Origin of the sequence: Pandoraea sp. LA3 (assembly GCF_022696215.1) — a bacterium.
Lineage (GTDB): Bacteria > Pseudomonadota > Gammaproteobacteria > Burkholderiales > Burkholderiaceae > Pandoraea > Pandoraea capi.
Genome location: NZ_PTPY01000038.1, coordinates 1 through 57,671, shown reverse-complemented (window position 1 = coordinate 57,671; position 57,671 = coordinate 1). Strand labels below are relative to the sequence as shown.

At 64.6% G+C, this 57,671-nt stretch carries 43 protein-coding genes (1 of these 43 running past the window's edge); 13 read left to right on the top strand and 30 right to left on the bottom strand.

What is annotated here, in order from left to right; genetic code table 11:
* From C5N93_RS22840 to bcsB, 7 genes are all read right to left on the bottom strand, one after another.
* Positions 1–222: the 5' portion of an aldo/keto reductase gene (locus tag C5N93_RS22840; RefSeq protein ID WP_150720361.1), read on the bottom strand. 777 nt of this gene lie to the left of the window's left edge; 222 of the gene's 999 nt are visible here — the first part of the coding sequence; the start codon lies at positions 220–222; its stop codon lies beyond the left edge, outside the window.
* Positions 223–415: 193 nt separating this feature from the next.
* Positions 416–2,059 (bottom strand): cellulose biosynthesis protein BcsG, encoded by a 1,644-nt coding sequence (bcsG, locus tag C5N93_RS22835; RefSeq protein ID WP_242561030.1) that lies wholly within the window; start codon positions 2,057–2,059, stop codon positions 416–418.
* Positions 2,060–2,193: 134 nt separating this feature from the next.
* Positions 2,194–4,851, bottom strand: coding sequence for a UDP-forming cellulose synthase catalytic subunit (gene bcsA / locus C5N93_RS22830; RefSeq protein WP_242561029.1), 2,658 nt, complete (start codon positions 4,849–4,851; stop codon positions 2,194–2,196).
* Positions 4,848–5,642, bottom strand: a complete 795-nt coding sequence (locus C5N93_RS22825; protein WP_242561028.1) for a cellulose synthase operon protein YhjQ/BcsQ — start codon at positions 5,640–5,642, stop codon at positions 4,848–4,850. Before C5N93_RS22825 ends, bcsA begins: the two co-directional genes overlap by 4 nt.
* A 3-nt stretch (positions 5,643–5,645) precedes the next feature.
* Complete coding sequence (locus C5N93_RS22820) at positions 5,646–9,518, bottom strand: cellulose synthase subunit BcsC-related outer membrane protein (RefSeq protein WP_242561027.1); 3,873 nt, start codon at positions 9,516–9,518, stop codon at positions 5,646–5,648.
* Positions 9,503–10,762 carry a cellulose synthase complex periplasmic endoglucanase BcsZ gene (gene bcsZ, locus C5N93_RS22815; protein ID WP_242561026.1) on the bottom strand — a complete coding sequence of 420 codons (1,260 nt, stop codon included), beginning with the start codon at positions 10,760–10,762 and terminating at the stop codon, positions 9,503–9,505. The genes C5N93_RS22820 and bcsZ overlap by 16 nt, the downstream gene beginning before the upstream one ends.
* Positions 10,763–13,111, bottom strand: coding sequence for a cellulose biosynthesis cyclic di-GMP-binding regulatory protein BcsB (bcsB, locus tag C5N93_RS22810; RefSeq protein WP_242561025.1), 2,349 nt, complete (start codon positions 13,109–13,111; stop codon positions 10,763–10,765). It abuts the gene before it with no gap.
* A gap of 285 nt (positions 13,112–13,396) precedes the next feature.
* Here bcsB and C5N93_RS22805 point away from each other — a divergent pair, with 285 nt between their 5' ends.
* Genes C5N93_RS22805 through C5N93_RS22790 form a run of 4 tightly spaced genes read left to right on the top strand, consistent with a single transcriptional unit; the run spans position 13,397 to position 17,569 of the window.
* Positions 13,397–13,717, top strand: coding sequence for a hypothetical protein (locus C5N93_RS22805; protein WP_242561024.1), 321 nt, complete (start codon positions 13,397–13,399; stop codon positions 13,715–13,717).
* 6 nt (positions 13,718–13,723) lie between these two features.
* On the top strand, positions 13,724–14,374 hold the full coding sequence (locus C5N93_RS22800) for an HAD-IB family hydrolase (RefSeq protein ID WP_242561023.1): 651 nt from the start codon (positions 13,724–13,726) through the stop codon (positions 14,372–14,374).
* 16 nt (positions 14,375–14,390) lie between these two features.
* Complete coding sequence (locus C5N93_RS22795; protein ID WP_242561022.1) at positions 14,391–16,352, top strand: FUSC family protein; 1,962 nt, start codon at positions 14,391–14,393, stop codon at positions 16,350–16,352.
* A 53-nt stretch (positions 16,353–16,405) separates the two neighbouring features.
* On the top strand, positions 16,406–17,569 hold the full coding sequence (locus C5N93_RS22790; protein WP_242561021.1) for a class I SAM-dependent methyltransferase: 1,164 nt from the start codon (positions 16,406–16,408) through the stop codon (positions 17,567–17,569).
* 137 nt (positions 17,570–17,706) lie between these two features.
* Here the strand turns inward: C5N93_RS22790 and C5N93_RS22785 are convergent, their stop codons facing one another.
* The gene (locus C5N93_RS22785) at positions 17,707–19,017 is read right to left on the bottom strand and encodes a TIGR03862 family flavoprotein (protein WP_242561020.1); all 1,311 of its coding nucleotides are present in this window, start codon (positions 19,015–19,017) and stop codon (positions 17,707–17,709) included.
* Positions 19,018–19,218: 201 nt separating this feature from the next.
* Between C5N93_RS22785 and C5N93_RS22780 the strand changes: the two genes are divergently transcribed.
* Positions 19,219–19,968 carry a class I SAM-dependent methyltransferase gene (locus tag C5N93_RS22780; RefSeq protein ID WP_242561019.1) on the top strand — a complete coding sequence of 250 codons (750 nt, stop codon included), beginning with the start codon at positions 19,219–19,221 and terminating at the stop codon, positions 19,966–19,968.
* Between the two features lie 39 nt (positions 19,969–20,007).
* On the opposite strand, the gene C5N93_RS22775 is transcribed toward C5N93_RS22780, so the two are convergent.
* The 6 genes from C5N93_RS22775 to astD all read right to left on the bottom strand — a co-directional run bounded on the left by C5N93_RS22775 (position 20,008) and on the right by astD (position 24,874).
* Positions 20,008–20,199: a DUF2964 family protein gene (locus C5N93_RS22775; RefSeq protein WP_242561018.1), complete on the bottom strand. Its 192-nt coding sequence runs from the start codon at positions 20,197–20,199 to the stop codon at positions 20,008–20,010.
* Between the two features lie 210 nt (positions 20,200–20,409).
* Positions 20,410–20,613 (bottom strand): DUF2964 family protein, encoded by a 204-nt coding sequence (locus tag C5N93_RS22770; RefSeq protein WP_242561017.1) that lies wholly within the window; start codon positions 20,611–20,613, stop codon positions 20,410–20,412.
* A 198-nt stretch (positions 20,614–20,811) separates the two neighbouring features.
* Positions 20,812–21,105: a DUF1488 domain-containing protein gene (locus tag C5N93_RS22765; RefSeq protein ID WP_150720373.1), complete on the bottom strand. Its 294-nt coding sequence runs from the start codon at positions 21,103–21,105 to the stop codon at positions 20,812–20,814.
* Between the two features lie 198 nt (positions 21,106–21,303).
* The gene (locus C5N93_RS22760; protein ID WP_242561016.1) at positions 21,304–21,870 is read right to left on the bottom strand and encodes an NADPH-dependent FMN reductase; all 567 of its coding nucleotides are present in this window, start codon (positions 21,868–21,870) and stop codon (positions 21,304–21,306) included.
* Between the two features lie 86 nt (positions 21,871–21,956).
* The gene (gene astB / locus C5N93_RS22755; protein WP_242561015.1) at positions 21,957–23,318 is read right to left on the bottom strand and encodes an N-succinylarginine dihydrolase; all 1,362 of its coding nucleotides are present in this window, start codon (positions 23,316–23,318) and stop codon (positions 21,957–21,959) included.
* Positions 23,319–23,392: 74 nt separating this feature from the next.
* The gene (gene astD / locus C5N93_RS22750) at positions 23,393–24,874 is read right to left on the bottom strand and encodes a succinylglutamate-semialdehyde dehydrogenase (protein WP_242561014.1); all 1,482 of its coding nucleotides are present in this window, start codon (positions 24,872–24,874) and stop codon (positions 23,393–23,395) included.
* A 199-nt stretch (positions 24,875–25,073) separates the two neighbouring features.
* Here astD and astE point away from each other — a divergent pair, with 199 nt between their 5' ends.
* The 3 genes from astE to ydiK all read left to right on the top strand — a co-directional run bounded on the left by astE (position 25,074) and on the right by ydiK (position 29,582).
* Positions 25,074–26,099: a succinylglutamate desuccinylase gene (gene astE, locus C5N93_RS22745; RefSeq protein WP_242561013.1), complete on the top strand. Its 1,026-nt coding sequence runs from the start codon at positions 25,074–25,076 to the stop codon at positions 26,097–26,099.
* A 232-nt stretch (positions 26,100–26,331) separates the two neighbouring features.
* The gene (locus C5N93_RS22740; protein WP_242561012.1) at positions 26,332–28,272 is read left to right on the top strand and encodes a hypothetical protein; all 1,941 of its coding nucleotides are present in this window, start codon (positions 26,332–26,334) and stop codon (positions 28,270–28,272) included.
* Positions 28,273–28,400: 128 nt separating this feature from the next.
* Entirely contained in the window at positions 28,401–29,582 is a 1,182-nt protein-coding gene (ydiK, locus tag C5N93_RS22735; protein WP_242561011.1) for an AI-2E family transporter YdiK, read from the top strand.
* Between the two features lie 511 nt (positions 29,583–30,093).
* On the opposite strand, the gene fahA is transcribed toward ydiK, so the two are convergent.
* Both fahA and hmgA read right to left on the bottom strand, forming a co-directional pair.
* Positions 30,094–31,368 (bottom strand): fumarylacetoacetase, encoded by a 1,275-nt coding sequence (gene fahA / locus C5N93_RS22730; protein ID WP_242561010.1) that lies wholly within the window; start codon positions 31,366–31,368, stop codon positions 30,094–30,096.
* Between the two features lie 100 nt (positions 31,369–31,468).
* On the bottom strand, positions 31,469–32,788 hold the full coding sequence (hmgA, locus tag C5N93_RS22725) for a homogentisate 1,2-dioxygenase (protein WP_242561009.1): 1,320 nt from the start codon (positions 32,786–32,788) through the stop codon (positions 31,469–31,471).
* Between the two features lie 126 nt (positions 32,789–32,914).
* Between hmgA and C5N93_RS22720 the strand changes: the two genes are divergently transcribed.
* A complete protein-coding gene (locus tag C5N93_RS22720; RefSeq protein ID WP_242561383.1) occupies positions 32,915–33,820 on the top strand; it encodes a LysR family transcriptional regulator in 906 nt (301 codons plus the stop codon).
* 32 nt (positions 33,821–33,852) lie between these two features.
* On the opposite strand, the gene C5N93_RS22715 is transcribed toward C5N93_RS22720, so the two are convergent.
* The 9 genes from C5N93_RS22715 to C5N93_RS22675 all read right to left on the bottom strand — a co-directional run bounded on the left by C5N93_RS22715 (position 33,853) and on the right by C5N93_RS22675 (position 47,055).
* On the bottom strand, positions 33,853–37,242 hold the full coding sequence (locus C5N93_RS22715; RefSeq protein ID WP_242561008.1) for an ATP-binding protein: 3,390 nt from the start codon (positions 37,240–37,242) through the stop codon (positions 33,853–33,855).
* Between the two features lie 29 nt (positions 37,243–37,271).
* Complete coding sequence (locus tag C5N93_RS22710) at positions 37,272–37,946, bottom strand: response regulator transcription factor (protein ID WP_069343144.1); 675 nt, start codon at positions 37,944–37,946, stop codon at positions 37,272–37,274.
* A 215-nt stretch (positions 37,947–38,161) separates the two neighbouring features.
* Positions 38,162–38,737: a hypothetical protein gene (locus C5N93_RS22705; protein WP_150720382.1), complete on the bottom strand. Its 576-nt coding sequence runs from the start codon at positions 38,735–38,737 to the stop codon at positions 38,162–38,164.
* A gap of 454 nt (positions 38,738–39,191) precedes the next feature.
* The gene (locus tag C5N93_RS22700; protein ID WP_242561007.1) at positions 39,192–40,034 is read right to left on the bottom strand and encodes a sulfite exporter TauE/SafE family protein; all 843 of its coding nucleotides are present in this window, start codon (positions 40,032–40,034) and stop codon (positions 39,192–39,194) included.
* A gap of 259 nt (positions 40,035–40,293) precedes the next feature.
* Complete coding sequence (locus C5N93_RS22695) at positions 40,294–41,607, bottom strand: CoA transferase (RefSeq protein WP_242561006.1); 1,314 nt, start codon at positions 41,605–41,607, stop codon at positions 40,294–40,296.
* A 243-nt stretch (positions 41,608–41,850) separates the two neighbouring features.
* Complete coding sequence (corA, locus tag C5N93_RS22690; RefSeq protein ID WP_242561005.1) at positions 41,851–42,828, bottom strand: magnesium/cobalt transporter CorA; 978 nt, start codon at positions 42,826–42,828, stop codon at positions 41,851–41,853.
* Between the two features lie 82 nt (positions 42,829–42,910).
* Entirely contained in the window at positions 42,911–45,616 is a 2,706-nt protein-coding gene (locus tag C5N93_RS22685; RefSeq protein ID WP_242561004.1) for a bifunctional acetate--CoA ligase family protein/GNAT family N-acetyltransferase, read from the bottom strand.
* Between the two features lie 233 nt (positions 45,617–45,849).
* Entirely contained in the window at positions 45,850–46,335 is a 486-nt protein-coding gene (gene dps, locus C5N93_RS22680) for a DNA starvation/stationary phase protection protein Dps (RefSeq protein ID WP_150720387.1), read from the bottom strand.
* Positions 46,336–46,482: 147 nt separating this feature from the next.
* The gene (locus C5N93_RS22675; RefSeq protein WP_150720388.1) at positions 46,483–47,055 is read right to left on the bottom strand and encodes an HdeD family acid-resistance protein; all 573 of its coding nucleotides are present in this window, start codon (positions 47,053–47,055) and stop codon (positions 46,483–46,485) included.
* 580 nt (positions 47,056–47,635) lie between these two features.
* Between C5N93_RS22675 and C5N93_RS22670 the strand changes: the two genes are divergently transcribed.
* From C5N93_RS22670 to C5N93_RS22655, 4 genes are all read left to right on the top strand, one after another.
* The gene (locus C5N93_RS22670) at positions 47,636–48,163 is read left to right on the top strand and encodes a spore coat U domain-containing protein (RefSeq protein ID WP_242561003.1); all 528 of its coding nucleotides are present in this window, start codon (positions 47,636–47,638) and stop codon (positions 48,161–48,163) included.
* 105 nt (positions 48,164–48,268) lie between these two features.
* Positions 48,269–48,946: a fimbria/pilus periplasmic chaperone gene (locus tag C5N93_RS22665; RefSeq protein ID WP_242561002.1), complete on the top strand. Its 678-nt coding sequence runs from the start codon at positions 48,269–48,271 to the stop codon at positions 48,944–48,946.
* Positions 48,933–51,608: a fimbria/pilus outer membrane usher protein gene (locus tag C5N93_RS22660; protein ID WP_242561001.1), complete on the top strand. Its 2,676-nt coding sequence runs from the start codon at positions 48,933–48,935 to the stop codon at positions 51,606–51,608. Before C5N93_RS22665 ends, C5N93_RS22660 begins: the two co-directional genes overlap by 14 nt.
* Positions 51,605–52,564, top strand: a complete 960-nt coding sequence (locus tag C5N93_RS22655) for a spore coat U domain-containing protein (RefSeq protein WP_242561000.1) — start codon at positions 51,605–51,607, stop codon at positions 52,562–52,564. The genes C5N93_RS22660 and C5N93_RS22655 overlap by 4 nt, the downstream gene beginning before the upstream one ends.
* Positions 52,565–52,595: 31 nt before the next feature.
* On the opposite strand, the gene astA is transcribed toward C5N93_RS22655, so the two are convergent.
* The 5 genes from astA to C5N93_RS22630 all read right to left on the bottom strand — a co-directional run.
* Complete coding sequence (gene astA, locus C5N93_RS22650) at positions 52,596–53,651, bottom strand: arginine N-succinyltransferase (RefSeq protein WP_242561382.1); 1,056 nt, start codon at positions 53,649–53,651, stop codon at positions 52,596–52,598.
* A gap of 219 nt (positions 53,652–53,870) precedes the next feature.
* Complete coding sequence (locus C5N93_RS22645) at positions 53,871–55,112, bottom strand: aspartate aminotransferase family protein (protein WP_242560999.1); 1,242 nt, start codon at positions 55,110–55,112, stop codon at positions 53,871–53,873.
* A 210-nt stretch (positions 55,113–55,322) separates the two neighbouring features.
* On the bottom strand, positions 55,323–56,045 hold the full coding sequence (locus C5N93_RS22640) for an amino acid ABC transporter ATP-binding protein (RefSeq protein WP_242560998.1): 723 nt from the start codon (positions 56,043–56,045) through the stop codon (positions 55,323–55,325).
* Entirely contained in the window at positions 56,029–56,781 is a 753-nt protein-coding gene (locus C5N93_RS22635; protein ID WP_069343131.1) for an amino acid ABC transporter permease, read from the bottom strand. Before C5N93_RS22635 ends, C5N93_RS22640 begins: the two co-directional genes overlap by 17 nt.
* Before the next feature lie 176 nt (positions 56,782–56,957).
* A partial coding sequence (locus tag C5N93_RS22630; RefSeq protein ID WP_242560997.1) for a basic amino acid ABC transporter substrate-binding protein occupies positions 56,958–57,671 on the bottom strand: 714 nt, incomplete at its 5' end.

Sequence of the window (57,671 nt, the reverse complement as noted above, 5' to 3'; positions counted from 1 at the left end):
CTTCAGCCATCGGCCGACGACCTCTTCGGTGCGTCCGACGAGCGAGGTGTCGGCGCCTAGCGGATAGACGTCGGCGAGATCGATGAAGTTGACGCCCGCCTCGGCCGTGCGATCGAGGATGGCATGGCTGGCAGCTTCTTCGGTTTGCAGACCGAACGTCATGGTGCCGAGGCACAGGCGGGAAACAGTCAGGCCGGTGCGGCCGAATTTCGTGTATTGCACGGTAACTCCCGGAGTTTTCGAGGGTACAAACTGCGCTGCCCGCGTGCGCGGGCAAGGTGCACAGTATGCGCGCTTCCGGAAAAACGCGTACGAGGTCGCCGCACGCCTTCGAACGATGACGGGGCTCCGCCGCACCGCCGCCACCCCGTCGTCATCGCCTCGTCAGCCCGCCGTCAGGCGGCGGTCATCTGCGCTATTCAAGCGACTTCAGGTCGAGCCAGACACCGTCGGCGCCGCGAATCAGCATCTTGCCGCCGTACTTCATCACGGTCGTCTGTTCGTTGGCCGCCACGAATGCCGTTTGCGGGAGGTCGTTCGCGTACTGCGCCAGATCCGGCGTGCCCGCAAACGGGTTGTTCGCCACCAGATGCGAGATGAGCGTCATCATCGCCAGATAGCTCGTGGGCGTGGATATCGTCACCGGCGAGCCGTGCGAGGCCGTTGCCCCATCGCCGAAGCCGACGAGTTTGACGGCCACCGGCACGTGCGTGATTTCGGGCAGCGGAATCTCGCGCATGCCCGAGATCTGCAACTTGCTGCCGCGCAGCGCCGCCCCGTGTTCCGGCACGAACACCACGACCGCCTTGCGGCCCGACTTGGCGATGGTGTCGATGAACTGGCTGAAGTCGTCGAACAGTGCCTTCGCGCGCACCGGATAGCTCTGCACGCTGGTGAGCTTCGAGCCTTCGAGACGATTGCCGTCATGCAGCGAAATGGTGTTGTAGTAGAGCGCCACGCGCTTGTCCGACATGGCCGTGCGCTGCTTCCACCACGCTTGCAGCACATCGCCGTCGGAGCGGATCGGGGTTTCGTCGAACGCTCTCATGGCCACGCGCGCATGCGTGTTGTCGAACGGCGTGACGCCCGGCACGTTGAAGTTCTGCTGCACTTCCTGCATGAAATTGTCGAAGTGCCCGTCGTGGTTCATCGCCAGCGACGGCGTGAAACCGAGGTTCTTCAGGTCGCTCATCACGTAGCACTGCGGCCCGGCCTGATCGTACAGCGCCTTGTGCGTCGGCTGGCCGCAGCCGGCGCGCAGCACACGGATCGCTGCCGGGCCGCTGTAGCTGGCCGCCGAGTTGAAGTTCTTGAACACGAAGTCGAACTTCGAGAGCAACGGCTGATTGTCGAGGTTGTCGACGTCGAGATCGTCCTGCGCGAGCGAGCAGATATGCAGGAAGATGATGTCGAAGTCCGGACCCGCCCCCGCCTGTGCGGGTAACGAGACCGAGCGCGTGAGTTCGCGCGAATAGAAACTGTTGAGCGCGGCGTTCGGATTCGCATCGAGCGGCACTTCGCCGTCGCCCGTCAGGAATGTGCTGCCGCCGCCAGCGCCCGCCGAGGCATTGCCAGCCCCTTCGCCCGCCCCCGCCGCGAGCGCCGTGGTGTCGCCCTGCGCGGCGACCACCGGCGAGACGGAGACCAGCGTCCCGACACGCAGCACGCCCGGCACGATCAGCAGGGCAAGCAGCACGAAGGTGGTCACGCGTACCCAGCGGTTCACGATCCAGTACGCCAGCACCATGATGGCGAGCAACAGCCAGTCGCGCGCGGGCACGAAACGTCCGAGCAATTCGATGATGTACGAGAAGCGGAACTGCATCAGCGCCGGCAATTGCTCGATGAAGCGGGCGAACGGCGGCAGATTCGAGTCGTAATAAAGGAGCGCTGCCCCCAACGGAATGGCGATCACCTGCCGCGCGATGCGTGCCCAGCGCGGACGCAGCCGCACCACGAGAAACAACGCGAAGATAAAGTTCGGCAGCACGTGAAAGCCGATGATGCCTGCCCACAGCAGCAACAACTTCAGGATGAAATAGAGGTTCCAGATGCCCATCGTATGGTTCCCTTGGGTCGCCGCGCCATTGACGGCTCACGTTCTGCCGATGTCTCGTTGTCTCGCCTGATGCGTCGGATCGTCGCCGCACGCATCGGGCCTGTTGTGCCGTCTTACGTCTTCGGTCTTGAATCTTACGTCTGCCGTGCGCCGCGCAGACGGTTCTGCCAGCGCGTCACCAGTTTGCCCAGCAAGTAGTTGGCGAGCACCTGATAGCCACGCAGGCCCATCGCCAGCATTTCGAACAGCGCCTTGATCGGTTCGTCGCGCGTGCGCTCGGCGTCCCAATCGCGCCACGCATCGGCGCGCCCGAACGTGAACTGCACGAGATGTTTGTCCTGCTCGGCCGTGAGCGGCAGGAACGACAGGAACAGATCGTGCCCGCGCGCACCCACCACACTCACCGGAAAGCCGTATTCGGTCGCGCCGCGCGCGAGTGCTACGTGCGCCTCGGTGCCCACCGCCGGATCGATCGCCACCGGCAGCACCAGCGCCAGCCCGCCGCCGGAGAAGTCGCGCGTGTGGCAAGCCATTGTCCGGCCATCGGGCAGATACAGCGTCGCGGGCATGCGCATCGACACGCGGTGCGTGCGCCGCACTTGCTTGACTTCCGTCGCCACCGCCACCGCTGCGCCCAGCACCGCGAGGTTGAACGTCACCCACAACAGGTTGAAGACCAACGCGCCGGATTCGTGCGCCGGGCCATAGAAGTAACGCAGGATCCCCGCGAGAAAGCCCGCCACGTTGAAGCCGAGCAGCACCAGATACGGCTTCGAAATGCTCCAGTCGAAGAAGCTCTGTTCGATCAGACCGCCCTTGGCCGTGACGTTGAACTTGCCGTAGCGCGGGTTGATGAACGCGACAGTCGTCGGTAGCGCGACGTACCACGCCAGCACGGCTTCGTAGACGTCCGACCAGAACGAGTGGCGGTACTTGCCCTGAATCCGCGAGTTCGCAATGTTCGCGTGCGCGATGTGCGGCAGCACGTAGGCACAGATGCTCAGCGCTGCTGCCTGCACGATATGCAGCCCGAAGAACAGATAGCAGATGGGCGCGAGCAGGAAGATGATGCGCGGAATGCCGTAGAAGAAGTGCAGCATGCCGTTCGCGTAGCAAATCCGCTGCCCAAGTTTCAGGCCACGCCCGAACAGCGGATTGTCGACGCGGAAGATCTGTGCCATGCCGCGCGCCCAGCGAATGCGCTGGCCCACGTGACCGGAGAGCGACTCGGTTGCCAGACCGGCGGCCTGCACCACCTTCAGATACACCGTGTTCCAGCCGCGACGGTGCATCTTGAGCGCCGTGTGCGCGTCTTCCGTCACCGTCTCGACGGCAACCCCACCGACCTCGTCGAGCGCGGTGCGACGCAGCACCGCACATGAGCCACAGAAGAACGATGCGTTCCAGAAGTCGTTCCCGTCCTGCACGATCCCGTAGAACAGACGCCCTTCGTTGGGCACCGCGCCGCGCGTGGCCAGATTGCGCTCGAACGGGTCGTCGGAGAAGAAGTGGTGCGGCGTCTGCACGAGCGAGCACCGATCGTCCTTGAGGAACGAGCCCATCGTCGTTTGCAGGAACGAGCGCACGGGGATGTGATCGCAGTCGAAGATCGCAATGAACTCGCCCTGCGTCTTGCCGAGCGCGTGGTTGATGTTGCCCGCCTTCGCGTGGCGATTGTCGGGGCGTGTCATGTAATGCACGCCGGCGGCTGCCGCGAATTCACGCATCTCCTGACGACGTCCGTCGTCGAGCAGATAGATGTTGAGCTTTTCCGGCGGCCAGTCGATCCCGCAAGCGGCATAGACGGTCGGGCGCACCACGTCCAGACCTTCGTTGTAAGTCGGGATGTAGACGTCGACACTCGGCCACAGACGGGTATCGGGCGGCAGCGGCGTAATGCGCCGCTGCAACGGCCAGATCGTCTGGATGTATCCAAACAGCAGGATCATCCACGTGTACATCTCGGCGGCCACCAGCGTATAACCGACAGCGGCTTCGGCAGCCGTGTCGAACGCCAGCGATTGCGTGAGACGCCACCACACATAGCGGATCGTCGACGTGAGCGACAGGCCAATGAGCACCAGCACCGAATACTGGCTGTCCAGCCGCCGGAACACCAGCGCCAGCGTCAGCGTGCAGATCGAGAACAGCAGTTGCGAGAAGGGGTCGAACGGGGTCGTCACGATCCAGAACACCCCGATCAGACCGAGCAGCGCGACCACCGTCGACGTCACGCGCCACTGCATCACCTTTTCCAGCTTCTTGTCGAACTTGTGCGCGAGTTCGGCGGGCGTATCCGGGGGAATGCCGAAGAGCGACTGCACCAGCCACAGGCGCAAACGTTCGTTGCCCGAGCGGAACGCGAGCCAGGCGGTGTACGGCGGGAAGGCCGGACGCCTGTCGGGCCGACGCCAGATCATCGCTTTGACCAATGACCAGAAGCGCGTATCGGGCGGCACGTCGAGCCGTTGCGTGACACGCTCGTTGAACCACGCGAGCGCCCGGCCCGGATAATCGGGGCGGCCGGTACGTGCGGGCTGAAACACGAGACGCAGCCACCAGTCGCGCCATTCGTCGAGTTGACGGACATCCAGCCGCACTGCCAACCGGGCCACCAGATGATCCGTCATCTGCGAGATCCACAACCGGTGACGCGGCGAGCGCACCGTTGCCGCAAGCAGCCATTGCATGACGCCGGGCGTGCGACCGTCCGGACGATTCGGCAGGACGAGGCGTATCGCGAGAATGTCGCGTCCGAGCCGGTAGAGGGAACCGAGTGCGTCGCTGATCATGGGCGTGTGCCTCCCGGTCCGCTGCCGGTGCCCGGCTTGTCGACGGAGGCGTCTTCCGTCGCGGTCGCACGTGCCAGCCACGCTTCGAGGTGGACGAAGTCGAGTGCGGCCTGCGAGCCATCGCCAGCCCTGGCAAGCGATCCGCCGTTCGCCGCCGCACGGCCGACGGCGTCATCACGATGGATGCGCAGGGGCACGACCGCATCGCCGCCGCGCGCCTGAATCAGATGGAGCAGATCGTTGTTCAGCGGCGAATTCGATGCCGCCAGGTTCGGCACCATCTGCGCCCTTCCCCGACAGGCCGCGATCAGGTCGGATTGCGTGACGTAGCCGGTCGTCGTCACCGGCACCACGCCCAGCACCAGATCGGCAGCCGCCACGGCGGCCTGTGCGATGGTGTCCGGCAGGCGCTGCGTGTCGATGAACACGCGGGTGCCCGATGGCCATCCGAGCGCATCGAGCTGACGACGCAGGCCACCCGTGTCCCCGCTCAGCCATGCGCCGAAGGCTGTCAGGGTGGTGGCCTCGTTACGTCCGGCGGGCAACAGCGGCACGCCTTCGGGCGTCTCGCGCAGTACGGCCCGCCAGCCGTCCGGCGCCACGCCCGGCGACAATACACCGGTCTCGCATGTCTCACGCAAGCCCAGCAGCGCACCGATGCTGTTCTGCGCGTCGAGTTCGAGTACGGCCACCGGATGCCCGACATGCGCGAGCTGTGCGGCGAGATGCGCGGTCACTGTGCTGCGTCCGGCACCGCCGGCACTGGAGACGATAGCGATGAGCGTCAGCATGGGTCAGTAACTCCAGATCGGCCGGACCGGCGACGGCGGCATCGGCACGTCACCACGACGGGCATCGAAGTGATAACGCATATAGACGAGGAAGCGATTCGGCGCGTAGTAGTCGGAGCGCTCGAACTGCACCTGACCGCCGATCACCCAATGGCGATTGACCCAGTACTCCGCGCGTCCCGTGACCGAAAAACCCACGCCGAAACCGCCGCCCGAGCCATACGTCAGATCGCCGCTGGCGGCCTGCAACGCGCCATTGGTCGGGAAGTACGGCATGGCCTTCTCCTGACTTTGCGAGAACGACACCGACCCGCGCAGGTAGTAGGACCAGCGTTGCGTGCGTCCGTACCATTCCAGCGGCAGCGTAAGCGAGACGTAGGTCTGCGGGCTGTAGTACCCGCCGTGGCCGTAGGTGTAATACCGCTCGTTCTGCGCGAAGCTGTCGAAGAACAACGTGACCCCCGTGTTCAATCGCATGTCGCGCTTGTAGATCAGCGGCAGGTCGACACCCGCGCGCGCCGACACTTCCGAGTTGTTCAGCACGTTCTCGCCGGTCAGACGCGCCACGCTCGCTTCGCCGAAGATGCCCCACTTCGTGAAATCGCGTGACGCGTGGAACGTGATCGCATCGCGGCGCACGCCGCCCCATTTGCCGTCGCCGAAGATTTCAGGCAGCGGCAGATAAGCGCCCGCGTACGACACCATGCTGCCGGTCATCGGCCGACGTGACGCGTCGACCCAGTAGTTGTAACGGCCCAGATTGCCGAACAGACGCACGCCACCCGTTACATACGAAATCGGGAAACCGATCGGCGTGTGGCCGATATCGGCACGAATCCAGTCGTTTTCATATCCCAGCATGAGCGCCTGTCCATGCGCTTTCTGACGCTTGGTGCCGTAGTCGCGCAGCAGGCCGGGGTTGGCTGCTCGGAACGCGTCCATGTTGAGGAACGGCAGCGTGCCGAACTCCGACGTCCCGTTGAGCGGCAAGTCGCCCGAATCGGCGCTGACGTAATCCGTCTGCGCGAAGACGTGACCGTCGTAGCCCACGGCGTACTGCCCGTACAACGGCACAGCGCGCGCATTGAACATGGAGATGCCGCCGTCGCCCTTCTTCTGATCGATTTCGTAGCCCGCCGCCACGTAGCTGTTACGTCGCGACTCCAGCGAATCGATGGCCGACTCGGCAGACGTCATGCCGTCGTATCCCGGCAGCGCGCCCTGCACGATCTCTTCCTTGCGTGCCTGGTCGTACCAGCCTTTGGCCTCGTTGTAGTGCCGCTGCGACTGGGCGATGCGACCCCGCTGTACGGTGACGGCCGACGTGTCGGGAAACTGGGTGCGCAGCCGGTCGTTCAGGGCGATGGCCTCGTCGTAGCGCTCCATCGCGGTGAGACGTCGCACGGCGGCGAGTTGCGTCCAGACGTCGTCGGGCGCGGCCTCGGCCAGCGCGCGGTCGAGTTCGCGGTTGGCGGCTTCGTCGTCCTGCAATTCGTACAGCACGCGCACCAGCGACAGACGCGCATCCTGATTCGTCGGGTCCTGCCGGATCTGGTCTTCGGCGATCTTGCGGGCGTCGTCGTAGCGGCGCTCGTCGAAATAGATGTCGCCGAGTGTCGAGAGCGCACGCTTGTCCGGCGGCTGACGCGAGAGCAACGGTTCGAGCTTTTCCTGCGCCGTGCGGAAGTCGCCCAGCGCGCGCGCCCTGTCGGCCTGCCGCAGCGCCAGACGATCCTGAAGGTCCTGCCATTCGTCACGCTGGTCGGCGCCGAGTGTGGCCGGATCCATGCCTGCGAGGAACGTGCCGAGTTCGGTGTCGCGCTCGGCGGTATTGAGGAGCTCGGCGTAACGGAGTTGGGCGTCCGGCTGCGGCTTGTCGGCGTGCGCGGCGAGCCAGTCGCGCATGAGCGCGAGGCCCTGCTCCGGTTGTCCCGCGCTCACCCGGGCGCGCGCGACTTCGCCGATCAGCTCCGGATCGTCCCCCGCCAACGTGAGGGCTTCGGCGTAACGACGCTCGCTTTCGTCCTCGTTGCCCGCCGCATGCGCTTCGCGCGCCAGACGCGCCGTGTCGCGAATCGCGAGCGTCGTGCGCATGCGCTGGATCGACGGCGTGACGTTCGCCGCAGGAATCTGCGCGAGCGATTCGCGGGCGCCGGCTTCGTCGTCGATCACATTGAGGTAGATGGCCTGCGCGTAGAGCATCTGCGCGCGATCGTCGGGTTCGAGCGTCTGACGCAGGCCTTCGGTCATGACCTCACGACCGATCTGCGGCAACCGGAGCTTGCGGTACAGGCTGGCGAGCGCGTAGCGTGTCCAGGCGTTGCCCGGATCGAGTGCGACGGCACGCTCCAGCGCGGCCAGCGCCGGGCCGTTGTGACCTTCGGCGATAGCGCGATCGGCGTCGTCGGACAGCGCGGCAGCCTCTGCCTTGTCGAAACGCGTCTTGTCCTGCGGGAAACGCCGACGCAGGTCGCCCAGCAGGTTTGCCAGTTCGGTGCGTCGCTGCTGACGCGAGTACAGCGTAATCATGCCGCGCAGCGCCGTATCGTTGTCCGGCTCGATCTTCAGCGCCTGCTGGAAAAGTTTCTCGGCGTCGTTGTCGCGCTTGTCGTCCAGCGCAATGTCACCGAGCAACGCCAGTCCGTCGGGATTGTTCGGGTCGCTGGCGAGTGCGCTGCGTACCAACCGGTCGGCATCTGCGAGACGGCCGGCGTCGCGGGCATCGCGCGCGTCGGATATCGCGCCCCAGAACTGCGAGGTTCTGAGCAGGCTGCGCCATTTGCCCGCGTTATCCGGGTCCTTTCGCATCGCCTGTGAGAACAGCTCCTGCGCGCCTTTGTGGTCGCCCTGACGCATCTTCACGAGGCCCAGCGAGCCGAGCAACTCGCCGTCGTTGGGACGTTTGACGCGCGCCGCGTCGAGCGACTTCTCAGCCTCGTTCAGACGTCCCTGGTCCAGCGCCTTGATGCCCGCCTGACGCGACTTGTAGGCGGGATCGTTGAGCATGCGGGTGCGCGCTGCCTGCTGTGCACCCAACTTGTCGTACGCCGCGCGGATATCCGCGTCGTTCGGCGCCAGTGCCAGATAACGCTGATACAGCGGCAACCAGGCCAGGTTGCCGTCTGCCTTCGAGAGCCCTTTCTGCCAGAGCGGCAACAGCGCGTTGAGGTCCGCATTCGGACGTGCCGCCAGCTCCGCGACCATGCGCGTGCCCGCCAGACGGCTCGACGGCCGGTCGATCATCAGTTCGGCCAGCGACTGCGACGCACGCGAATCCTCGGGCGATGCCTTCGACAGATTCGCCAGCCCCTGTTGCGCCGCGGGCCAGCCGTTGGTCGCGTTGGCCTGTGCACGGTAGTACTCCACACCGAGGTCGCCGCCGGGCGGGCCGTCGGGGAACAGTGCCTTGTACTCGGCGAAGGCGGCGTCGGCCTGTCCGCTGCGCTGGAGCAACCGGGCGCGGGCAATGCGGGACTTGTCGACGGTATTGATGCGAATCACGTCGGCCAGCGCTTTGGTCGCCGGTGCGTTGGGATAGCGCGCACGCAGCGTCTGCAACGCCTTGTTCGCGTCCGCTGGTTTGTTTTCCTCGATGTCGATCTGGCCGAGCAACGAGAGCACGTCGGGTTGATCCGGCTGCACGAGCAAGGCCTTCTCAAGCGCCGCGCGGGCGAGATCGTTGCGATGCCGCGAGTGCCAGAGCGTTGCGCTCGCGAGCAGGTTACTGACGTCGCGATTGGCCACAGCGGCGCCCGGCTTGGCCGTGGTGTTCGCCGCATTGGTCGGGGACGGCGCGGGCGCAGCGCGCACGTGCCCTCCGCCGGCCGCCATCAGCAGGCAGGTCATGCACGCGGAGCGGATCAGCGTGTCGCGCAAACCGCCTCCCAAGGCACTTCCAGCGTGCCGTCGGCCGCGAAGCGAAAGCGCGCCTCGTGCCAGCCGAGTCCGAACAGCGAAAGCACCGAGCTGTAATAGCCCGGCGGCGATTGGGCGTCCAGTGAGCGGGCCCGGTCGGCCTGCCCACGGGCCAGTGCCGTGTCACCCACGGCTTGCAGCAGCGGGACGAGCGCCGCCGAGAACCCGGCCCCACCCGTCTCATGTCCCTGCTTTGCCTTGCCATCTCGCGTGTCGACCCGCTCGGGCGGTGCGCCGTGCGCGGCCACATACTTGAGCATGCCGCCGAAGGTGTGCATCAACGCGCGGAAGTCGTCGCCGCCCGGGGCGAGCATGCCCGCCCAGAGATAGACCCGAATGGCGTTGTAACTCCCTTCGCCCTGCGTCTCGGGATCGACTTCGAAGCCACGTCCGGCGCGATACATCGCCCATTCGGGGGCGAAGCCCAGCGGCGGCGCCGTGAGCGTAATCTGCTTGAGCGATGACGCAATGAGTTGCCCCCAGCCACTATCGGGAAACAAGCCTGCGAGACGCCGCACCACTTGCATCGGCACGTAGCTGGGGTTGAGTCGCCACAGGTCTTTCGCCGGATGAAAACCCACGGGGGCGGGCAACAGCGTGCGCCCCAGGCCGGGGATGAAGTCGGTCTCCTCAGACGCAATCCGACGCGCCAGGAGCGCCCCGAGCGCGGTGTAGCGACGCACCTTCCACAAGCGTCCCGCTTCGCCCAGCGCGTAGGCAATCCACATGTCGGCATCACTTGCAGGGTTGGTGTCGAGCACCGCCCACTGGCCGTCGTCCTTCTTGCCCCAGAGCCACGCGGGCAGATGCGCCGTCAGATCCCCTTGCGCGAGATTGTTGACGGTCCACTCCAGCACCTTGTCGAAGGTCGCCCGGTCATTGGCGACGACGGCAAACACGAGGGCATACGCCTGCCCTTCGGAGACCGTGCGCAGGTCGGGCATGCTCGGGTCGACGACACGGCCGTCGTCGCTGAGGAATCCGGCCTTGAAGCGGGTCCAGGCAGGCCAGTCGACCGCCGGGCATGCCCGGGAGACGGTCGACGATGCGGCCGTGGACGCCGCAGGCGCCGATGCCCCCGACGGCTTAGCGGGCGCACCCTGCGCGGTGGACGTCACACCGGCGAGCATCGGCCCCGCACCGCAGGCGACGAGCGCCCGCAGCACGGCCCGACGGCGCCGGCTGTCAGCATCGGCGCGTGTCATTTACTTCTCCAGCCGACGTGCCGCGCGACGCTGCAACCAGCCGAAACACTTGAGCGCGATCGCGAACGCCGCCAGCAACGCAACGAGACCCACCAGAATCGGATGACTCGAGAGGTGATAGCGAATGCGCGTCCACCAGCTCACGTCGCCCACGAAGTACGTCTGCCCCAGCCGGTACGAATCTGCGCGATCCCCATGGATCACCGCCAGATCGCCGTGGATGGACGTCTTGTTGTTGTCGATGGCGTCGACGACACTCAGCAACGCATCGTCGCTCGAGGCATTGATCGCCACCACCGAGCGCGCACTGCTGACCGGCGACTCGAAGCCGACCAGCGCCGCGAGCGGACCGCCGGACTGTGCGTCCATGCGCGCCGGACCGATGCGGCTGGCGGCGAGCGCGGAGCCGGTCGCACCGTCACCCCGATAGCCCTGCGGCTGAGACTGCATCACGCGACGTGTCTGATCGATGATCAGCGGCAGATTCTTGCCCCACCTGGTCAGCAGATCGGCCGCGTCCTTGCCGCCCACGATCAGCAAATCGCGATCCTTGAAGCGGTCGGTCTGCGTCGTATCGAGCACTTCGAAGCGATCGGCATACGCACCCGTCGAGCGGCCGAACTGGCCGAGCGTGGAGAACACCGTTTCCAACTCCGCCTTGTCAGGCGTCTTCGACACGACGACCGCCGTCTGCGCCAGATCGGCATACTTGGTGAACGGGAAACCGCTGCCGACGAAGAAACTCAGGTTCGGCATCTCGGCGTAGTGCGGCAGGCCGCTGAAATCGATGGTCGAGTCGGCGTCGATGGCCGAACGTGCCGCGTTGGTGATCGTCTGGCTGCACATGCCTTCCTTGTGCGGCTCCATCGCGAACTGGAACGACAGCGAGTTGCGCGACGCCACCTGAAACGCCGGAATGCGCACTTCCTTGCGATCGGCCATGGTGCCGTCGGAGAGCAGTTCGACCAGCATATGGCTCTTGTCGCTGCTCGCCCCCGCCGAGCGCAGGCGATACGCGCGCACGAACTGGTCGTTGATCGATACGCTCATCGACGAGTCGTCGGGCTTGACCGGCGGCGTATAGCGATACTTCAGGTCCATCGGCACGCCCGTGTTTTCCCACGTGAGCAGGTCGGCCGGCAGATTCAACTGGATGCGGATCGGCCACGGCATGTAGCCGCTGCCCTGCAAATCGGCCGGATTGTCGACCAGTTCGCCCAGCTTCACGGGACGATCGGTGCGCACCCAACGCGGCGCGTCGTAAGCCGGGCGCGGCGGCAAGGGCTGGAGTGCATCGATACGGGCCGAGTCGCCCGAGAGTGCGGCGCGGCCGGAGACGAGCGCGAGCGCAGCCGTCTCGAGATCCTTGGCATCACGTCCCTGAAGCACGAGCAGCTTGAGCGATGGATCGTTCGGATTCGAAACCATGCGCAGCGTAGGACCATCGACCTTGGGCAGATCGAGGCCCGGCACCATGGTGTCGTTGGTGACGAACGCGATCGCGTGCTTCGACGGCAACGCACTCACGCTGACCGGGAAGCGCGTGCGACGATAGTCGCCGATGGCGCCGGCCCACGTCGCTACGACGCCGGCGGCGTGCACCACGGCGAGCGAGGGCTGCGCGCCGAACACGAACGGAATGGACTGATCGCGGTTGTCATGCCGGTCGAAGAATGGCGCGGGCAGCGTCGACAGGTCGTTGCGCAGCGTCAGCGGCTGCGTGCTCGTGACGATCTCGCTCTGCGGACTGACGTCGGCCCACAGGCTGGAGTGCATCGGGTCCTCGCACTCCATCGTGTAGTGCCCGATGAGCACGAGGCGCACGCGATTGAAGCCGGAGAGCATGCGCGGATCGAGCGGAATCTCACGGATGAGATTCTTGCCGCCGTCCGCCTTGTTGAACGGCAATGTCGCGATCAACTCTTCGTTGAGATATACCTTGAGTTGCGAGAGATCGGGGATCAGCGCCGGGGAATAGGTGTAACGCAATCGGAGCAGTGCCGAGGCCACCGTCTGATCGAGTCGGATTCCGAAGTTGACGTCGCCCGACCCTTCGGTGCCACGCAGGCGCAGCCCGTTCGTCTGCCCCAACTGAGCAAACGTGACGGTGCGCTGACTCGCGCCGGGGGCAGCCGGCATCGACACGACGGACGCGCCGCTATCCGTCGAAGCGCTCGCGGCCGAGGCTGGCTCAGGCGCAGCGGCAGTGCCCGCAGGCGCCTTGCCCGCCCGGCCGCCCGTTGGCGCCGCTCCCGCGAGCATGACACCACCGGGGTCCATCGCTGCGGCGACCAGCAGGCAGATGGCGGTGACTTTTGTGTATCGCGACCAAGACGCTCGAAGCTGCATGTCAGATGCCTCATCTGTTCTTATGCTGCATATTCGCCACGTCGTCACGCGCAACGCTCCATCCGCCCGACGTCTCATCACGTCGACAGGCAATCCGAAGATTGCCAAGGTCCGGCGGGACAGCGTTACTCGTGTGTTCAGAATGGCACGTTGCGCCATGCTAGCTTGCCTCGGTGTCAATGAGCAAGCGGGCGCCCTCCTACAAGTGTCGTGCCACGGGCACATCGGTGGACCTGTTGGCATGGCGATTGCCGTGCCCGCAAAGCACCGTATAGAATGCCCGGCATGAGCCCTCACGAATCTTCGGAACTCGCGACGTCCGCCTCTGCCAATGGCAGCGGATCGGCCATGCCCGTTCGCGAACAGGCGGGCGCACAAGCCGCCGACGCGATGATCGAACGTCGCTATCCGTCGGACGTCGACCGACTGCGTGAGGTCGTCGGCACCGACGTGCTGCCGTTCTACCGGGACGAACAAGCGATCGTTGCCAGCCGGGAGGCCAGCGAGCGCTGGCCGCATCTGGTTGCGGTCGCGGATTCGCGGGACGGTTCCGATGGTCGCGGCGCGGGGCTCGATACGGCGCCACGTTCGGCGCAGGCGAACTGACTTCGCATGCCGGACACCTCCATCGTCGCCGCCTTCGACTTCGACGGGACGATCTCCACCACCGACAGTCTGCGTGTGTTCGTGCGAAGCACTGTCGGCACGCCGCGCTTCGTGCTCGGCGCATTGCTCGCCGCCCCCTGGCTGCTTGGCGCCGCCTTCCACCTCATAGACCGCGGCACCGCCAAGGCGGCGTTCCTGCGCGCCACGCTCGGCGCACGCCCCCGGGCGCAGCTCGACGCCGATGCGCAGCGCTTCGTTCAGGATCGACTACCGGAACTGCTGCGCCCTGAAATGCTGGCGCGCGTTCGGCAGCATCGGGCGTTGGGACACCGGATCGTGCTCGTCAGCGCCTCGCCCGGCGTGTATCTGCGCCCATGGGCAGCCTCCGTCGGTTTCGAGGCAGTCCTGTGCACCGAACTCGCTTTCGATGCGCAGGACCGGTTCGCCGGCGTCTTCGCCAAACCGAACTGCTGGGGACCGGAGAAAGTGCGACGTCTCGAAGCGTGGTGGGGACCAACACCCCCACGTGTGCTCTTCGCCTATGGCGATAGCCGTGGCGACAAAGAGATGGCCGAGCGCGCCGACCATGCGTGGATCCGGGGTCAGGGCAAGCTCATGCCACTCACCGACGCCGACGCGCCCGCGCGCGCGTCCTGAGTTCGCCCACGGTCCGATGACGACGCCGCCGCCGCCACTACCGCAGACACCCGGCGCCGGTCGCCGTGTCGCGTGGATGTCGCGTCTGGCGCGGCTCGAACCCGCCGCGTTCTCGCGCTGGGACGCCGTTCACGCTGCCCTCTCCGTCGCGGTGCCCACGGCCATTGGTGCGGCCATTGGGTTCGGCGCCGACGCCTCGCTCATCGCACTCGGCGCGCTGCCCGCCATCACCGGCGACCGTACCGGCCCGTATCGCGCCCGCGCGCGCTCCATCCTCATCACCATCGTGACCGGCGTGCTGGGGTTTCACGCGGGCATGCTGATCCACGATGTCGGCGTGACCCATCCGTGGCTCGCGCATGTGTTGCTCCAAATCGCCATCCTGCTGCTCAGCTTCATCGGCACGTTCGGCAACGTGGCGTCTGCCGCAACGCTGCAAGGCGCGGTCTATCTGATCGTCGGCTGGGGACTCGCGCTGCCGCCGCCCGAATGGCGCGCGCCGCTGCTGCTGGCCGCCGGCGGGATCTTCAGCATGCTGCTGATGGCCGTGCATTGGCTCCGGCACCCGGGCGCGGCCGAGCGCGACGCCGTCGCCGCCATCTACCAGCAACTCGCGAACGTGCTCGATGCGAGCGGCACACCGCGTGTCACGCTGGCGCGGCGGTCGCTGGAGAACGCCATTGCGGCCGCCTACGACACCTTGCTCACGGCGCGGGCCAGCACGTCTACCGGCTGGGAAATCCTGGAACGACGTGCCGCGCAAATCCTCGCCGCCGAGCCCATTACGTCGGCCGTCATCGGGCTGGCGCAAGGCGGGCAACGCGTGCCGGCACCGTTGGGCAAGGCGTTGTACGGCGTGGCCCGAAGTATCGCGAGAGACCGGCCGGTCGATCTCGACGCCGCCGTGACGGCTGCCAGGGAGCAACATGCACCGACGTTGGCCGCGGCCCTTCACCGCGCCGAACCGTTGCTCACGGGCACCGTTCACGCGGCGGAAGCGCCGCTGGTCGCGCTGGCGCGTCATCAGGCCCGTGCCACGGCCCATCCGCGCTGGATGCCGAAGTGGCCGTGGCCCGACGTCTGGCGCTATCTCGTGCGCATCGGCTTGTGCGTGCTCGTGGCGCAGATCTTCATTGCGCTGACGGCCTTGCCGCGCTCCTATTGGGTGCCGCTGATCGTCGTGGTCATCTTCAAGCCGAACTATGGCTCGGTGTTTGCGCGCGCGTTGCAGAGCGGCGTGGGCAGTATCGTGGGCGTGGCGCTTTCAGCCGCCGTCGTCGCCATCGACCGGAACGGCTGGTTCAATCTGGCGACGCTGGTCCCGCTGGCCGCCTGTCTGCCGTGGGCCTTGCGACGCAATTACGGCTTGTTCAGCGCGCTCCTGCTGCCGATCCTGATGCTCGTGATGGGCGCGTTGCAGCCGGGCAATCAGGACATTGCGCTGGCGCGCTTCATCGACGCCGTGGCGGCATGCGCCATTGTTTTGCTCGTTGGCTATCTGCCGTGGGCGAAGTGGGAGCGGCGTCAGTTGGACGAGCGCGTCGCCAACGCGCTCGACGCGCTCGGGCGCTATGCCGCGCTGGCCGACACGCATGACTCCGATGCTGCTTTTGCAGCGCGACGTGCCGCATACAAAGCATTGGACGACACGCGCATCGCCTTGCAACGGGCATTGTCGGAGCCGCCGCTCGTGAGTCGCCGAGCGGCACGATGGTGGCCCGCGCTTGTCTCGCTGGAGCGGGTGGCGAACGCGATCACGGACACTGTCCCGCATGGCGACGACCACAGTGCCCCCGTGCATCCGGCCGCAGCGATCCTCACGCACATGGCCGCGGCGCTGCGTCACAGCGGGCCGGTGCCGGTGTTGCCCGAGGGGCCGATCGAGGGCATCGACCCGATACTGCACGGTGTTCTGCGCGAAGCGATCCGCATGCTCTTTGCCGCGGCGGATGCCGAAGACAGGTCAACGCAGGCATAATGCGGGCTTACGGCGCACTCCGGTGCGCCGCCACGCACCTCAGAAGACACCGCATGAATGAATCCCCGACGCTAGCCTGGACCGAAGACGGTCGCCCCGTCACTGCCCACTGGCGCTCAGAAGCCGGCGTGATGCCACCGCGTCGCGTCGAAGTCGTCGACGACACCGTCACGGCGGACGAAGCCTACCACCTCGCCTGCGGCGGCACTGCCCTGCTCTATCGCGGCGACTATCAGAATGCCCGGCAATTGATGCAGGCCATGGCGCGTCGCGTCGACCGGCCGCCGCATCGGCCCCGTCGCAAGCCGACGGCCAAGGACACACCGGCACCTGCCCCGGCCGATGCTTTCCACAAGCACCGCATGGCGCAGGCGCAGCGCGCGCGCATTCTTGGCATGGTGCTGATTCCGCTCGACGCCGACTACGGCATTCCGCTGCGCCGCGCGCCGGACGTGCGCGAAGCGTGTGCCGAAGCCTGGGGCGCCCCGAACGATGTCGCATCGGTCGCATCGCTGCGGGAAATTCTGGGGTTGATCGGTGCGCATGAATGGCGCAAGAAAGGTGTGGCGATTCCTGCGCTGGGTGGTGCGACGATTCATCCGTGGTATGGCGTGTTCTCGCCCGTACGCGGCGAATACCTACAATTGATCGATCAGGCGCCGCTGCCGTCCACGTCTCTGGCGTTTGACGTCGGCACCGGCACGGGCGTGATTGCGGCATTGCTCGCACGACGCGGCGTACAGCAGGTCGTGGGCACCGACCGCGATCCGCGCGCGTTGGCTTGCGCCCGTGAGAACATCGCGCGCCTCGGTTGCGAGCGTTCGGTGAAGATCGTCGACGCGGACCTCTTTCCGGAAGGCAAGGCCCCGCTGGTCGTCTGCAATCCACCGTGGTTGCCCGCGAAGGCGAATGCACCGATCGAGCATGCCATCTACGATCCGGACAGCCAGATGCTCAAGGGCTTTTTGAACGGGCTGGCCGCGCATCTCAGCCCGGGCGGCGAAGGCTGGCTTGTGTTGTCGGATCTGGCCGAGCATCTCGGCTTGCGCTCCCGCGAGACGCTGCTGTCGTGGATCCACGGCGCAGGGCTCGTCGTGCTGGCGCGTCACGACGTCCGTCCGCACCACCCGAAGGCCTCCGACGCCAACGACCCGCTGCACGTCGCGCGACGTGCCGAGGTGACGTCGCTATGGCGTCTCGGCGTACGTCCGGCGTAATCGGGCAATCGGGCAAACGCCCGTCCCTCTGAAGGGATAGCGCCCCTTCCCCTGCATCGGAAATGAAGAAGGGCTTCCTTGATGGAAGCCCTTCTTGCGTGCATCTCCACGGTCGACTGTTGCGCCGTCGGCCAACCTCAGCGCTGCGTCTCCAGATAGGCCGCTGCGCCATCGCCCGCGACGCACGCGCTGGCGAAGCAGGCGGTGAGCAGGTAACCGCCCGTCGGCGCTTCCCAATCGAGCATCTCGCCCGCACAGAATACGCCGGGGAGCGCCTTGACCATCAGCGCGGCATCCAGCGCCTCCAGCGACACGCCCCCGGCACTGCTGATCACCTCGGCAATCGGGCGCGTGCGCAGCAACGTCAACGGCAAACGCTTGATGCCCGCGGCGAGCGCCGCCGGATCGTCGAATGTCTCGCGCGGCAAACACTCTCGCAACAGCGCCGCCTTCACCCCGGCGATCCCCAACCGGCTCTGCAAATGACTCGCCATCGAACGCGATCCACGCGGGCGCGCCACTTCCGATGCGACTCGCTCTGCCGCCCAGTCGGGGAGCAGGTCGAGATACACCTGCGTGCTGCCGTCTGCACGAATGGCATCACGAATCGGCGCGCACATCGCATACACCAGACTGCCCTCGATGCCATGCTCGGAAATCACGAATTCGCCTTGGCGGGTCGTGCCGTCGGGCAACGTCATGGTGACCGGCTTGACCGGATGCCCCGCGAAACGCTCGCGCATATGGGGCGTCCAATCGGCCTCGAATCCGGCATTCGCCGGCACCAGCGGAACGACGCTCACACCGTGCTCTCGAAGCGACGACACCCACGCCGCATCGGAACCGAGCTGCGGCCAGCTCGCGCCGCCCAACGTCAGCACCACCGCCCGGGCTTGCACCCATCGCTCACCATTCGGCGTCGAGAAGCGAAGATGGCCCGGATCTGCGGACGCATTCTCGTCCCATCCGAGCCAACGGTGTCGCACATGCAGGCGCACACCCGCCGCGCGCAGGCGCGACAACCACGCGCGCAACAGCGGCGCGGCCTTCATGTCCGTCGGGAATACGCGCCCAGACGTGCCGACGAACGTATCGATGCCCAAGCGATGGGCCCATGAACGTACATCGTCGGCACTGAACCGGCGCAGCCACTGACCGACGGCCTCCGCCCGCTTGCCATAACGGGCCACGAAAGGCGCCGCCGGCTCGCTGTGCGTGAGGTTCATACCGCCCTTGCCCGCCATCAGGAACTTGCGCCCGACAGACGGCATCGCGTCGTACACGTCGACACGCCCCCCTGCGGCCGACAACACCTCCGCGACCATCAGCCCCGCTGGCCCGGCGCCGATCACGGCCACGTCGATGACGTCAGCCGGGCGCGGCGTCGTACCGGGGTCAGCGGGAGAAAGCGAATCGGCGGAGGTTGTCGTGGGGATGGATGGGGGCATGCTGAAACGTCTTGTCACGAGAGATCGATGTCGCGTCGCACGAGCCCGTGCGGCGAAGGCCGTCATTGTCCCACATCGGTGACGGGCGAACACCCCGAAACCACGTGACGCCATCTTTGGCGTTACAATCGCTCCCCCGCTTTTTGTCCCCTGCCCCCGCGCACTTTCCAGTGCCCGTCGGGCGATACCGTGGAGCCTCGCATGTCGTCATCCGAGCCAGCATCGATCGGACGCACCGCGTACGCCAGTTTTGCCGAGCGCTACGCCGAGATTGCCGTCACCAAACCGCACAACGCCCTCTATGAGCGCCCCGCAACGCGGCAGTTGCTCGGCGAGGTCAGCGGGTTGCACGTGCTCGACGCCGGTTGCGGCCCGGGGATCAACAGTGCGTGGCTCGTCGAGCAAGGTGCAACGGTACACGGCATCGACGTGACGCCCGAAATGATTGCGCTCGCACGCAAACGTTGCGACGGCATGCCGGCCGCGTTCGACGTTCAGGACCTCGGCACCCCGTTCGTCACGTTGGCAGACGGCCGTTTCGACGCCATCGTGAGCGCCCTCGCCCTCGATTACGTGGAAGACCTCGGTCCGACGTTTCGCGAGTTTGCACGCGTTGCGAAGCCCGGCGCGACATTGGTCTGGTCGATGGGTCACCCGATGCGCGACTGGATCGACGAGCGCACGCGACGCAACCGCAGCTACTTCGAAACCACCCGCTTCGGGATGTACTGGAGCGGCTTCGGCGAACCGAAACCGTATGTGGAATCGTATCGCCGCCCGCTCGCCGGCATTCTGAACGCCGCCGCCGCCGCAGGCTGGCGCCTCGAACGGATGGTCGAACCCCTTCCGTTACCGGAAATGAAAGCGGTCAGCCCGCGACTCTACGATGAGCTATCTCAGGTGCCAGCCTTCATGTGCCTGAAGGCGCGACTGGAAAAGCCTGCCGGCTGAAGCGGTATGCAGTCGGGCAGCGCAGCGCCCGGTGGGACTTCACGACTTGTCGCGCTCGCCCCAGGGAATGAGCATCGTGGCCGTACACGTCGCCCCCAGCAGCACCGCCGCTACACCGTAGCCCGAGATTTCCGGCAGGTTGTACAGCAGACCGTGGATCGTGGCGAAAATGCCGCCCAGCATGACGAAGGCAGCAAGGGAGGCAATGAAGACGCGGGAATCGGAGCACATACGTCACCTCGCAACGAGGCCACGCCCGTTGCGAAGCCAATGACGACATCGCGAAATCTGCGGCTTCCCGCCCGTGCTTTCACTGCATCACGGCGGAACCGCGCGACTTCGGGTGCATTGGATGACTTCGGCGGCGTCCCTCGATTTCAGTGTAGGACGCCATGCGCGAAACGGTTAGCAAGGGTTAGCCAGTGCCGCCGAGGCTCAAGACTAGCGCTTGACGTCGCCCGCTTCGTCTTTCGGCCAGGGGGTAAGCATCACGACGATGAACAAGATGCCGAACAGCACCGTGATCACGCCGCCGTGCATGACGTGCGACTTGTCGTAAAGCAGACCGTGGATGGTGGCGAATGCCCCGCCAAGCGTCATGAATGCCGCTATCGAAGCGATGACGACGCGAAATTCCGAGCCCATAGCGACTCCTTATAGTTATCGGCAATGGCGCCGCTGGCGTGACTTCTTTAGCGGCAACACCAGTGTACGCCGATCCCTATACGTCGCCAATTGAGTCGCATGCCTAATCAATCCGGCATTGATCCTTGTCAATGCCGGGGGCTGGAGACCTTTAGACTTTTACCCGATGGGAAGATGGAGTGCGCCGTCAGGTGTGGTTCAACGACGCGCCTCGTGATGTTGCGCCCAGCGGAAATGACCGCTGCGCAGCAACACCGGCCCAGGCAACCCCATGGCGAGATATTCGCGGGTCAGGGCGTGAATACGACTGCGACCGTGCTCGAAGGCGTGCAACAGATCGTCGGCGCGGGCCGAGTGGGCGTGAAAGTGCGATTCCAGCGCCTCGGCCGACACCGCACAATCGATCGGCCGGCCATTGACGACAACGGCGAACTCGATCGTCAGGTCTTCGTAGTTGAACATGGGACGGTGATCCGGAAACTCGATTTGCATGGCGGCACCCCCGGTTGACGAAAGGACGCAATCGACGTGTCGGCCGACACGTTCCATCCAGCATAGTGCATCGCAGGACGAACCGAAAATTGCGTCGCTTATCGGTTCGTCCAGATCGATTGGGGAAGGTTCCGGAACGCCTTACTTCAAATAAATCGCTTTAAATAAAATTCGCAAGCCATTGATTTTGATTAAAAATCAATTCGCAATCTTATTTTCATTCAGAAACGCCACGAAACCCGCAACGAAATCGGACACTTGCTGACGCACGGCGTCGTCCTGCAAGTTGCCGTCCACGTCGATGGCCTTGTTCGCGTGCGAGACCATCAAACGGCCCTGCCACCACGGGGTCGTTTGCAGGGTGCGCAGCACTGGCAGCCAAGCGTTCTGGCTGAGGATCGTGCCGAAACCCCCGGGCGACGCGCCCATGAGCGCGACCGGCTTGTCGCGGAACACGCGCGCACTATCGACCGGAGGACGTGATAGCCAATCGAGCGCATTCTTGAACACCCCCGGCATGCCGTTGTTGTACTCGGGCGTGGCGAGCAGCAGGCCATCGGCCTGTGCGATGGCGTCCTTCAAGGTCGTGACGGCGGCGGGAATGCCTTCGCTCGCCTCCAGGTCACCGTCGTATAGCGGAATGCCGTGCAACGTCCTGACGTCGAGCGTGACACCCGCAGGCGCCAACGCTTTCGCTGCGACGAGCAACGCCGTGTTGTAAGAGCCCTTGCGCAGGCTGCCGGACAAACCAATGATCGTCGTCATCGAATCGACTCCTTGCGGTACTGATCGGAAATAGAGACCGCACAACGTCTTGTGGCGAAGCGGCGGTTCGCCGCGTCGCCATCCGCCTACACGTTGCGTTGGAAGGGATATACGCTGCCCAGACCGAGCAGACGCGTGAGTTCGTCGAGCGCCGTACGACACTCGTCGAGCAATGCCGGGTCGGCGAGATCGCTCACCGCCAGCCGATCGCGATAGTGACGTCTGACCCAATCCGTCAACGTGACGTAACGCGCATCGTCCATCCAGAGACCGCTGTGCGCCGCCTTGCGCTCTTCATCCGTGAGCACCACACGCAGACGCAGGCATGCCGGACCGCCGCCATTGCGCATGCTTTCGCGCAAATCGAAGACGTGAAGCTCACGGATCGGGCCACCGCTGGCCACGAGCGTCTCCAGATAGCGCCACACGGCCGGGCGCTCGCGGCACTCCTGCGGCACGACCAGTCGCATGCCGCCGCCCGCCTCGGGACTGCGCGCGAGCAACTGGCTGTTGAAAAGGTAACTGCCGACGGTGTCTTCCATCGAGATGTCGGCATCAGACACTTCGACCACTTCGAGCGCCGTTCCCCGCGCCGCGAGTCGTTCGCGCAGGGTCGCCAGCACGCTCGCCTGATCGACGAATGCCTGCGCATGGCAGAACAGCACATTGCCGTTGCCGACCGCGATCACGTCGTTATGGAACACCCCGGCGTCGATGGCGTCCGGGTGCTGCTGCGCGAACACGACATCCGCGTCGTCCAGCCCATGCAGACGCGCGATCGCCTGACTGGCCTGCAACGTCTGCCGGGCGGGGAATCGACGCGGCGTGGGCGCGCTGGCAAGATCGTCTCGTCCGTAGACGAAGAACTCGACGCCGCGCTCTCCATACGCCCCGCAGAACCGCGTGTGGTTGGCGGCGCCCTCGTCCCCGAGCGACGGCCAGCCTGGCAACGCGTCGTGATGCGCGAAGCGGGATTCGTCCGGAAATGCCGCACGCAAGATGCGCGACGTCGTTTCATGCTCGATGGCGCGGTGAAGTTTGCTGCACAGATTCGCCGCCGTGAAATGGACGCGCCCGTCCGACGTGTCGGCAGACGGGCTGACCGTGGCGGCGTTCGCCGTCCACATGCTTGCGGCCGAGCACGCTGCGCCGAGCAACGCGGGCGCTGTCTGTGCCGCGTTTCGAATGACGGTACTGTCGTCCCCCGAAAAGCCGAGCGTGCGCAGCAACGCAACCGACGGACGCTCTTGCGGCGGCAACACCCCCTGCGCGTAGCCAAGATCGGCCAGCGCCTTCATTTTCGCCAGCCCTTGCAACGCCGCCTCGCGCGGGTTCGAAACGCGGTTGGCGTTGTTCGCCGACGCCACATTGCCAAACGACAAACCCGCGTAGTTGTGCGTGGGGCCGACCAATCCGTCGAAGTTGGCTTCGAGGGCAAAGCGTGTCATGTCAAATCCTGGAAAAAGCGGGAGTCCGTGTCCCGCATACGCAATATGCGGTGATCTGCGGCATTGTGCCTGAATCAGGTCACACCGAAGTCCAACCCGGGGCTCAGATGTTCAGGCATGACGGCCCGTTCGGCCTCCATCGAGGCGATCGGATAAGCACAGTAGTCGGCCGCATACCAGGCGCTTGCACGGTGGTTGCCCGATGCCCCCACGCCGCCAAAGGGCGCGGCCCCGGCTGCCCCGGTCGTCGGGCGATTCCAGTTGACAACGCCCGCGCGAATCTCGGCGAGGAACTGTTCGTAACGCGCAGGATAGTCAGACAGCAGCCCGGCGGCCAGCCCGTAGCGGGTTCGATTGGCGAGCGTGATGGCGTCGTCGAACGTGTCGTACCGGAGCACTTGCAGCAACGGACCGAAATACTCTTCGTCAGGCAACGCGTCGCGAGCGGCGGGCACCGTCACGTCGATCAGGCCCGGCGTGAGCAGTGCTGAGCGGCCATCCGGGTGTGAGAGCGGCAACAGCGCACGGCTGCCGAGCGACATCAATTCCGCCTGCGCAGCGGTCATGCGACGTGCCGCCTGTAACGATACGACCGCCCCCATGAAGGGCTGCGGCTCGGCGTCGTACCGACCGACACTGATGCGCTGCGTGACGGCGATGAGTCTGTCGAGAAAGGCGTCGCCTTGCGTGCCACGCGGCACGAGCAGGCGTCTCGCGCACGTGCATCGCTGGCCTGCGGAGAGAAAAGCGGACTGAACCGCCACGTGTACAGCGGCGTCGATGTCGGCGGGCACGTCGACGATCAGCGGATTGTTGCCGCCCATCTCCAGCGCAAGGATCTTGTCGGGGCGCCCGGCGAATTGCTGATGAAGCGCGCGACCGGTCGCGGAACTGCCGGTAAAGCACACGCCGTCGATGCCGTCATGCGCGGCGAGCGCAGCGCCGGTGTCCCGGCCGCCCTGCACGAGATTGAGCACGCCCGGCGGCAACCCGGCTTCGATCCAGCACGTCAGTGTGCGGGCGGCGACGCCAGGGGCAAGTTCGCTAGGTTTGAAGACGACCGTATTGCCCGCCAGCAAGGCTGGCACGATATGCCCATTGGGCAAGTGACCCGGGAAGTTGTACGGACCGAAGACGGCCATCACGCCATGTGCCCGGTGCCGGACCACGCTCTCGCCGTCAGCCACCGGACTGCGGCGCTCGCCCGTGCGCTCATGAAAAGCGCGCGCCGAATTGACGACCTTGGCAGACATCGTCGCCACTTCCGTGCGGGCTTCCCATAATGGCTTGCCGGTCTCACGCCCGATGGCGTCGGCCAGCGTTTCGGTATTCGCGCTCACGATCGCCGCAAAACGCTGCAACACGGCCAGACGCTCGTCGACACTGCGTCGCGCCCAGTCTCGCTGCGCGCGGCGCGCCGCCTGAACGGCCGCATCGACGTCGGCCGTGTCCGCGGCACGACCTTGCCAGACGACTTCGCCCGACATGGGATCGAGCGAGCGGAACGGCGCGCCGTTGGCTGCGCGCCAGACGCCTTCGATGTACAGATCTGTCATGGAGGGCTACCCCGAAGGCCACGCCCGATAGCGCGGCGTGCGATGCGGATCATGATGACACGGATTCGTCAGCCGGAACAATGCGTCGGCACCGAAAGCACCGGCAAACCATCGCCTGCCGGGCCTCCGGGACGGTCTATGTCGGTAGTGCGACAGACACGCATAGAATACGACGTTGAGTTTCCGGAGATTCCCCATCATGACTGACGCCCATCGCTCGGCATTGCGCCACTGGCTCAGCGACGTTCGCGAGTCGCGCGACCATCCTCACGACGAAGGCGTCGACCCTTGCGGTGTCCGTTGGCAACGGCATGCGGAAGGCGTGCTCGAACTGACACCGGCCGCGGCGGCCCAGCCTGGCTACCGCTACGACGCCATCCTGTCCTGTGGCATTCACGGCGATGAAACCGCCCCCATCGAGATCGTCGACGGCATTTTGCGCGACATCGCCGACGGCCGCCTCACATTGCGCGAGCGTGTCCTGGTCGTGCTCGGCAACCCGGACGCCGTGCGCGCGGGCAAGCGTTATCTCGAATACGATCTGAACCGTCTCTTTCAGGGCGCGCACGCCAAGCGCGCCGAATCGCCTGCCGTGCAGCGCGCCCGCGAACTCGAAGTGATCGTGGCGCAGTTCTTTGCCGGTGTGGATGGCGTGCGTCGTACGCGTCGCCACGTGGATATGCACACCGCCATTCGGGCGTCGCTCTTTCAGCGCTTTGCCGTCGTGCCCGGCACGCCACAGCACAGCCCGAGCGACGACTGGTTCGATGCCCTCGGTGCCGCCGATATCGAAGCGACGATGCGCACCGAGCAACCGTCGGTCACGTTTTCGTACTTCACCTGCGCGCGGTTCGGGGCGCAGAGCTGCACGCTTGAGCTGGGCAAGGTCGCGCCGTTCGGCGAGAACCGGCTCGAAAACTTCTCCGGCATCGACGCGGCACTGCGCCGCTGGCTCTCCGGCGGCGAGTTCGAAGCCCGTGACGATGGCAAGTCGCCGCAGCCCCAACGCTTCCGGGTCGCGGCGGAGATCGTGCGTCGCACCGATGCGTTCGTTCTCGATGTGCCCGCCGATACGCCGAACTTCACGCCCTATCCCGCCGGCACCGTCCTCGCACGCGACGGCGAGAACACCTACACGGTTTCGCATCCCGAGGAACGCATCGTGTTTCCCAATCCAAACGTCGCGAACGGCCTGCGCGCCGGGGTGATGGTCGTGCCGGAGTGATGTTGACGTCATGGAGGTCGAGCGGCGTATGCCGACGTGACGGTGCCTGACATCGACGTTGCATTTGCGTGATTGTCACTGCCGTGGCACCGGCAGTGCACCGCGCCGGCTACGCAGCATCGCGAATGAACGTTTTTAAACGCCTGTCCGGGCGTCGTCGTGGCGTGGGGATGCAGGTAGGATCGCCCACTTCATTTCTCCTGCGAGACGGCGATGACGGCGTGCGGCACGAGTGAAGGCAGTCGCGCGTGTCGGGCCGTCCATCGACGACATGCCACAGGATCTCTCCTTCCCCACTCCCGCGTTTCCCCGTACTGCCGGTCTCATCGTCGAGCGTCCGATTTCAGGGACGTCGGCCGATTCGCACGTCAATCTCGCCGAAGATTTCGCACGGGCGCAGCAGTCGTCGGTGATGCTGGGTCATGGTCGACGCGTCGCGCGCCACACGACGGTGGCTCAGGCGATTCCTCGCGAGCATCGCGACGATCTGGCGCTGGCCGTGCGACGCGCCGCCCATCTGTCGCCGCAGCGACGCACCACCCGATTGTCACCCTGCCCGTCGCGCGCGATCGACACCCCCAACGCGGCCGAGCAAATCTATTCGATGCTTCGCGACGAGATCGCCATCCCGGCGCTGCGCCGCTTCGAGCAAACGCATCGCGCCGACATGCCGTCGGCGACGCCGATGGCCGGCGCCTCCCGAATCTCGGCACGGGCCCATGCGACGGCGGCGACACCGCCGTGGTTCGACGATCTGCTCCCGCATTTGAGAATCGAAGCGCAACTTCTCGCGCAACGCGGACTGAGCGTGGACAAAGTCCGTCACCGGCTCGATGCACTCTTTCGCCACGAGCATCCCGGCGTTTCGTGGCGCGCCACACGCATCGGTCTGGAGCGCGATGCCTTCCCCTTCGCGCTCGGCTCCACCGTGCTCTCGGTGCTCGCCGACACGACTGACCCGCAACGACGCCTGTCGATGATGTGGCCACCGGTCGAAGCGATGGGGGTCGTGCTGATCAACCTCATCGGGATGGCACGCTTTAATGCCGCCCATCCGCAATGGGCGAGCCGTCTTGCACGTGTCACGCCGACGCAGGCGCTCGAAGCCGTCAACACGATGTTGCGCAACCCTGTGCGCGATGTCGCGGCGCATGTCGCGGGCTTCGTTTTCTGCTACGGCATCGTGCGCAATCTCGCACGCGCGGGGATCGAGGCGGGCCTGTCGGCTGCCCTGCCGGGCATCATGGCGTATCGCTTCGGCAATACGATTCATTCTTGCCTCGAAATCCTGCTTTGTCCGATCCCGGGCGCACTCCTGGGACCGATCATCGATCGCATTGCCATTGCACCGGAAAACGCCCGGCTCGAACCGTTGCTGCAAGATCGCTTCGCGGACCTTATCTGCAAGATGAGCGACGATATGCCCGCAGCCTCCGCAACACCCTTCCTGACGTCCTTTTGGCGCAACTTCACGGGATTGCTGCAATCGGGTACGCCGAAGGCCATCTGGCTGACGCTGTCGCTCGGCTTCTACTTCCTCTCGACCTTCCATGGCACGCAAACGCCTATCGACGATGACATGCCGCGCGACGACACCGGCTTCGGGACGTCTCTCGCGCTATCCGGAAATGCAACGCAGCCGCCACCGACCGACGTAGCGAACGATTTCGACGTCGACTGGCACACGCAGGCCGTCCTTGGCGTGCTCTACGGCCTGATCGCCACGCTCGTCTCCATGCAAGGCATCTCGGCGCGTCATGACGCCATTGCCACGGCCTACACGCGGCGCCGGGGACGCCCCAAGATCAGCACGGTCACCGTCACGTCACAGGAGGATTCCGGGCATTCGTCCACGGGCTCGCATTCCGACCTGCCGGACAGTCCGGCCAGCCCCGCAAGCCCGGCAAGCGCTGCCGACAGTGCGTTTCCGGTGACGAGCCGCCCGTCGTCGGAATCCGGCGATCTGTCGGGCGACACCTCGGGAGACGACGCCGTATTCTTGCCGATGGACGATACACTTAGCGTGTCTTCCAGTCGTGAGACGGTCGAACCGCAGGCGTTCGACGCACCGCCGGGACGACGCCACGGTACATCGGTCGCGCCAGCCGGCATCGGTCTGCCCCGTGAGAATGAGGACATCGACCACCCGGCCGACCTGTACACGCCTTTGTGACGAAGTGTTGCACGCACTTGCCGTGACTGCCACGGCATGGCATCTTGCACTTCAAGCGCGTTCTTAGCGCATGACCATCCTGGGGGACGTACGGAAATACGCGTCGCCCCCTGCCTGCCGGAGCGCCTATGCTGAACACCACACCGAGCGAACTTGCCCGTAATCTGCTGATCGTTCTGGTCCTCGGACTGCTGATCGTCGGCACCTTGTGGGTACTGCTGCCCTTCCTGCCAGCCTTCATCTGGGCTGTCACGATCGTCGCCTCCACATGGCCGCTACTCATTGGGCTGCAACGGCGTCTGTGGGGCAAGCGATGGCTCGCCACCACGGTCATGATCGTCGGCATGCTGATTATCGTCGTTGCCCCCTTGTCGGCCGCTATCGGCACGCTCATCGGCCATGCCGCCGACATCAGCGATCAGGTGCACTCGTTCGGCCAGCGCGGCCTGCCGATGCCGCCCGACTGGCTCGCCCGCATGCCGGTGATCGGCCAGCGCGCCAGCGAGGAATGGCAGGCGCTCGCCGCCGCAGGGCCAGGGGGTCTCGTCTCCAAGGTGCAGCCGTATGCCGTAAAAGCAGCGTCATGGGGGTTTGCCAAGTTGGGGTCGATCGGCTTGCTGGTGGTTCACCTCGGCCTCACGCTGATCATCTCCGGCATTCTCTTCATGCAAGGTGAACGCGCGGCGCGGGCGTTGATCCGGATCGCCCGCCGCCTCGGCGGCGACCGCGGGGAAGAATCCGTGCGGCTGGCGGGGATGTCGATTCGCGCGGTGGCACTCGGCATCGTCGTCACAGCGGTTACGCAATCGCTGCTCGGCGGTCTGGGCCTGTGGCTGACCGGCGTGCCACTGCCGGGCTTCCTGACGGCGCTGATGCTGGTGCTGTGTATCGCGCAGATCGGCCCGTTCCCGGTGCTGCTGTCGAGCGTCGCCTGGCTTTACTGGCAAGACAGCCCCACGCTTGCCACGCTGCTGCTGATCCTCTCCGTGTTCATCGGCATGCTCGACAACGTGATGCGTCCGATGCTCATTCGCCGGGGGGCCGATCTGCCGATGACGCTGATACTGGCCGGTGTACTCGGCGGCATGCTGACGCTCGGTATCGTCGGCCTGTTCGTCGGTCCGGTGATTCTCGCCGTGACGTACACCCTGCTGATGGCATGGATCAACGAAGGCCTGAACCGGCCGGTGACGGCGGCCAGCGGTGCACCGCTCGCATCTTCGGAGCATGGATCGCGCCTGGAAAACACCTCGGAAGGCGCTCGCAAGGCCATCACGCCGCCTGCGCCGGACAGCAAAGGGCGAGGCTGAACGGCAACTCGTCTAAAGGTCCGCGAGTCGCGTTTGTCACGCGACTCGGACCTATTTTTCGGATTGCTTCACCTGTCGCACGCCGCCGCGACATGGCTAAATATCTCCCGTACCCAGCAGATCACGAGAGATCATCAATGCCAAGCGCTTCCCTGACCAGCCCACCCTGTCTGCCCAGCCCGACCACGCCGCCACGACGCTCGCGACGCGTGCCACGTCGAGCACGTCTTGGCGATCCGCCGCTATTGCGGCGTGTGGCACACGAACTGGCTTACACGCCAACGCGTTGCCGTGTCACGATCAGCCTGCCGGTCGCACGCGCGAATTCATGGTGGCAACGGTTTCCAACGTTTGCCCTCAGCCCTGCAGACGTGCACGACGCGTCGATCGCCCTGAAAAAAACGAACGCGCCGACCGGCGAACCGGTTCGGCGCGTTGCTGACATCACACAGGTGGCGCAGGAAGCTGCGAGCCCTGTCTAGCTGTCCATTTCGATCGTCTCGGCGGGCGCTTAACGCGCTTTCGCAGGCAGGATCTTGCCGGACACCTCGCCGAAGCCGATGCGGTAGCCGTCACCCTGGCACCAACCGCTCATCACCACGGTGTCGCCGTCTTCGATGAACGTGCGCTTTGCGCCGCCCGAAAGCGTGATCGGGTTCTTGCCGTTCCACGTCAGTTCCAGCAGGCTGCCGAACGAGTCCGGCGTGGGGCCGCTGATCGTGCCCGAGCCCATCAGATCGCCAACGCGCACGTTACAACCCGACACCGTGTGGTGGGCGAACTGTTGCGCCATGCTCCAGTACATATGACGGAAATTGGTGCGACAAATCGACGTCGGCTCGGCATCGCCCTCCGCTTGCATCAGCACTTCGAGTTCGATGTCGAAAGCATGCTTGCCCTGCTGCTGGAGGTACGACAGCGGCACCGGCGTTTGCTCCGGCCCGGCAACGCGGAACGGCTCGAGCGCTTCCATCGTCACGACCCACGGCGAGATGGACGTGCCGAACGTCTTGGCGTTGAACGGACCCAGCGGCACATATTCCCATTGCTGCAAGTCGCGCGCCGACCAGTCGTTGAGCACGACCATACCGAAGATGGCAGCCTCTGCGTCTTCGACGCTCAGCGATTCGCCCAGCGCCGTGTTGCGCCCGACGATGAATCCGGTTTCCAGTTCGAAGTCGAGCTTGCGGCAACCGTCGAAGATCGGGCGCGGCTGGTCCGGCAGCTTGATCTGGCCGTTCGGACGGTGCAGCGGCGTGCCGCTCACCACCACCGAACTGGCACGCCCGTTATAGCCGATCGGAATTTCGAGCCAGTTCGGCAGCAGTGCGTTCGCCGGATCGCGGAACATGCTGCCCACATTGGTGGCGTGCTCCTTCGACGAATAGAAGTCCGTGTAGCCCGGGACTTCGACCGGCAGGTGCAGCGTCGCCTGCGCGAGCGGCACGAGGGCTTGCGCCTTGAGCGCAGCGTTCTCACGCAGCGAGGCATCGCCCTCGACGCACAGCAGCGAAGTCAGCCGCGCACGCGTGGCCTGCCATGCTGCGCTGCCCAACGCCACGAATGCGTTGATGGATGCCTGCGCGAACACAGGGGCATCGCCCGCCTTGAGCACACCGGCGGCTTCGAGCGCGGCCAGATCGAGCACTTGGTCGCCAATGGCGACACCGACGCGCGGCGTCGGTTGCGACTGCGTACTGAACACGCCATACGGCAGGTTTTGCAGCGGGAAATCCGTCACACCGGTGTTGGCGGACGCGACCCAGCTTTGCAGGAGAGCGGACATGTGGAGTTCCTTATTCGAAGTCATGCTTCAGCCGGCCGTGCGTCGCATAGGCGCCGGGCCGGCTGTCTTGATGATGGTGTGTGTGTTGGCGCGATGCCGCTTACTTCTGGTTCGGGTTGAAGTGCTTCTTCAGGCCTTGCCAGCAGGTGTAATAGTTGTCTTGCAACTGCTTGGTTTCCAGCGCGAACCGCGTCGGATGAATCACCGCCGGCGTTTCGAACATGAAAGCCATCGTTGCGTCGACCTTATGCGGCTTGCTCGTGTCGGCCGCAGATGCCTTCTCGAACGTACCCGCATCGGGGCCGTGGCCCGACATGCAGTTGTGCAGACTTGCACCACCCGGCACGAAGCCCTCGGCCTTGGCGTCGTAGACGCCGTGAATCAGGCCCATGAATTCGCTGGCGATGTTGCGGTGGAACCAGGGCGGGCGGAACGAGTTTTCCATCGCCAGCCAACGCGGCGGGAAAATCACGAAGTCGATATCGTCCACGCCCGGCGTGTTGCTCTGCGACTGGAGCACCAGGAAGATCGACGGGTCCGGATGGTCGTAGCTGATCGAGCCGATCGTGTTGAAGTGGCGCAAATCGTACTTGTACGGCGCGTAGTTGCCATGCCACGCCACAACGTCCAGCGGCGAATGACCGATGTCGGCACGCCACAACGCGCCACCGAACTTCGCTACGAGTTCGAAGTCGCCCTCGACGTCTTCATACGCAGCAACGGGGGTCAGGAAATCGCGCGGATTGGCAAGGCCGTTCGATCCGATCGGCCCGAGATCCGGCAGACGGAACAAGGCACCGTAGTTCTCGCACACATAACCGCGCGCACGGCCGTCCGGCAACGTCACGCGAAAGCGCACGCCTCGCGGCAACACGGCGATTTCATACGGTTCAACGTCGAGCACACCGAATTCGGTCGCGATGCGCAGACGCCCTTCCTGCGGTACCACAAGCAGTTCGCCATCGGCGTTGTAGAAGAAGCGCCCATCCATCGACTTGTTGGCGGCATACACATGAATCCCGCAACCGTGGCCGGCGTCGGGGCTGCCATTGCCACCCATCGTCACCATGCCGTCGACGAAATCAGTCGGTGCTTCCGGCATCGGCAGCGGATCCCAGCGCATCTGGTTCGGCGGCGTCGGCACATCGCCAAAGCGGCTCAGCCAGCGCGTGTTCTCAAGCGCTGTGAACGGCTTGTGCATCGCGGCCGGACGAATGCGATAAACCCACGAGCGGCGGTTATGGCCGCGCGGCGCCGTGAATGCCGTGCCGGAAAGTTGTTCCGCGTAGAGGCCATAGGGCGCACGTTGCGGCGAGTTTTGCCCGATGGGCAGCGCGCCGGGCAATGCCTCGGTGGCGAACTCATTGGTAAAACCGGACAGGTAGCCCAGTTCCCCTTGAATTTGGTCTGCTTGGCGCATGAGCGGCCTCGTCTCCTGATTTCGAATGCGATTATTGTCCGACAAGCGACCAAATTTTGCGATATAAATACACAAATCCACTATATTCACAACGCGAATAATACCTTCACGCCCGCGCACCACCCCATGATTTCCTTACGTGATGTCGATCTGAACCTGCTGGTGGTCTTCCACGCCGTGCTCACCCACCGCAGTATTTCTCAGGCAGCCCGGGAGTTGGGCCTGTCGCAGCCTGCCGTCAGTAACGGTCTTGCGCGCCTGCGGCAAACGTTCGAGGACGAGCTCTTCACCCGAACGGGCACCGGCATGCAACCCACCCCGTTCGCCGAGGCGTTGGCCGAACCGGTGTCGGCTGCGCTCGCCGGTATCTCGCGGGCGATCAATCATCGGGAGGCGTTCGATCCGGCGAGCAGCCAGCGAGAGTTCACTTTGGCCATGACGGACGTTGGTGAGGTGTACTTCATGCCGGCACTGATCGATCTGTGCACCCGCCTGGCACCGGGCGTACGCATCAGCACGGTCCGGGCGTCGCTGCCCGACTTGAAGGATTCCATGGCGGCCGGACGCATCGATCTCGCCGTGGGCGCGTTCGACGACCTGACCGGACCGTTCTTTCAGCGGCGGCTGTTTCGACAGCAGTACGTGAGTATGTTTCGCATCGGACACGCGCTCGACACGCCCGATGCCGGGCTGGCGGAATTCAAGGCGGCGCGCCACTTGTTCGTGACGACGGGTGACAACCCCTATGCGCGCGTCAATCAATTGCTCTCACAGACAGGTTTCGGGAGCGACGCCAACTTCTGGGTGCCCCATTTCATCGCGGTCCCCTATGTCGTGAGCGCCAACGATCTCGTGGTCACGGTGCCGCAGAAATTTGCCGAGCGCGCCGCGGCACCGTTCGGACTTCACTTCGTCAAACCACCCCTGCGGCTTCCCGCGTTGCAAACCAATGTGTTCTGGCACCGGCGTTACCATCAGGACGCCGGCAATCAATGGCTACGCCAGTTGATCTCAGAACACTTCGTGGAATAAGGGGCGTGAGATGAGGGATCGGAGCTCAGGTATCACGCATCGCTGACGATGGCATGCCCTTGCGCCCGCAACCAGTCGTTCCAGGCAGCATCGAGCGCGTCGAACGCGGCTTCCATCTGCCCCACCGACGCCTGCGGGGCGAGGTGTTCGACCTGCGCGGCCAACGACGCCAGCGAACTCAGCCCGAACGCCATAAAGCCGCCTCGCAACCGATGCGCGGAATGGCGCAGCGTCTCACGCGAGACGTCGGCCAATGCGGCGCGGCAGTTCGCAATGTCCTGATCCGCTATCGTGACGAATGTGTCGAGCATGTCCGACAACGGCAAGCGCCAATCTTTTCGCGACGCCGTTTCCGGTGCCGGCTTCGGTGCGCTCTCGATCAGACGCGTCGACGCGGGCAACGGCGCAATGTCGACGCAAAGCGACGGGTAGCGGGAGCGAACCAGCTCGATCACCCGCAACAATGAACGCGCATCGACCGGCTTGTAGACGACCGCATCGTAAGGCGATTTCGCCTCACGATCGTTACGAAGCGTGACGTCTGCCGTTGCCACCACGACAGGCACGTGCGGTGCACGCGCCTTGATGTCCGTCGCCAACGCATGCCCGGAAATATGCGGCATGTTGGCGTCTGTGATCACCAGCATGTGCGAATCGGCGTCAAAGGCGTCGAGCGCTTCACGTGGATCGTGATAGCAGTCCACCATCGCCCCCAGCCCCTCCAACTGACGCGACAGCAACATGCCGCTGATCGGATGGTCATCCGCCACCAGCACGTACCATCCGGCCAGCGGCTTCACACGCGCCTGCGCATTCGCGGTGCCCGGCACCGGCAATTCCCCGTGGGTCGCCAGCCCCGGTCGAGGCGCCGAACCCAGCGCCTCCCAGAGTTCGGCCTGCTGGAAGAGCGCGATGTCACGCGGCCATACCGGCGCGCTGCCAGCAAGACGATCCACTGGGGTGGAACGCAACAAGTAGACTTCGGCGCCGGCCATTCCTCGCACGGGCCATTCGTCGGCGAACATCAACAGCCCCGAATCCTGCTCGCGGCCCAAGCCGGTGGACCAGGACACCGCGTCGTCATACCTGACCGGCTGGAAGCCGGCGCGGCGGATCAATGCGTCGAGATACCAGTGACGACGCGGCATCGCGCTGACGTAGGCGAACGTCTCCGGAGACTCCGCGACGACAGGCGCTTCGCTGTCCGGCGCCCAGGGCAGATGAAGCGTGAAGCGCATCGTCGTCCCCTTGCCCTCCTCGCTGTCGACTGCCAGCACGCCACCGAGCATGCCGACAAACTGGTGAGAAATCGCCAGTCCCAGCCCAGTGCCGTGCTGCATGCCCGGCTCGGTCGTACTCTTGCCGAACGGACGGAACAAGTCGGCAAGATCCGTAGCCGCGATACCGACACCGCTATCACTCACGGTAAAGGCCACATCGCAGCCCTGCATATCCGCACGCGTGACCATCGCGGCAAACGCAACGTGTCCGTTCTCCGTGAACTTGATGGCATTGCCGACGAGATTGGTCACGACCTGACCGAGTCGCAACGCGTCGGTATGCACCGCGCGCGCGAGCTGCGGATCGATCATCCAGTCGAGTGTCAGCCCCTGCAAACGCGCACGCCCCGTAAACGACAAACCGACCGCCTCAAGCTCCTTGAGCAGTGAGCAGTCGCGTGAATTCAATTCAAAACGTCCCACCTGAATGCGCGAATAGTCGAGCAGATCGTTGATGAGGTCGAGCAGGTTGCGCGTCGAGCTTTCCATCACGTCGACGTAATACCGGTGGTCATCACCCAGGTTCTGCGCACTGAGCAGTTCGATCGACGCGAGCGTGCCGTACAACGGCGTACGCATCTCGTGACTGACCGTCGTCAGGAACACGTCCTTGGCGCGATTGGCACTCTCCGCCGCCAGACGAGCCTTGCGTTGCTCCAGCTCGAAGCGCCGCTGCTCGGTGACGTCGGAAAGCGTACCTATCAACACCGGCTGCTCGCGAAATACGGTATCGACAAAACTCACGGCATAGTGGCGCTCGCCGGCGTCGTCGAGCGCACTCAGCAGCCGGCGCACCGGACGCGCAACGACTCCACTGTGAAGCTGACGGTACATGCGGGTGAGTTCGCCATCACCGAGATGGCGCAGCAGATCGACCGTGCCCGCATAGGCCGGATTGCTCATCACCACAGCGGGTTCGAACGGATCGATGATCGCCATGCCGACGGGCGCGGTTTCGATGAGGGTCTGCGTAAAGGCGTCGCGCTCGAGCAGCGCCGTGGTGCGCTGACGTGCCGGCTCGATGATGCGCTGACGCATGTAGCGCATACCCGCGTACACCCCTGCGGCATACAACAGCAGCAATAACGTGGCGCCCAGCAACAACGTAGCGTTCTCGCGCAGCAACTGCGCCGGACGCACCGCGTAGCGAACGTACCACGGGGTCGATGCCAGCCGGCGTTCGAAGACGAGCCGCTGACCATCGGTACGCAACGTCATCTGCGCACCGCCGAAGAGCGGCAACGTCACTAGCGTGCGCAAATGTCCCAACGACGAAAGCGGAAGACCGGCACTCGCGATCACGAGGCCGTCCTCCGAAATCAACTGGAGCGCTTCCCCGGTACGTTCGAGATGCCGCATGCGCGGCGGCACGATCATTTCGGGCGACATGCTGGTGCCGACGTAGAGCACCAGATGTCCGTTGAGATCGCGTATCGGCACGAAGCTCGACACGGTCTTCAGATGGGTGACGGGATGTTTGTAGTTGTACGTCCAGAACGGGCCGTCGCTGTTTCCGCGCACCCGCGCGTGATAGCGCTCGACCTTGTTGATCTCGGCGAGCATCGCCTGCGTATCGCGCGCCAGGTCGGCGGGACTGAAGGCCTCACGGCCGATGGCGGGCCGATACGTCGCAAAGGCGCCGTCGGCAGAAATGATGAAGGTTTCGTCCTGGGCGTCGAGCGGACTCCAGAAGTTGGCGTCGAGCACCATGAGCCGTAAGGTCAGACGCGCCAGCGACTCGGCGCGCTCCGGCGGGATATCCGCCAGCTTGACGATTTCGAATTCGCTATCCCACCCGACACCGTTGATGCGCCGGGCACTGCCGACCGGCATGGACACGAGCGGCTTGAGGATCCGGTCCGTCAGCGCCTGTGTCGCGCCGCCCGGACGAACCGAGCTGGCTTGTGTGGCCTGCGCCATTGCGCGGGCCTGCTCGTTGAAGATTTCCAGATCGCGGATTTCCCGGCCGACCGCAGCGAAGAACGACTCCGTTTTTTGCCCGCTTTGCCAGAGTGTGCCAAACAGCGCGTACGAGACGGCAGCAACCCAAACGGACAAACCGAACAAAAGGGCAAGCAGGCCACCAATGCGAAGCAGGCGGCCGGCGATCGCGATGTCACGCGTCATCGTTCTGGCAGGCATAGACTCCAACGTCTGTGAGCGCGGCGGACTCAGGCGGCACTCGGCGCTTCGGCGTCGCTATCGCGCCCGAACTGAACCGGGCTCGAGACATGCAGCTTGAACAGCTCCATGTCGGTCCGGCAACCCAGTTTGCACATCGCCATACGTTTCTGATTGTTGATCGTCTTGGCCGAACGCTTGAGCGCACCGGCAATCTGCGACACGTTCTGACCGTCCAGATACATGCGCAGCACTTCCATCTCCTTGGGCGAGAGCGGGCGGCGCGCGGTGGGCTTGCGGCGCATCTGCTCTTCGAGGATCTGCTCGGCGCGCCCACCGCGATAACTCATGCCCCGGCGGCAACGCTCCACGCAGACCGTGATTTCACGCAGATCATCGGATTTCGTCATCACGCCCAACACGCCACAGCTATCCAACGCATGGATGATGGCCGGCTGCTCGATCGACGTGAACACGATGATCTTCACATCGGGATACTTGCGACGTACGCGATTGATCATGACGAGACCATCGCCGAAGGCACCGCCCGGCATGCAGTAATCGGTGATCAGGACGTCGACGGAGTTCGTCTCGAGCGCCTTGAACAGTTCCGTTGAGTTGGAGACCGGAGGAAGCACGTGAAAACCCGGATCCGGGGAGAGCATTTCACGTAGCGTGGAGGCGACGATCGGGTGATCGTCGGCAATCAGAATCTTTACCATCATTTGCGAGATCCTTTTAGAAGAATTCAGTCACGGACGCGCGCGATCCTCCGCTTTGTCTGCGCGTCATGACGTCCCAAAAAGAGGAATGTGCGTCTTGCCGACACACCCGTTGGTCACGAAGTCGTAACCGCATTGCTGCCAGGCGACGAAGCGGGACTCGACAGTCCGGCGCAAAGGGCCTTCTCGCCCCTGCCTGTCGCCTGCGCTAGCCGTCGCTAGCCAGCGACATCGGCAGTCTTGGCGCCGTCGACGGTGGTCCAGGCCGAGCACGTCTTGTGCCCTGTCAACCGGGATGTGTCCGTGCCGATCACCGGCTTGACACAGTAACGAATGCGAACGCCGCGCAAGCCGGCCGAGGGCATCATTTCGCGGGCGCGCCCGACCACGCGAATGCGCGTCGGTCCAGATGCCGCTTCCCACAGATGCACGCTATCGGTCTCGGGCCAGTCCGCCATCCAGCGATACGAGCCGCTCACGACGACGCCGACTTGCGGCGTACCACTCATCTTGACTGCCGCGGCCACCGGTCGCATCCGCGTTTCGACTTCCCGCGGCACTGCATCCTGCGACTCCACGCGCGACAGCGATGTCCCTTCCATTTCCGATTCGGAAGCCGGGCCGCTCACACTTGCCGTCGATGCCTTGTATTCACTACATCCGACAAGCAGTGCAGCCACCAATGCGCCGCCCAAACGCATCAGGGTCGTCACGGCGCGCCGCCCACTTGCACGCCCAGCCTTCGGGCGGCTGGACGAATCGGCCAGGAAAGCGTCAACGTAGGTTGTGGTCATTGGTCCATTACCAATCGCATTGCCGCGTGACATCAAAACGTTACGCGTCACTTTCACGACCAGCGGAAATATAGGATAAATCTACAAAACCCTACCGTTTTGGAACTCTTTATAGGAAATATCCTAGTCCAAAATAGGAGGATCACCGTTCGCAGCTCACGTGGCGCACGCATTACATTGCATCTGTATGCGGGAAAAACTCAAGTGACGTAGTGCAAACGCTCACGCAGCGTTCTAATGGACAGTCAGGTGAGGAAAAGATTCATTCGAAAGGTGACTGTGACGCGAACCACAGTCCCTGAGTCACGCAAGACCGGCGTATCGAATATCAATAATTTCACTCGAAAGACGTTGCGAATTTCGAGGGATTTGGATGCGCGATTTAATAGCGAATCAACCACCAATTCAATCGATGGTATTTCTTGGGTTTGCGGGATTTACCGCTTTAAGAGAATCACGCGCCGAAGGCTTTAACGAACATTCCCAGCGCGACGGCGGCCATGAGCACAGAAAAGATTTGCTGAAGCCGGGTTGCGGCGAGACGCGGTGCGAGTGCACGCCCGAACAGCATTCCGGCGACCGCCCCAACGACGAACGTCCAGCCTTGCGCCCCCGGGTGCATGCCGTGCCACCAGGCGTTGGCGACGGTACCCGCGGAGATGAGCGCAATGACGAACAGCGACGTCGCCACGACACCGTGCACCGTGATGTCTGTGAAGCGGCGCAGCGCGGGAACGATCACAAATCCGCCGCCCACGCCCAGTAATCCCGACGCAAAGCCCGACACCGCACCGATAACACCGAGCGTGCCAGCCACTCGCCGCGTCCAATGCAGACGCCCCGTAGACGGATCCATACGGCACGGCGGCAGAGGCGCACAGGACACTGCCGCTCCGTTGTCGGCCGCCTTCGCCGCACCGCCTCGCGACGCCCGATACATGCGCGCCGCAACGATGAGCATCGCGACGGCAAACAGCCCGACGAGCCATCGCTCCGGCAGCCGATGCGCCATCCAGCTACCCAGCGGCGCCATGCAAACGCCAATTCCCGCCATCAATATCGCAGCCCGGTATCGCACAATCCCGGCACGCAATCCCTGCGCGCTACCGACCGCAGCGCTCGCGCCCACAGCGAGCAACGCCACGGGTCCCGCCTGTGGCACGCCCCACCCCAGCCCGAAGACCAATGCGGGAACGGCGAAAATACCGCCGCCAGCCCCGGTAAGACCCAGCACGAGACCGACAGCCGCACCCAGGACGGCGGCAGCAGACGAGGCACTCGAAAAGTCGGGAAACATGGGCGAGATCCGGCGAAAGGTGATTTGGCACACGATCCAAATCACTATTGGTCATATGCTTATGACGATGAATTATATAGAAATGGGCAATTCAGGAAAAGTCCCGGCGGTGGGTTGCCCTAACGATGGGCGCCACGATAAGGACCAATGACGGCAGATGAGGGGAACATGGCGTCGTCGCAAAACGCCAAGGCAAAATGAAAAGCGGCACTCCAGGAGTGCCGCGTGATCTGAAAACGAGGGAACAGACGAAATCAGACTAGGTGCGAGATGCCTCCGAGGGCGGCGTATTCTCCGCCTCGACAGCATCAAGTTCCGCGAGGATGTCGCCCGTGTGCGCGCCGGGTGCGGGCGGATCGATCCGGGTCACCGGGCTTTGTCCGTTCAACCGAACGGGCGAGACGATCGTGTGCGTCGTCTCGCCACTGGGCAGCACCATAGGCCGCACCCATCCCATGTGCGCGACCTGCGGATCGGCAAGCACGCGCGAATACGTGCTGATCGCTGTACAAGGCACGCCGACGGCAACGAGCCTTGCCAGCCAGACGCCTCGATCTTCCTGCACGAATACCGCTTCGAGCACGTCGCGCAACGCAGCCTGATGGCGAGCCCGCTCGCGCGCGTTACCGAACCGCGAGTCGTCGAGCAGATCGACCCGGTGCACCAGTGCGCAGATCGCCTGCCAATGGGCCGGTCCGTCGAGATCCATGCCGAAATACCCGTCGCGCGCCCGGAACGTGGGCCACGGTGCCACCGGGCCACCAAAACGTTTCCCGTCAGGACCGCTATCAGCGACATCGTCAGCCAGCGGAGAACTCCTGCCGAGTCCTGCCGCATCGGCCAGCGCCTGCCGTTGCCGGATCATCGAGGGCACGCTTTCGCCGACCGGTTGCACCATCGCCGCCGCAGGAACGAGCCCGGCCCGCTGGGCCGCTTCAGCCCCGGCGTCTCCGGCGCGCAGGGCCGCAATCGCGAGCGTCGCGCCGAGCATTGGCACGTCGATATGCACGCCAATCCCCTGCTGCTTCGCTGCGACCAACGCTGCCGAGACAGAGAATGCGGCGTAAAGGCCGGCGGCAAGATCGGCAACCGGCAGGTCGCGCGGCGGCTCGGCGCCGTGCGACGCCGCGCCGAGCATTCCTCTGAGCGCTTCAAGCGCGGGCACGCCGCCCTGTTGGGCCGCCGAGCGCGGGCCATCCTGACCAAAAGCGGAAATGGAGACGTAGACGAGATGCGGCTGAACACCGCTTAGCGCGTCATAAGCGAGTCCCGCACGCGACAGTGTGCCTGGCGGCAGACATTCGATGACGACGTCCGCCCCGCGCACCAGAGTGTGAGCAAGGCTACGGCCTTCGAGTGTGAGCAGATCCAGTGCCACGGATCGCTTGTTGCGCCGCAAACCCAACTGCGCGGTTTCGCCGAGCGGGTTCTGGCTATCGCTGGAAAGTTCGTCGACAGGTTCGTCGACCATGATGACGTCTGCGCCCATGTCGGCCAACAGCATGCCGCAATAGGCACCCGCCGCGCCGCGACAGAACTCAATGACGCGGATCCCCGTGAGTGGTGCGTTCAATATCTGACCCCTTTTTGCCTGACGGTTTGTTGTAGTTTTCAACCCTTGGCAACCGTCTGACGCGGCGTTGACGCATTCTAGAACAGTTACTCCACGCCGGTCACTGCGAAAAAATGGAGGGTCGACGGCGCGTTGCCACCGGGCAACAGGGGCGGCCGCAAAGCCCGTCAGGACATGCACCTGACATGAAAGGCAAGGCCTTGCGCACGCCTTCCCCGGCCTTCCACCCCCTCGCCCCAGCGGTCAAAGCCAGCCGGCTTTACGGAATTTGAGAAACAGCAGCAGGTCGATGATGGTCATCACGGCGATACAGATCGGGTAGCCGTAATGGAGCTTCAATTCGGGGATGTCGTCGAAGTTCATCCCGTAAATCCCGGCGATCATCGTGGGCACCGCAAACAACGCCGCGAACGACCCGAGACGTTTCGTCGTTTCGTTTTCCGACAGCGAAATCATGCCGAGATTGACGGACAGCGCGGTCGTCACCATTTCACGCAGCAAATCGATGTTCTTCGTAATGCGCTGAAGGTGGTCGAAGACGTCGCGAAAATACTCCTGCATCCCGCCACAAAGCTTCGGCGCCATCGCCCCGAACAGCTTGCTGACCGCTTCCATGAGCGGCACGCACGCGTGTTGCAGCGTAATGAGCCGACGTTTGAGCTGATAAAGATCCTCGATGATCGCGCGCCCTTTGGTGGGCGCATTCGGCGTGAAAATCTGCTCCTCGATGGCTTCGAGTTGCGCTTCGAGATCGTCGAACACTGGAAAGTAGCTGTCGACGATGGCGTCCATCAACGCGTAGAGCACGAAGATGGAACCCTGACGCAGCAGATGCGGCTCCTTCTCCGCACGAGCGCGCACCGCACCAAGTCCCTGCGTCGCGTTCGAGCGCACCGAGAGCACGTAGTTGTGCCCCGCGAAAATCGCCACCTCGCCGATCGAGAAGTCGCCGGCGTCGTCCTTGTTGAGCACGTGAAGCACGGCAAAGAGCGAGTCGCCGTACTGTTCGATTTTCGGACGCTGGTGACCGTGTTGCGCGTCTTCGACGGCAAGGTCGTGCAGACCGAACTCATGTTGCATCTGCGCCAGCTCTCCCGGGCCCGGGTCCTTGAGCGCCACCCAGACGAAGCAATGCGGACGTTCGAGATAGTCCGAGATTTCGTCGGGGTGCAGATCGGCAATCTTGCGGCCATCCTCATAGGCCACGCAATTCACTAGCATTCGTCTTCCTGGTCGAGGCGGCCGCCCTGCCCCGCGAGCAAACGCCGGGCGCAGTGAGCGCGCCGGCCGCCATCGTCCGCCGTCACACCTTGCGTGTCTCCCGCGCCTGCGCCGTCTGTTGCAGCGGCAGCCGGATATGAAGAATGCCCGCCTCCATTTCCTTGTCTTCGACAAAACCGAGATGACGGGCGAGTGTCAGCATACGCGTATTTGCCGAGAGCACATAGCCGATGAGTTCCCCAGTGCCCCGCTTGCGGCTGTAATCGACGATGTGCTCCATGAGCGCGCGTCCCAGGCCGCGCCCCTGCGCCGCCGGACTCACCGTCACCGCAAACTCGGCGACCGTGTTGTCGGGATCCGCGAGCGCCTGCACCACGCCGAGCAAACGGGTTTGCCCGGCCTCGTCCTTTTCCGTGGCGACGAACGTCATTGCGCGGTCGTAGTCGATCTGCGTGACGCGCGCCATCTGTGAGTGCGACAACTCCTTGATCAGCCCGAAGTAGCGGAACTGGACGTCTTGCGGTGTAAGCGTATGGAAGAACGCGTTGTACGCCGGCTCGTCCTCCGGCCGGATCGGACGCACCCGCACCGGCTTGCCGCCCGCATCCACGGTACTCTCCAGCTCCTGCGGATACGGCGCGATGGACAGCCGGCCATGTCCCGGCACGGCAGGCGCACGCGCCACGATGCGAGCGTCGAGCGCGAGCACACCGCGTGCGTCGGCAAACAGCGGATTGATGTCGAGTTCCGCGATTTCCGGCACGTCGCACACCAGTTGCGAGAGCTTCACCAGCGTCAGATAGATCGCCTCATGATCGGCGGCGGGACGATTGCGATACCCCGCCAGCAGCTTCGACACGCGTGCACGCGCCACCATGTCGCGCGCGAGATTCAGATTCAGTGGCGGCAGCCCGATCGTACGATCGGCAATGACCTCGACAGCCGTGCCGCCTTGCCCGAACAGCAGCACCGGCCCGAAAACGTTGTCGGTCGCCACGCCCACGATCAATTCGAACGCCTCCGCGCCGTTGGCCATGCGCTGCACCGAATAACCGGTCACGCGAGCGTCGGGTTTCGCGGCCAGCGCGCGCTTGCGAATCTGGCGCGCGGCCTCGCTCGCCTGTTCCGCCGTTTCGATGTTGAGCACGACACCGCCGACATCCGACTTGTGCGTGATGTCCGGCGAAATCAGTTTGACGGCCACCGGAAAGCCGATGCCCTTCGCCAACTCGCCCGCGAGTTCGGGCGTCTCGGCAACGAGCGTCTCCACGACCGGAATGCCGTAGGCAGCGAGCACGCCCTTCGCTTCCGGCTCCGTGAGAAGCGCCCGTCCCTCGCGCATGGCACTGTCGACGATGGCCCGCACACGCGCCACGTCGGGCGCGAATCCCGGCGGAATGGAGGGTGGCGTCTCCATCAGCAGCGACTGGTTGCGTCGATAGTTCACCGCTTCGAGAAACGCCCGGGCGGCGTTCTCCGGCGTGTCGTACGTCGGCAGGCCGGCCTCGCGGCAGATGCGACGCGCGCGCTCGGCCGTCTCGCCACCGAGCCAGCAGGTGAAGACGTTTTTCGGTGGCTTGGGTAACGCCGCAAGCGCGTTCGCAACGTCGAGACTCGGCATGACGGCCGTCGGCGCCTGAATGAACAGCACCGCAGCCGTCTCGGGGTCGCCGCACAGCGCGGCAAGCGTTGCCGTATAGCGATCGAGGTCGGCGTCCCCCCCGATATCGACCGGGTTGACCCGCCCCAGCGTCTTCGGCAGCGCGGCGTCGAGCGCCTCGCGCGTCGTGTCGCTCAGATGGGCGAGCTTGCCTCCCTCCAGTACGAGGGCGTCGGTGGCCATCACGCCGGCACCGCCGCCGTTGGTCATGATCGAGAGTTTGTCGCCGACGAACGGGCGCAGACGGGCGAGCGTCTCGACTGCGGCAAACAACTCGTCGGTCGTATCCACGCGCAGCATACCGGCGCGCCGGATGGCAGCGTCGTACACGTCGTCCGATCCGGCCAGCGCCCCCGTATGCGAGGCGGCTGCCTGCGCGCCCTCGGGCACGCGTCCCGACTTGATCACGACGACCGGCTTGTTACGTGCGGCGGCGCGCGCAGCAGACATGAACTTGCGCGCGTCGCGAATCGATTCCATGTACATCAGAATGGCGTCCGTGCCCGGGTCGCTCGCGAGATAGTCGAGCATGTCGCCGAAGTCCACGTCCGCGCTGTCGCCCATCGAGACGAAATGCGAAAAGCCGATCTCACGGGCATCGGCCCAGTCGAGCACAGCCGTCGTCAGCGCCCCCGACTGGGAGACGAAGGCGAGTTTGCCCGCCCGCGCGCCCATGTGCGCAAAGCTTGCGTTCAGGCCGATGCCGGGGCTCAGCAGCCCGATGCAGTTCGGCCCGAGAATGCGCAGCACATGCGGCTTCGCGTTCTTGAGCATGCGCGCCTGCAACGTCACGCCGTGGCGATCTTTCTCCCGTGCGAGTCCCGAGGTCAGCACGACCACCGCGCGAGTACCGCGCTCGCCGAGTTCCTTGATGAGATCGGGCACCGTCGATGGCGGCGTGCAGATGACGGCGAGATCCGGCGCCTGCGGCAAATCGCCGACATCCCGGTAGCACTTCAGACCGGCCAGCGTCGAATACTTCGGATTCACCGGATAGATGTCGCCCTTGAAGCCCCCGTCGACGACGTTCTGCAGCACGGTCGTACCCACGCGGCGCTCGCGATTGGACGCGCCGATCACGGCGACCGATTTCGGCTGGAACATCTGGCTCAGGTTACGGGTAGTCATAGCGGCTCCGGGGGGATGCAGAAGATGCAGGGGATGCGGGGCAGGACATGCAAACGCGCGCGCCGGGGTATGCCGGTGCGCGCGTTCGTCTTCGGCCTTCGGCGAATCGACCGAATCTGTCGGTCTGACAACGAGATGCGCGGGTCACGACACCGATGTCCGTCGAGGACCCGGCACCGTGCCCGTGCGTGTCGCGGGCACCCGAACGGATGCCCGGCAACCGCGTCACTCAGTCACTCACCGCGCAGGTGCGCTTCGACCTTCCACAGGTGATCGTCGACACCGCGCGAGATTTCGGTGAAGACGTCCGACGTGGTCGCGTCGCCGATTTCGGCGGACGCATCGATCAGGCCGCGAATGATCTCGCCATACGCGGCGAGCGCTTCGGCCAGTGCCGCGGCATGATCGAGACCGCGCTTGAACTCGTTCTTGTAAGTCGGCAGTTCAGTCTTCTGAGCCACCGTCTGCACGCGGCCATCAGCCACACCGCCCAGCGCGACAAGACGCTCGGCGCACAGATCGGCCCACTCGATGGCCGCGTTATAGACGTTATCGAACAACAGGTGCAGCTCAATGAAGCCCGGGCCATGCACGTTCCAGTGCGCCTGCTTCGCCTGACGCTGCACATCGATGCCGTTGACCAGCCCGCGACTCAGCTGATTGACCGATTCGATACGGATTTTTTCACCGAGGGTGTTACGCGTATGATTCAGAGCCATTTGACACTCCTGACGTCTGGCGGCCCGCAGGTCGCCGGGGGGAAGCCGTCGGCATCGGATACCGGCCGTGCTGCCTTGCTGGCCGGGCCCGTGCGGACGAAGGGAAACAGATGAGATGTGCGCTGAGTTCACCCTGTTTGCGAGGGGTCAGGACCCGAGGTGTCCCGAGGGCGCAGGCGACACACGGTGCCCTGCGCCTCGCAGTCTGAAACCGGCCATTGCCAGCAGCACGCCCCAGATGATGGCCCACGACCCGATCGCCCAGATCAGGGCAAGCGCGCCCGCGCCCGGCTGCCACATGATGAAGATGGCAAACAGAATGCTGAACACGCCGGACAGAATGACCCACAGTTCGCCCTTGATCTCGCGACGCAGCGCGATGCCGGCGGCCACCTGCAACACGCCGGTGACGAAACTCCAGGCCACGATATAGATGAGCAACGCCACGGCGGTCAACGCCGGGTTGAGATAAGTCAGGACTCCGATGACTATGCCCGCGATGCCTTGCAGCAGCGGCAGCCACCAGTCGGCATGCTCCTGACGCGCGCTCCATGCGCCGCCGAGCGAGAAGATGCCGTCCACGAACGAAAACGCGCCGAAACAGAGCACCAGCACCGCAATCGTCACGCCCGGTAACGCAAAGGCCGCGATTCCGAAGATCACGGCCAACACGCCGCGCAGCACAAGCAACCACCAGTATTTCGACAGAAGTCTGAGCATGGCATCCCTCTCGTGAAATATCCGCAGGCAGCGAACACGGGCGACTGACGGCCTAGCACACGTTTGATGTGATTGGGCGCCCGATGCGCGTCAAGAGGTCATTCTAGAGACGGCTTCGACGTGAGAGCAAGTGAAATATGTGCGAATGCTTGTGCCATCGGCAGCCACTTTGACGCGCGTCATCTGATGTCGATTTGCTGCGCCGCATGCCAGACGGCACTTCCAGTGCCGGCGCCCGCGAATCTCGCGCCAGCCCTGCGGCATGGGGCCGCACCTCACGACGTCACCCCACGATCGTTACCGGAAATCCCCCCGATCATGCGCACTGCGTCATAAGAGAACGTGCGCGTTGCGCGTATGTATCCGACACTCGCCGAGCGGCATTTCCGCCTTCTCTTGGGATCATTCCGAAAACACTTTGATCGGGCGTATTTCGGGCAAATGCCTTCATAAACTACGTAAAAAGCGTCCGAAACGTAGTGCGTGAACGGGCGTGATGTGCACGTGATGTGAACGTCAATAACGCAGTCCCCACAGCAATACATCGCTCTATCAAATAGGACTCCAAAGGAGAATTATCATGAACCGACCGTTGTTTTGTCTGGCCGTCTCCGGCATCGTCGCTGTGCTCGGACACAGCACCCCATCACACGCTGCCGTCTACTCCAATGGTTCGGCCACCGCGCAAATGCGGGTGCAACTGACGATCCTGCCCGGCTGCACGATCGCCGCCACCCCCATGACGTTCAACGCCGTGCAGGGCTCGGCGACTGGGCCGGTGGCGAGTACGTCGTCGCTCACGGTCATCTGCACGGCCTCCACCGGCTACAACATCGGCCTGAATGCCGGGACGGTGCCGAACTCCACGGAGACGAACCGCCTGCTGGCCGGCACACTCACCGGCAACACCACGACCATCCCGTTCGGCCTGTTCCAGGACGCCAACTACGCCACGCCGTGGGGCAACACGCAAGGCTCGAACACGCTGAGCGACTCGGGCACCGGCGTGCTCAAGACCTATACCGTCTACGGTCAGGCCACGCTGTCGGCCACCATGCCCGCGCCGGACGTCTACGCTTCGACGGTGACGGCAACCGTCTACTTCTGACACATCAGGTCAATCATGACGATCAAGCGTCCTCCGAGACCCGTCGTCCGGCGACCTACGGCCTACGCATGCGGCGGTGCCTTTGTCGCGCTGCTGACCCTCTGCGTGACCGACGGTAACGGCGCGACGCTGCAAGTCTCCCCCGTCATCGTCAACATTCTGCCCACGCAGCCCGCCACCACGCTTACGCTCGGCAACTCCGGCGATCTGCCGATTCACGGCCAGCTTCGGCTATACGCCTGGACACAGCGCAACGGCGACAACGTACTCACACCGACCGAGACGCTCATCGCCAGCCCGCCCATCGTGCGTATCGAGCCGGGCGAGCGGCAGATCGTCCGGCTCGTGCACGTTGCCCGCAAACCCGAAGGTAATGAACAGAGCTACCGGCTGCTGGTCGACGAACTGCCGTCGGCCGACGCCACGCCGTCAGAGGGCGTGTCCATCCGCCTGCGGTATTCGCTGCCGGTGTTCGTGCAGGCAGCCAACACGCGCGCGCCATCGCTGCATTTCGACGTACGCATGGCGCAAGGCGAGCTGGAAGTGCGCAACGACGGCGAGCGCCATGCCCAGCTTGGCGCGACACGGGTGCTCGATGCCTCCGGGCGCAGCGTCGAACTGACACGCGGCCTGCTCGGCTATGTGCTGGCGGGTCAGACACGCCGCTTTGCCGTGCGCTGGCCCGCAGGGGCGCCGCCGGTGGCCCCGTACACGGTGGAGTCGCGCATTGACGCGGTACCGATGCGCTTTGCCGCAGACGTCTCGCCGGATGGCGAGCGCTAGCCGTGCCGCCGCCCGCCGCGCTCTCAGGCGCGCCGCGCCAGTGCAGACCGGTGTCGCGCCCCGCGCCACGGGAGTGTCCGCTGCGGTCTCGATGAGCGCCGCGCTCGCCACGTTTGCGGCGCTCTCGACGGCATCGGCTGGTCCGGCGTTTGGCGCCCCGCCGGAGACCGACGACATCGATCGCACGCGCGCGCGTTCGGCATCGGCGCCGCACGCGCCCGGCGTGGCGTTGTTCGATGACGCGACACTGGCGGCCGCAGGCAAACGTACGCCTGCCGTCAGTGCCGACTCGACTCCGGTGCCAGGCATGACCGCGACCGCCGGCATCTCCCGGCTCGACGGCCCTTACGTCCTGGAAGTCATCGTCAACGGGGAATCGACCGGGCGCATCGCACCTTTCGCGAGACGGCAGGGCCGCTGGTACGCTAGGGCGGGCGACCTGCGTGCGCTCGGGCTCACGTCGCATCAGCTACCGCCGAACGACTCGACCGACGTCGCGCTCGATTCGCTCGACGGCATTCGCACCGCTTACGACGCGTCGCGCCAGACGATGGCGCTCGACGTCGGCGACGCGTGGCTCGCGCCATACCACCTGAGCAGCCCGCAGCCGCTGGTCATCGGCGCGAGCGCCGACCCTGGCGTCATCGTCAACTACGATGGCTACGTGCAACGTGACCGCTTCACCCGCGCGTCGCTGTGGAGTGAAGTTCGCGGCTTCTGGTCAGGCGGCACGCTCCAACAAACCGGCCTTGCCGAACACGCTCGCGGGCGTCACGGCTACCGTCGCTACGACACCTGGTGGCAGCACGACGACCCGTCGCGCCTCACCACCTGGATTGCGGGCGACCTCATCACCGGTTCGCTCTCATGGTCGCGCTCGTTGCGTATCGCCGGCGTGCAATGGCGCCGCAACTTCACGTTGCGCCCGGACCTCGTCACCTTCCCGATCCCTGCATTGCGTGGCAGCGCCGTCGTGCCCTCCTCCGTCGATCTGTATCTCGACGGCGTTCGACGCATGGGCGGACGCGTGCCGCCGGGCCCCTTCGTCATTCAGGAGACGCCGGGGCTGACGGGCGATCTGCAAGCGAGCGTGGTGACGCGCGATGCGCTGGGCCGCGAACGGATCACGACCGTCCCCCTCTATATCGACCCGCGTCTGCTCGCGCGCGGTCTGTCGAGTTTCTCCGTGGAAGCCGGTCTGCCGAGAGACGACTACGGCGTACGTTCGTTCGCGTACCGGCATCACCCTGTCGCCTCGGTGGCCGCACGCTACGGCGCGGCCGACACGGTCACTATCGAAGCGCAGGCACAGGCCGGCCGACGTCTCGCGCTGGGTGGCGCGGGTGCGCTCGTCGCACTCGGGCATGCGGGCGTCGTGAGTGCGTCGGCATCGATTTCCGGCGGACGCGGTACCGGCGGCCAGTGGAGTGCCGGCTATCAATACCTGTCGCGACGGGTGAGCATCGACGCACAGGTCATCCGCACCACCGGGCGCTATCGCGACATCGCAACGCTCGACGGCGTGCCGGTGCCGCGCGCCAGCGACCGCGTGACTGTGTCGATTCCGTTTGCGCGCAGCAGCACCGCATCGCTGGCATGGTTCGCGCAGCGTGCGTCGCGCCAACCGGCCACGCGTGTGCTGTCGGCCAGCCTCACGCTACCGGCGGGCACGCGCGGCATGCTCTCCATGGGCGGGTTTCGCGACTTCGCCCGGCGACGCTCCCACGGCGTCTTCGCCATGCTCAGCGTCTTGCTGGGCGGCACGGCAGACAGCGCGAGTGCTGCGCTGGGCAATGCATCGTTCAGTCAGCAGGACGGGCAAACGCAGGCGTGGGTCGGCGCGAGTCGCACGCCGGACTACAACGGCGGATGGGGATGGCAAGTGCTGGGCGGACGCGCGTTCTCGCAACGCACGATGCAGGGCGAGGTGCAGTATCTCGGCCGCCACGGCGAAATCTCGGCCCTCGCGCAACGCGTGGGACGTCAGTCGGGGGCTGCGCTGGGCATGACCGGCGCGCTGGTCGTCATGGACAGCAGCATCCACGCGACACGCCGCACCTACGACGCCTTCGCGCTGGTCAGCACCGACGCCCAAGGGCATGTGCCGGTGCTGCGCGAATCGGTGCCCATCGGACACACCGATTCGCGTGGCTACTTTCTGGTGCCCGACCTGAACGGTTACGAAGCCTCGCGCATCGGCATCGATCCCATGCATCTGCCCGCCGACCTGGAGGTCACCACCACCGAGCGGCGTGTGGCCCCGCAAGCACGCAGCGGCGTGCTGGTGCACTTCCCTGTGCGACGCTACCGGGCGGCACTCGTCACCCTCGTCGATGCGTCGGGACAGCCGTTGCGGCCGGGCACCTCGGTCCGTCATGTGCAAAGCGGGATCGTGACGGTCGTGGGGTATGACGGCGAAGTGTTCGTCGACGCACTCGGCGCGCGCAACACGCTTGAATCGCGTGACGGACGCCAGCGCTGCCGCGTCTCGTTCGACTGGACGACGCCACCGGAAGGACGTATTGCCCGCGTCGGCCCGCTGGCGTGTGTGGTGTTCGGCACGCTAGCGGGTGAATCGGCGTCGCCCCCGGCCTCGCCGGCAGCGAAGGATCCGGACAACCCTTCGCCATCGACGCCATCGTCACAAGAGAGCCACTCATGATCCTCAAGCGCGCATCGCTCGCCGCCGGATGCCTCGCGTTAGCCCTTAGCGCGCAGGCACAGACATGCGCGGTGGGTACGCCGACACTCGCCTTCGCCGCCTTCAGCCCGATTTCGGGATTCGCGCTCTCGGCCACCGGCACGTTTCCCGTGTCATGCACCTGGCCCGTGCTCGGCGGCAACCCGAACGTCAAACTCTGTTTGTCGCTCAACACCGGTCAGCCGCTCACGCTGACGAGCGCCGCGAGTGTCGGCAGCGTCATCAATTTCGGACTTTTCACCGATCCGTCGTTCTCGAATGCTTGGGGTAGTAGCACGAGCAACGTTATTTCGCTCACGATGGCGCGTCCGTTGCTCGGCGGCACGGTGACGCAGAACGTCAACTTCTACGGCAGGATTTCGGCAGGGCAGACCACGGTGCCGACCTCGGGCAGCAGCAATACAGTCTATTCGCGCACGTTCGCGTCGGCCGACACCGTACTGCAATACGCGTCCTACGCCGCCCTCTCGCCCGCGCCCGCGTGCGGCACGGCCATGACCGCTGTCCCCGGATCGCCGTTCACCGCCAATGTCACCGTCATCAACAACTGCACGATTGCTGCGGCCAACATCACGTTTGCGACGCAATCGGCACTCGCCAGTCCTGTTGCCAGCAGCGGGCAACTGAGCGTGCAATGCACGAAGAACGATGCTTTCCGGGTCAGCCTCTCGGGGGGATTGCTCGGGACCGTGACGTCACGCACGATGACCGGGCTGACGTCGAGCGTGCGCTATCAGCTGTATCTGGACAGCGGCTACGCCACGATCTGGGGGGATGGCACGGCAGGCACGTCGCAACTGACCGGCGTGGGCACCGGTCTGGTTCAGGTCATTCCGATCTTCGCGCTCGTCCCGTCACAATCGACGCCGGCCCCCGGCGTCTATACGGACACAGTGACGGCGACGATTCAGTTCTGAGCGCGCTCGGAGGAACGCTTGCGCAACGGGGTCAGACGGCTTCGGCGCGCGGCGGCTTGAGCGGTAACACCTGCACCCGGTCACCCTGCTTCACGCCGAGCGCCTTCGCGGCGAGCGGGCTGAGCGCAAACGCACGTCGCTCGGGACGCCCCGTCACCAGCGTGGCGCGGAACCCGTCCAGACCGAGGCATGCCACGAGATAGGGTTCGGCATTCGGCGCGACCGCAGGTGCCCCGTCATCGGTCGTCACGATGTTGACCGACAGGTAACGGCTATCGCGCGCCGCGCGCAAATCGGCCACCCGCGCTTCGAGTACCGGACCGCTGTCGAAGATATCGACGTGCGCGCCGGAGCGCATCCCTTCCTGCTCCAGCAAACGCCGCGCCGGTAACGTATCGCGGTGCGTCACGCCGATCGCCGCCTGTGCCTGCGGCGACAGGAAGTCGACGTAAATGGGGTATTTCGGCATCAATTCGGCAACGAACGACTTCTTCCCGATGGACGTCAGATAGTCCGCCTGATCGAAGTCGATCTTGAAGAAGTGCTGCCCGAGCGACTGCCAGAACGGGCTTTGTCCATCGTCGTCGAAAAATCCGCGCAGTTCAGCACACACGTGCGGGCCGAAGCGCTCGGGGAACTGCGCCATGAACAGGAAACGCGCCTTCGACAGCAAGGCGCCATTGCCGTGGCCTCGCCACTTGGGGTCGAGCAGCAGCGAGCAAAGTTCGCTGTAACCCGTGAGATCGTTCGACAGCGAGAGCGTAAGCATGCGCGACCACACGTTCAACTCGCGGCTCGCGTGGACGATGGTGTCCTTGCGATACGTGTAGAACGGCTGCTCCAGCCCAACGGCCGCTTCCAGCCCGCAGACGCCGGCGATCTCGCCGGTCTCGACGTCTTCCATCACGAACAGATAGCCCTGCTCGGCCGTAGGCGCCTGACCCTCGACCGTGGCGGCCACGCGCGTCAGACGCGCCTCCAGCGCCGCCCGGTCCGGCTTGAACGACGTCATCCCCGGGCCAGCCAGCGCCGCCAGGGCGAGCAACGCGGGCAGATCGCCCGGACGCGCCAGTCGTACCACTCGCAACGAATTCGCCGCGCCGTCGTGCGTGGGATCGGTGTCGGTGAGCGCGTGGGTTTGGGTCACCGCTTTCGATGGATGCGTCATGTGGGCATTCCGTGATGGATGATGGGAAGCGTTGGATCCGCTGGATACAACAAGGGCCGGAGCGACGTCATCCGTCGGTCCGGCCCGAAGTCCTGGGCATGGCTCAGGCCCTGGCGTGCAGAGAACGCAGCCGCGCGATCAGGCAGCCTTTGCCGTTGCTGCCACCGTCGCGACTGCCTTTTCCAGCGAGGCGAGACCCGCGTCAATGTCGGCGAACGGGATGTTCAGCGACGGCGCAAAACGCACCACGTCACCGCCCGCGACCAGCAGCATCAGGCCATTCTTCTCGGCTTCGCCCACGATGTCCTTCGCACGACCGGAAAATCCCGGCTTGAGCACGGCGCCGATCAGCAGGCCCATGCCGCGCACCTGTTCGAACACCCCGTGGCGGGCATTGATCGCTTCGATACCCTTGATGAAGTGATCGTGGCGCGCCTTGACGCCGTTCAGCGTCTCGGCCGTGTTGATCAGTTCCAGCACACGGCCGGCGATCGCCGTGGCCAGCGGGTTACCGCCGTACGTGCAGCCGTGCGTACCCGGCGAGAAGCTTGCCGCGATCTTGCGGGTCGTGAGAATGCCGCCAATCGGATAGCCGTTGCCCAGTGCCTTGGCCGTGGTCAGGATGTCCGGCGTCACGCCGTATTGTTCGTAGGCATAAAGCGTGCCGGTGCGACCGACGCCCGTCTGCACTTCATCGAAAATCAGCAACGCGCCGTGCTGATCGCACAGTTCGCGCAAGCCCTTCAGGAATTCCGGATCGGCCGGCAGCACGCCGCCTTCGCCCTGCACCGGCTCGACGATGACAGCCGCCGTCGCGTCCGAAATCGTCGCCTTGACGGTCTCGAGATCGTTGTACGGCAGATGCATGATGCCGGCCGGGATCGGACCGAAACCTTCGGTGTACTTGGCCTGACCACCCACGCTCACGGTGAACAGCGAGCGGCCGTGGAACGAGTTGTAGAACGAAATGATCTCACTCTTTTCCTTGCCGCCACGCTCCGCAGCGTGATCGTACGCATAACGACGCGCCAGCTTGAGTGCCGCTTCGTTGGCTTCGAGGCCCGAATTGCAGAAGAACGCCTTGTCGGCGAACGTGGCCTCGGTGAGCGCCTTCGCCAGACGCAGCACCGGCTCGTTGGTGTAACCGTTGCCGATGTGCCAGACCTTGCGGGCCTGTTCTTCGATGACCTTCACCAGTTCCGGGTTGGCATGGCCGAGCGCGTTGACCGCGATCCCGCCGGTGAAATCGACATACTCGCGACCTTGCTGATCCCACATGCGCGAGCCTTCGCCGCGCACGGGCACCATCTGGGCAGGAGCGTAATTGGGCACCATCACGTCGTCGAACGTCTGGCGGGTCACAGCGATTTGCTGGCTCATGACTACCTCGTGAAATCGGAGTGCAATCTGCGATTGCGGGGCAACGTCGGACATAGGTCGCTGCCCTATGAAAAAACCTGGCGAATGGCTCAGGGTGCCTGCGACGCGCCGGTGCTCGGAGTCACTCGGCGCGCGTACCCTCGCATTGTAATCAGATGCGGCGCGCGGATATACCTCTGCGCGCGTCGCGGTCGTGAGAATTCGTGAGAATTACAGGACCTTGCGCAAAAATTCGCGCGTGCGTTCGTGCTTGGGCGCCGTGAAGATCTGCTCGGGCGGACCTTCTTCCATGATCACGCCCTGATCGATGAAGAAAACACGATCGGCCACTTCCCGTGCAAAACCCATTTCATGGGTCACCACGACCATCGTCATGCCTTCTCCGGCGAGCGACTTCATGACTTCCAGCACTTCGCCGACCAGTTCCGGATCGAGTGCGGACGTCGGCTCGTCGAACAGCATCACCGTTGGCTTCATGGCGAGCGCGCGAGCAATCGCCACGCGCTGCTGCTGGCCGCCCGAGAGCTGGTTCGGGAACGCGTCGATCTTGTCGATCAGACCGACCTTCCGGAGCAGTTGCTCGGCGATGGTCACCGCCTCGGCCCGCTTGATGCCGTTCACCTGCATCGGTGCAAGAATCAGATTCTCGAGCACAGACATGTGCGGGAACAGGTTGAAGCGCTGAAACACCATGCCCACGCTCGCACGCATGGCATTCATGTCGGTCTTCGGATCTTCCACGTGGAAACCGTTGACGAGCACTTCGCCGCCCGACACATCTTCCAGACCGTTCAGGCAGCGCAGAAAGGTGCTCTTGCCGGAACCCGACGGCCCGATCACGCACACCACTTCCTTTTCTTCGATGCGGCACGAAATGCCGCGCAGTACGTGCGCCTCGCCGTACTGCTTTTGCAGGTTATTGACGACGATCACCTTTGCCGTACCTCGTTTCCAGATGTTGAACAAATGCCGACAGCACCAGCGTGATCACCCAGTAGATGAGCGAAATCGTCAGATACGGCTCCCAGTAACGGGCGTAGGCGCCCGACACGGTACGTGCCGCGTACGCCAGTTCCGCCAGACCGATGGCCGACGCGAGCGACGAATCTTTCACGATGGCGATGGCGTTGTTGCCCAGCGGCGGCAGCATGCGGCGGAACGCCTGCGGCAACACGACCTTGCGCAGCGTCTGCATATAGGTCATGCCCAGCGAGCGGGCGGCTTCGGCCTGGCCCCGGTCGATCGACTGGATACCGGCACGAAAGATTTCCGACACGTAAGCGCCGGCGTTGAGCGAGATCGCCAGCACGGCCGACATGAACGCGCCGTACTGCGAGCGGATTTCACGGGCGAAATCACCGCTCACGAGCAGGCCGCCCGACGGATTGATCAGCACGGGCATCAGCGCGAAGTGAATCAGCAGAATCTGCACGAACAGCGGCGTGCCGCGGAAGAAGCTGACGTAAAAGCGCACCGGATATTGCACCGCGTAGCGCAGAAAATACTTATAGAAGCCGTGACGCGCTTCGGCCAGACGGCCAACGCCAAGCACGAGCCCAAGTAACGTGCCGGCGATCACACAGATCACCGTGCACTTGAGCGTCATCAGCGTGCCCTCGACGAACAGGGGCATGTATTCGCTGATGATGTTCCACTGGAACCCACCCATGAAGCACCTTTCTCACAAAATGAAACGGACCGGAAAGCCTCGACTACCCGGCAGAAAAAACGCTCGCGGCCCGGGGATGACGTCGTAACTCGACGATCAGCTCACGGGCCGCGAGTGGCCAGAATCTCTGGCGCGCGTGGCGCGAATCTTACACGCGTTGAATGCGGTGCGCCGGTTTACTGCTGCGGCAGGGTCGGCACGTCGGCGTCGAACCACTGCTTGTAGATCTTGGCGTAGGTGCCGTCAGCCACGATCTTCTTCAGGCCGGTGTTGATCTTGTCGAGCGCGACCTTGTTGCCTTTCTTCACCGCGATACCGAAGTACTGACGCTTGAACTTGTTGTCGTAGACCAGCTTGAACGGCTTTTCCGGGTGGCTCTTGATGTAGAACTTGATCACGCCGACGTCGCCCACGGCGGCGTCCACACCACCGCGATACAGCTCTTCGAGCATGAGCGGCGTGTTGTCGAAGCGGCGGATGGCGGTGCTCGCCTTGCCCAGTTCTTCCGAGACGGCGATGTCGCCGGTGCTCGAATTGACCACGCCGACCTGGAGCTTCTTCAGATCGGCCAGACCCGTGACCTTTGCGGTCGGTGCGGTGATGATGACCTGATCGGCCGGGAAGTACGGGGCCGAGAAGTCGACCATTTCACGACGCTTGTCGGTAATGGTGATGCCGGAAATGATGATGTCGCGATCGCCCTGATCCAGGGTGGCGAAGATGCCTTCCCACGGCGTGCTGACCAGCTTGACGTTGAAGCCGCCGGCCTTGCCGATCGCCTTGATCACGTCGATATCGAAGCCGACCAGTTCCTTTTGCGGCGTTTCGAATTCGAACGGACGGTACGTGCCGCCTGCCCCTACGGTGTAGGTCGGATCGGCGGCCTGCGC

Bases quoted from the DNA above. Each gene is read 5' to 3' on its own strand.
- C5N93_RS22805 (WP_242561024.1), top strand. From the start codon at position 13,397: ATGAGCCCTCACGAATCTTCGGAACTCGCGACGTCCGCCTCTGCCAAT.
- C5N93_RS22760 (WP_242561016.1), bottom strand. From the start codon at position 21,870: ATGACGACGATCATTGGTTTGTCCGGCAGCCTGCGCAAGGGCTCTTAC.
- bcsG (WP_242561030.1), bottom strand. From the start codon at position 2,059: ATGGGCATCTGGAACCTCTATTTCATCCTGAAGTTGTTGCTGCTGTGG.
- astE (WP_242561013.1), top strand. From the start codon at position 25,074: ATGACTGACGCCCATCGCTCGGCATTGCGCCACTGGCTCAGCGACGTT.
- C5N93_RS22645 (WP_242560999.1), bottom strand. From the start codon at position 55,112: ATGAGCCAGCAAATCGCTGTGACCCGCCAGACGTTCGACGACGTGATG.
- C5N93_RS22765 (WP_150720373.1), bottom strand. From the start codon at position 21,105: ATGCAAATCGAGTTTCCGGATCACCGTCCCATGTTCAACTACGAAGAC.
- C5N93_RS22800 (WP_242561023.1), top strand. From the start codon at position 13,724: ATGCCGGACACCTCCATCGTCGCCGCCTTCGACTTCGACGGGACGATC.
- C5N93_RS22685 (WP_242561004.1), bottom strand. From the start codon at position 45,616: ATGACTACCCGTAACCTGAGCCAGATGTTCCAGCCGAAATCGGTCGCC.
- C5N93_RS22675 (WP_150720388.1), bottom strand. From the start codon at position 47,055: ATGCTCAGACTTCTGTCGAAATACTGGTGGTTGCTTGTGCTGCGCGGC.
- C5N93_RS22715 (WP_242561008.1), bottom strand. From the start codon at position 37,242: ATGCCTGCCAGAACGATGACGCGTGACATCGCGATCGCCGGCCGCCTG.
- C5N93_RS22720 (WP_242561383.1), top strand. From the start codon at position 32,915: ATGATTTCCTTACGTGATGTCGATCTGAACCTGCTGGTGGTCTTCCAC.
- bcsZ (WP_242561026.1), bottom strand. From the start codon at position 10,762: ATGACACGCGCCGATGCTGACAGCCGGCGCCGTCGGGCCGTGCTGCGG.
- bcsB (WP_242561025.1), bottom strand. From the start codon at position 13,111: ATGCAGCTTCGAGCGTCTTGGTCGCGATACACAAAAGTCACCGCCATC.
- dps (WP_150720387.1), bottom strand. From the start codon at position 46,335: ATGGCTCTGAATCATACGCGTAACACCCTCGGTGAAAAAATCCGTATC.
- bcsA (WP_242561029.1), bottom strand. From the start codon at position 4,851: ATGATCAGCGACGCACTCGGTTCCCTCTACCGGCTCGGACGCGACATT.
- C5N93_RS22790 (WP_242561021.1), top strand. From the start codon at position 16,406: ATGAATGAATCCCCGACGCTAGCCTGGACCGAAGACGGTCGCCCCGTC.
- hmgA (WP_242561009.1), bottom strand. From the start codon at position 32,788: ATGCGCCAAGCAGACCAAATTCAAGGGGAACTGGGCTACCTGTCCGGT.
- C5N93_RS22795 (WP_242561022.1), top strand. From the start codon at position 14,391: ATGACGACGCCGCCGCCGCCACTACCGCAGACACCCGGCGCCGGTCGC.
- C5N93_RS22700 (WP_242561007.1), bottom strand. From the start codon at position 40,034: ATGTTTCCCGACTTTTCGAGTGCCTCGTCTGCTGCCGCCGTCCTGGGT.
- astB (WP_242561015.1), bottom strand. From the start codon at position 23,318: ATGACACGCTTTGCCCTCGAAGCCAACTTCGACGGATTGGTCGGCCCC.
- C5N93_RS22670 (WP_242561003.1), top strand. From the start codon at position 47,636: ATGAACCGACCGTTGTTTTGTCTGGCCGTCTCCGGCATCGTCGCTGTG.
- C5N93_RS22705 (WP_150720382.1), bottom strand. From the start codon at position 38,737: ATGACCACAACCTACGTTGACGCTTTCCTGGCCGATTCGTCCAGCCGC.
- astD (WP_242561014.1), bottom strand. From the start codon at position 24,874: ATGACAGATCTGTACATCGAAGGCGTCTGGCGCGCAGCCAACGGCGCG.
- C5N93_RS22775 (WP_242561018.1), bottom strand. From the start codon at position 20,199: ATGTGCTCCGATTCCCGCGTCTTCATTGCCTCCCTTGCTGCCTTCGTC.
- fahA (WP_242561010.1), bottom strand. From the start codon at position 31,368: ATGTCCGCTCTCCTGCAAAGCTGGGTCGCGTCCGCCAACACCGGTGTG.
- corA (WP_242561005.1), bottom strand. From the start codon at position 42,828: ATGCTAGTGAATTGCGTGGCCTATGAGGATGGCCGCAAGATTGCCGAT.
- C5N93_RS22785 (WP_242561020.1), bottom strand. From the start codon at position 19,017: ATGCCCCCATCCATCCCCACGACAACCTCCGCCGATTCGCTTTCTCCC.
- ydiK (WP_242561011.1), top strand. From the start codon at position 28,401: ATGCTGAACACCACACCGAGCGAACTTGCCCGTAATCTGCTGATCGTT.
- C5N93_RS22780 (WP_242561019.1), top strand. From the start codon at position 19,219: ATGTCGTCATCCGAGCCAGCATCGATCGGACGCACCGCGTACGCCAGT.
- C5N93_RS22825 (WP_242561028.1), bottom strand. From the start codon at position 5,642: ATGCTGACGCTCATCGCTATCGTCTCCAGTGCCGGCGGTGCCGGACGC.
- C5N93_RS22710 (WP_069343144.1), bottom strand. From the start codon at position 37,946: ATGATGGTAAAGATTCTGATTGCCGACGATCACCCGATCGTCGCCTCC.
- C5N93_RS22660 (WP_242561001.1), top strand. From the start codon at position 48,933: ATGGCGAGCGCTAGCCGTGCCGCCGCCCGCCGCGCTCTCAGGCGCGCC.
- C5N93_RS22655 (WP_242561000.1), top strand. From the start codon at position 51,605: ATGATCCTCAAGCGCGCATCGCTCGCCGCCGGATGCCTCGCGTTAGCC.
- C5N93_RS22770 (WP_242561017.1), bottom strand. From the start codon at position 20,613: ATGGGCTCGGAATTTCGCGTCGTCATCGCTTCGATAGCGGCATTCATG.
- C5N93_RS22635 (WP_069343131.1), bottom strand. From the start codon at position 56,781: ATGGGTGGGTTCCAGTGGAACATCATCAGCGAATACATGCCCCTGTTC.